Here is a 54,567-nt window from a genome sequence, read left to right on the forward strand (position 1 = left end):
AGACACCGTAATCGGCGTTTACGACTGGGAGAAAACCATTCAGCAGCGTCTGGTTCTGGATTTGGTGCTGCATACCGATGTGCGCGCGGCGGCGGCTAACGATGATATTCGCCTGACGCTGGATTATGCCGTTATTGCCGGCAAAGTTACTGCGCTGATTACGGCGCAGCCGATCGAGCTGATAGAAACCGTGGCTGAGCGGGTGGCTGGCATGCTGCTGACTGAGTTTGCCACCAGTAAGGTTGATGTTACGGTAACTAAACCCGGCGCTGTACCGCAGGCGCAAACGGTGGGCGTGCAAATAGTGCGGAGCCGCAGTTAATGGCGCGTATTTACATCAGTATTGGTAGCAATACCCGTCGTGATTATCATGTGCGCTCGGCGGTAAAGGCCCTGAAGCAGCAGTTTGGCGCCGTGCAGTTATCGTCGGTGTACGAAAGTGAAGCGGTCGGCTTTGTCGGTGAGCCATTTTATAATCTGGTTGCTGCTGCAGACACGCTGTTGTCGGTGGCAGAGTGCGTTGCGCTGTTTAAGCAGATTGAAGATCAGTTTGGTCGCGATCGCAGCGCGGCCAAATTCAGTGGCCGCACGCTGGATCTGGATTTACTGACCTATGATGAGCTGATTTGTCAGCAACCGGTGGAGCTGCCGCGTGCTGAAATTACCGAAAATGCCTTTGTATTGTGGCCACTGGCGGAACTTGCCCCCGATGCGCTACATCCAGGCAGCGGGCAAACCTACGCCAACTTGTGGCAGAACTACAGCAAACAACAAAAATTATGGCCGGTGCCATTTAACTGGAGCGAGTAACCGTGAGTACAATGGAAGTGATTATTCTGGCCATTATTCAGGGCCTGACTGAATTTTTACCTATTTCTTCTTCTGCGCACCTTATTTTGCCGTCAGCCATGTTTGGCTGGCAGGATCAGGGCCTGGTTTTTGATGTAGCGGTGCATGTGGGCACCCTATTGGCGGTGATGCTGTATTTTCGCCGTGATATCGGCCAATTGACGGTGGGGTGGCTGCAATCGCTGGCTGGTAAACACAGTACCGACAGTAAACTGGCCTGGTGGGTGATCCTGGCCACTATTCCGGCCGGGCTGGCTGGCTTATTCGGTGCCGGTTTAATTGAAAACTTTTTACGCTCGCCCTATGTCATTGCCATTACCACTATCGTATTTGGTTTGGCGCTGTGGCTGGCGGATGCTACCGCTAAGCAAGTGCAAAGTATGGCGCAGCTGAGCTGGAAACAGGCGCTGCTGATTGGTATCGCCCAGGCGGTGGCACTTATTCCGGGGACGTCGCGCTCGGGTATTACCATGACGGCTGCGCTGATGCTGGGGCTGGATCGGGTGAGTGCCGCGCGTTTCTCGTTCTTGTTGTCTATCCCTATTATTATCCTTAGCGGTGGTTATCAGGGCGCTAAGCTATTGGCCGAACCCACGCAGTACGATGTCGGTGCTATTTTGCTTGGCACCGGCTTGTCCTTTATCAGTGCTTTTGTCTGTATTCACCTGTTTTTAAAAGTGATAGAGCGGATGGGGATGTTGCCTTTTGTCATTTACCGGCTGATTCTGGGTGTGGTGTTGCTGTTGGTGCTTAACAGCGCAGCCTGATTAGCGCGCAGCCTGATTAGCGCGCAGCTTAAGCAATACATAGCTTAAGCCGCGCTATGCTTAAGCCTTACACAGCCAGCCACTGCTGTTTAGCGGCCTGAATGGCTGCTAAACGGGCGCGCTGTAAGCCCTGTTTTATCGCTTCGCCTTGCAGACCCTGAGCGACCATATCTTTTGCCGAAACCTGCTGCGCCGCGCCGGCCAGCGCCTGCAGGTAGTCTGCCTGCCGGTATTCTGCCTGCTCAAAGCCGGTGCGGCCGCGTAAATCGGCGGTGCAGCACAGCAGGATGGCATCCAGCCGGGCCGGTTTACGCCATAAGTCGATAGCGTCAAACAGTTTTAACACAGTGGCACTTTTCAGCTCAAGGGCGCGGTGCACCAGCTGATGGTACTCACATACTAACAGCGCCAGTTCACGGCAATCATTTGGTACTTTCAGCCGGTCACACAGCTGGTTTATCAGCGGCAGCCCGGTATGTTCATGGCCATGATGCGACGGCCAAAGCTCAGGTTTAGTGACGCCTTTACCCAAATCATGCACCAGCGCAGCAAAGCGGATATCGCTACGCGCTGATAACATGGCGGCCTGTTCCAGTACCAGCAGTGTATGCACGCCGGTATCAATTTCCGGGTGCCACTGGGGTGGTTGCGGCACACCCCATAAGGCGGCCAGCTCAGGCATTAATACCTGCAAGGCGCCGGTATCGTACAGCAATTGAAAGTAAGCTTGTGGTGTGCGCTCGCCAAGCGCTTTGGCGGTTTCCTGCCATACCCGCTCCGGTGTTAACGTCACAAGCTCGTCTGCCAGTGTGCGCATCAGCTGTTGGGTTTCGGTCGCTACGCTAAAGCCCAAATGCGCATAGCGGGCATAAAAGCGGGCTACCCGCAGCACGCGCAGCGGATCTTCGGCAAAGGCATCAGACACATGGCGCAGCACCTTATGCTTCAGATCGGCCACGCCGCCAAAGGGGTCAATCAGCTGGCCGTCGTCAGCTTGCGCGATGGCGTTAATGGTTAAATCACGCCGTTGTAAATCCTGCTCCAGGGTGACATCCGGTGCGGCATACACGCTAAAGCCGGTATAACCGCGGCCGCTTTTACGCTCGGTGCGCGCCAGTGCGTGCTCTTCTTTGGTTTTAGGGTGTAAAAAGACCGGAAAGTCTTTACCGACCTGCTGATAGCCCAAATCCAGCATTTGCTGCGGCGTGGCCCCTACCACCACCCAGTCGCGTTCATGAAACGGATAACCTAAAAGGGTGTCGCGAACGGCACCGCCCACCAGATAACGTTGCACCGGCTTTCCTGTTGCGTGATTTTTTGCCATTATACCCGCCGAGTTGCAAAATGCACGGCTGCACCAGGGTGCAGTACACTTCAATCAGCAGGATGCCGTATGTATACCGGATTTTTTGGCTTAAGCAGTGCGCCATTTTCCATTGCGCCCAACCCGGATTTTATGTACCTGAGCCCACGCCATGCCGAGGCCTTAGCGCATTTACGTTTTGGTTTAGGTGAGGCCGGCGGCTTTGTGCTGCTCACCGGTGAAGTGGGCACCGGTAAAACCACCGTTTCGCGCTGTTTGCTACAGGAGCTGGACGATAAGGCCGAGGTCGCCTTTATTCTAAACCCAACCCTCTCAGAGCTGGAGTTGTTAGCGGCCATTTGTGATGAGCTGAAAATTCGCTATAAGAAAGCCGATGCCAGCCTGAAGCTGCTGGGCGACAAAATTAAAGCGCGCTTGCTGAAAAACCACGAAGCCGGCAAACACACTTTGCTGATCATTGATGAAGCACAGCATTTACAGCCAGCGGTGCTGGAGCAGCTCAGGCTGCTGACGAATCTGGAAACCAATACCCGTAAATTGCTGCAGGTGATTTTAATCGGCCAGCCTGAGCTGCAGCAACTGCTAAAACGTAATGATTTACGCCAGTTAGCCCAGCGCATCACCGCACGCTACCACTTACTGCCGTTAACGCCGGATGAGGTCAGGCACTACCTGAAGTTTCGCTTGCAGGTGGCTGGCTGCAGCCGGCCGGTGTTTAGTGAGGCGGCAATAAAACGCTTGTACCAGTTATCCGGCGGTATACCGCGGCTGCTGAATTTAATGGCCGACAGGGCCTTGCTGGGCGCTTACAGCCAGCAGCAGGCGATGGTGAGCGACAAGCTGGTGCGCCAGGCCGCCGGCGAAATTTTGCCACTGTCACAGCAAAGCAAGGCTGTGGCGCTGCCACGCTGGTTCTGGCCTGTGGTAGGCCTTTGCGCTATAGTGCTGGGCTTCGGCTTAGCCATGTTGGTGCTACCCTGGCTCGCCACCCAGTCATGACAAGGTGTAGAACAGACTAGATGTCAATTTTAATGGATGCGCTAAAACAACAGCAGCAACAAACACTACCGCAGCCCAATGACAGCTCGGCCTTCTGGCGCAAGTTGGCGCTGGCGTTAGCCCTGTTGTTAGCGCTGTGTCTGGGGGCTTTGCTGGCCTATTGGTTTACGCCGGCTGCCACTGTGCCCGGCCAAGCCAGTAACAGCACCGTGCCCGCCGCAGTGGCTGAGCCTGCCAGCAGCGCGCAAATTATTGCGGCATTAACGCTAAACCCTGATACCGCCTCACCGACACAGCTACCACAACAGTTGGAGCAAAGCCTGAACCCGCCGCCGGCGCCGGTACAAGAGCAGTTTGTTACCCCGCCACCGGTGGCGACCATGACTGCCGGTACTGCCGCCGCCGAGCCACAGCCATTGCAGGCCAGCAGTAAAGCCACTGCCGAGCCGATCGCCAGCAGCACTGAAGTGTCGGCCGAGCTCAGAGATAAATTTGCCTCGGCGCTGGAAGCCACTGCGCAGAATGTGCGCCCAAGCGCTGTGCCCAGCCATACTGCGCCAGCGGTTGATATCGCCAGCCTGGAGCGGACATTACAGCTGCAGATCCCGCCGCTTAAATTTGAGGCTCACGTCTATGCCACCAGCACTAATCAGCGCTGGGTCAAGGTGAATGGCAAAACGCTGCAGGAAGGCCAGTGGGTAACGGCCGATATCCGTATCAAAGAAATTACGCCGCAGTTTGTGCTGCTGCAGCTGGGTAATCAGTTATTCAGCATGGCGGCGCTAAGCGAATGGCAGGGCATCTGACTAGCTACGGCTAGATATAGTTACGCACATCCAGACCGTATTTTTTCAGCTCCACACAGCTGTCTATCTGCTCTTCCTGCTGGCGGGCTAGATCCAGTACCTTAGGTGTAACATGGTGCTGGTGCACACTGTGGTAAAACACCTTCACTTTAGGTAATAACGGCTTTTTGGCGTTATTTTCCAATACCAGCGCCAGTTTGCCACTCGTCAGTTTTACCACTGAGCCTGGCGGATAAATACCAATACATTTAATAAACTGCTGCAGCAGTTCGGCATCCAGCTTGTGTGGTGTGCGTTCGAGCAGCAAGCGCGACGCTGCCAGCGGCCCCAGTTTGCTGGTTTGTGGCGAGGTGAGTTTTTCATAGCTGTTGACAATAGCCAGCATGCGGCTGGCTTTTTCGATTTGACCGGCGCTGATCTTCGGTGAGCCGCTGCCATCAAGGTGGGCGCAGTGCTGGCTGATCCACAGCGAGACTTCACCGGACAGATTAGCGGTTTTTTGCAGCGCATTTAAGCTGGCCGGTATCGCTTTGTGATCTTCGGCTTGCAGCAGATCAGGGTTTATCGCTTTGCCAATATCATGCAGCAGTGCCGCGGTAATAAGGGCCTGCACCTTGTGTGGCGGCAAATTCAGGTAACGGCCAAAGGCCGCCATATAAACAGCACAATTAATACTGTGCTGCAGCAGGCTGTCGCTTTGCTCGGCAATGCGGCTTAAGCATAACAGCACATCCTGATTGCGGCTAATCGACTCGGCCAGGCCGGCACTGACTTCGTAAACCAGGGTGAGATCAATTTGCTGCTGCTGGCGCGCCGCGTCCAGTAGCTGGCGCTGGGCTTTTTGCGTATTTAGCAGGGCGCGTTCGGCCTTGGGCCACTCATCACTAAATAAACTGCGTGCTGCGGCCTCATCGCTGCGAGCGGTTGGGGTGGTGCTATCAGTAAGGCCTTCTGCCGGCTCGGGTTTCAGGGCTTTGGCCGGATCGACCAGCACCACCTGCACGCCTTTACGGCGCAGCATATCGACGGCCTGGGCATTACGTACCCAACCGGCATGCTTAACGATCACTTCGCCGCTTTGTTGTAGCACCTGCACCACGTAGCTTCCCGGCTGCAGATCAGCGATGCGGACTTCCTGATACGGCATCTATTACACCTTTGCCAAACGCTTTGTTAGCGGCTCAGTATACCTGAAGCACCTTAACTATAAATTAACAAAAAGATGATTTGTCGTTGCGCTGCGACAATATGAGTTAAAACATAGCATAAAGCCCGTAAAAACGGGCTTTATCATAGGGCTGGCGGCGAAATATTAACCGAGGTTGTCTGCCATCGTCATCAACGACGCATTACCACCAGCAGCGGTGGTGTTGATGGTGATGGTTTTTTCTGTCACCAGACGCTGCAGTAACTGTGGGCCGGCCGGTGCGGTAATGAGCGGCAATATTGCCCCTGGGCGCGCGGCAATCAGCTCGGCGCACAGCGGTTTTACCGCACTGCTCACGTCCACCATGGCACCGGCCAGATCAGCATGCGCCAGTAAGGTAGTCAGGCAGTCCAGCCGCACCACCGCCAGCAAATGCTGTGGCATGCCGGCTTGTTGTAAGGCTTTAATGCAGGCTTCGGCTTCAGCAAAATCCTGCTCTTCTACCGCCGTGATCACCGCATTACCAGCGGCCAGTGCGGTAATAATAGCGACCAGCCAGTAGCTAAAGCTGCTGCTATCGTCACGTACCAGTGCCAGCACGCCGCGTGGGTCCAGCACCAGCATATTGCTTTCACCGGTGGGGCCGGGCAGGCTCACGGGCTGTTGCAGTTCGCGCTCAACCCGCTGCAGTTTTTGCTGCGCCAGGGTCAGTACCTGCTCTAAATCCGGCTCCTGCTTGTTTACTACGCTGTTAGCGGCCAGCGAGGCCAAGAACTGCCGCAGTACCGAGGTGCGCTGGTTAATCGGCAGCATGGCCCAGGCCTGTTGGGCGCTGGCAGCTACCGGCATGGCGTAGGCCACGGCGTTGCTGGTGGTTTCACTTAGCAGGCTATGGCGTTTTTGCTCGCTCAGCTCCGGGCAGCTGACATCCAGATTATCTTTTACCAGCCGGGTTAAATAAAGCGGACCGCCGGCTTTAGGGCCGGTGCCTGACAAACCGCGGCCGCCAAACGGCTGCACGCCGACCACAGCGCCAATCATATTACGGTTAACATAAATATTGCCGGCTTTAATGTCGCGGGCAATACGACGGGTAAACTGCTCAATACGGCTGTGGACGCCCATGGTTAAACCATAACCGGTGGCATTGATCTGGTTGATAATGCTATCAAGCTCATCGGCCTTAAAGCGGATAATGTGCACCACAGGGCCAAATACCTCACGCTCCAGCACGGTTAAATCGCTGATTTCGTACAGGCGCGGGGCAAAGAAGTAGTGTTTACCTTCCTGCGGAATGGCGCACTCATAATGCAAGGTGGCTTTATCGGCCAGATACTGCACATGGGCGCTTAAACGCTCATGGGCTTTGGCGTCGATGACCGGGCCTAAGTCGGTGCTAAGCCATTGCGGGTCGCCGACATGCAGCTGGGCCATAGCGCCTTTTAACATGGTGATAATTTTATCGGCCACGTCTTCTTGTAAAAACAGTACCCGAAGCGCTGAGCAGCGCTGGCCGGCACTTTGGAAACCTGAGGAGATCACATCGTCCACCACCTGCTCCGGCAGGGCGGTAGAGTCGACAATCATACAGTTTTGGCCACCGGTTTCAGCAATCAGCGGCACCGGCTCGCCACCACGCTCGGCCAGCTTACGGGCGATCCAGCAGCCGGTTTCGGTAGAGCCGGTAAACATCACGCCCTGAATGCGGCTGTCCGGTACTATGTGCTCGCCTACCTGACGGCCAGGGGCAATCACCAATTGCACCACATGCTCGGGCATACCGCAGTCGCGCATAATCTCGACGGTGCGAATGGCGATTAAACTGGTTTGCTCGGCCGGTTTGGCGACCACAGTGTTACCGGTAACAATGGCTGCTGCCACCTGGCCCAGGAAAATGGCCAGCGGGAAGTTCCACGGGCTGATACATAAAAACACCCCGCGCGCCTGCTGCGGCTTGGCAAACAGCTCTTCGGCACGGGCGGCATAATAGCGGCAAAAGTCGATGGCTTCGCGCACTTCAGCCACGCTGTCACCCAGGGTTTTGCCGGCTTCTTTTACGCACAGCGCCAACAGCTCATTGCGGTGCACTTCTAATGCATCGCCAATGCGGCGCAGCAGCGCAGAGCGCTCGCTGACGTCGGTCTGAGACCAACTGGCAAAGGCGCTATCAGCATTGGCCAGGATCTGCTGCATTTGGTTTTCGTCGGCATAGTGCAGGTAGCCAATAATCTCGTCCAGATTGGCCGGGTTGGTTACCGGCACCGCATCGTGTTGCACTGGTAGCTGTTTAATGCTGTCAAACCACAGCGACATCACTTTTTTAACCTGCTCTAACTGGTCAATGTCGGTCAGGTCCAGGCCATTGGAATTGAGCCGCTCGCTACCGTATAAATTGGCCGGCAGCGGAATTTGCCGGTTGCGCACACTTTGCCAGCCGCGTACCGTTTCTACCGGATCAGACAGCAGCGATTCAACCGGTATGGTTTCATCAACGATGTTGTTAACAAAGGAGCTGTTGGCGCCGTTTTCCAGCAAGCGGCGCACCAAGTATGCCAGCAGGTCGGAGTGTTCGCCCACCGGCGCATAAATGCGGCAGGGGATCTTGTCTTTAATGACGATTTCATCATACAGCGCATCGCCCATACCGTGCAGGCGCTGAAACTCAAAACCGCTGTAATCGCTGGTCATTTCCATAATGGTAGCGACAGTGTACGCATTATGGGTGGCAAATTGCGGGTAAATGCTGTCGCGGTAGCTGAGCATTTTCTTGGCACAGGCCTGATACGACACATCGGTTGACGGCTTGCGGCTAAATACCGGGAAGTCGCTAAAGCCTTCTAACTGGCTTAGTTTAATTTCGGTATCCCAATAGGCACCTTTTACCAGCCGTACCATCATTTTACGGCCAACTTTCAGTGCTAACTCGCGCAGCCACTCGATCACATGGATGCCACGCTTTTGGTACGCCTGTACCGCTAAACCAAAACCTTCCCAGCCCTCCAGCGCCGGATCGCTAAACACCGCCTCAATAATATCCAGTGACAAGTCCAGCCGGTCGGCTTCTTCAGCGTCAATAGTAAAGCCAATGTCATAGGCTTTCGCAGCCAGTGCCAGCTGTTTTACCCTGGGCACCAGCTCGTTTATTACGCGGTCGCGGTGGCTAAATTCGTAGCGTGGGTGAATGGCCGACAGCTTGACGGAAATGCCCGGGCTGTTAAAGGGGCCACGGCCATTGGCGGCTTTACCTATGGTGTCGATGGCGCGCATATAGCTGTCAAAGTAGCGATCGGCATCGGCCATGGTACGGGCGCCTTCGCCCAGCATGTCGTAGGAATAACGAAAGCCTTTGGCTTCCATCTCGGTCGCGCGCTCAAGCGCCGCATCAATAGTGGTGCCCATCACAAACTGGGCGCCCATAATTTGCATGGCATAACGCACTGCCTGACGGATCACCGGCTCGCCTAAGCGGCCACAGGTGCGTTTTAACAGGCCAAATTGTTGTTTCTTTTGCTCATCTGAATAGTTGACCAGCTTACCGGTTAACAGCAGGCCCCAGGCTGAGGCATTCACAAACAGCGAGCTGCTGTTGCCCAGGTGCGAACTCCAGTCGCCCTGCGACAGCTTGTCGCGGATTAAGCGGTCGGCCGTGGTTTTATCCGGCACCCGCAGCAGGGCTTCGGCCAGACACATCAACACCAGGCCTTCTTCGGTCGACAAGGAGAATTCATTTAATAAGGCATCAACGCCACCTTTGCCCACCTGGGCCTGGCGGATAGTCAGCACTAACTGGCGGGCACGTTCCCAGGCACGGCTGCGGGCATTAACGCCAATATCGGCCAGTGGCAACAGGTAACTTAATACCTTGTCTTCATCAGCGCGGTAGAAATCTCGGATAGTTTGACGCAGCGGTTGGGTGGCAACCAGGGAACCGTGATACAGCATTGCAGTTAGCTTCCTGACAAGAATAAGAATGCGGCATTTTAGTAAAATGTCCGCAGCATAGGGTGGTTATTTTTGCGTTTTAACCCTATATAATTCTGTCTTAATTCAGTAAAACCAGAAAAATTACTGCCATGAATACACCTGCAAAAAGTAAAGGCTTAGACCGGATCGACTTAAGTATTCTCGACACCCTGCAACGCGACGGCCGTATTGCCAATGTTGATCTGGCAAAAAAGGTGAATTTAAGTGCCAGCCCCTGCATTGACCGGGTAAAGCGGCTGGAGAAAGAAGGCTATATCGATGGCTTTGGCGCACGGTTAAATGCCGCTAAGCTGGGTTTTGGCACCGCAGCCTTTATTCAGGTGACGCTGGACAGGACGACCAGTGAGGTATTTGATAAATTCCGCGATGCGGTGGTGCAAATTCCGCAGGTGGCAGAATGCCATATGGTCGCCGGCGGCTTTGACTACTTGCTAAAACTGCGGCTGCCGAATATGGACGCCTACCGCAGTATACTGGCATTAATTGTCGATTTGCCCGGCGTAGCACAAACCCATACTTATGTGGTGATTGAACAGGTGAAAAACGATGCGGGTTTGCCGATTAAGCCGACCGAAAGCCCGCCGGCAGCGGGCTAACGCGGGCAGGTTACATCCAACGCTCGCTGTTGCGGCGCTTAGGGATCAGCAGCGGTAACACTAAACCAAAGATCAGGCCAGCCAGCAAAATTAACGAGCCCAGTACCATGGGTTTTTCCCAAATCGAACTTTGGGTGTTTTCCAACTGCACTTTTAACTGCTCGTAAGCGCGGTTGGCTTGCTGCAGTTGCTCCAAAGCGGTTTCACGCTCAGTTACGGCCTGAGTCAACTGACTATTTAACTCGTCACGTTGTTGCTCTAACGCCAGCACGGTTTCATTATGTTTGGCATACTGCTCTTTTAAATCTGCCAGCTGTGCCACCAGACCGGGCGTAAAGGTGACATATTCTTTTGGCAGCCAGCCGGTTTTATCGGCGTCATATTGAATGTGGGCATAGCCGGTTTCAGCATCTTCGCCTAAATAAGTGACACTTTGGCCGGCATTAACGGTACCGATAATACGGTATTGGTTACTGGGGCCCGAGTGCAGGTAAACAAACAGGGCGTCACTGACAAAGGCGGGTTTGGCTTCAGCTTGCGCATAAACAGCACCGCTGATCATCAGCCAGTAGGCGGAAAATAATACCAGCAGGGTGCTTTTAATTAATCTGAACATAGGTATCCTGAGCTTATTTTTATAAAACAGCTTTGCTGCCAACACCTTGGATGATAGGGAGTTGCGCCGCAATTGACAAGGTTTAAAACGGTATTGGCTGTTATTGCCAGCACCAAGGTGACAGAGTAGCAGATGAGTACTGAACTTGAGCTGAAGTTTGCCTTACCGGCAGCTTATTTACCGCAATTAATTTCGCTGCTGCCGCAACTGGCGCAGGTGCAGCATCAGGCCGAGCAGGCGTTACACAATGCCTATTTTGATACTGCCGATAACTGGTTTCGCCGCCATGATATGGGGCTGCGCAGCCGGCTGAAAAACGGCTGTTATGAGCAAACTATCAAGCTGTCAGGGCAGCAGCATGGCGCCTTGCAAATGCGGCCTGAATATAATGCGCCCTGCGCGACAGTGCTGCCGCTGCTGGCTGACTTTCCAGCACATATCTGGCCGGCCAATACTGATATTAACGTATTACAGCGCGAACTTACCGAGCTGTTTCGCACCGATTTTATCCGCCATAGCTGGCAGCTTAACACCCGCGACGGCAGTGTAGTGGAGCTGGCCTATGATAGCGGCAGCATTAAGGCAGGGGGCAAGCAGCAAGCCATTGCTGAGCTGGAGCTGGAACTGCTAAGTGGCAATGGTACGGCCTTATTTAGTCTGGCACGGCAGCTGCTGGTTCATTTACCGTTGCAGGCCGGCTGGTTAAGTAAAGCGGCGCGCGGCTATTTGCTGCGTGCCGGCCGGTCATTAGCGTTACCTGCAGCGGTAGCCACGGAAGACAGCTTGAATTTACAGCAGCAGCTGACCAGATATCTGAGTGCTTTGCAGCAAGCGGAAGCCTGTTACCCACAGCAGGGCGTACTGGCATTGCAGGTTGCGGCGCAGTCTCTGCAGCAGCTGGCCGACACCCTTGGCCAGGCAGCACTGAGCGCACAGGCGGCACAGGCGCAGCAGTTGGCGCAGCAGTGTGCCGCCGGCGAGCCACCCTTTACCGCTAATGTCTATCAGCTGTGGTTACTCGACTTATCACAATACCTGTACCAGCAAAGTGGTGACGGAGGCCAGCATGACAACGGCTAGCATGATCAAGGACAGCACCCTGGCGCAGGCGGTGGCACAGCAACTGAGCCAGCTTGAGACCGGGCAGTTAACCGAGGCACAGCAGGCGCAGTTATGTCAGTTGCTGGCCGCCAGTAGCTTTATTGGCCGCACGCTGGCGCAACAACCTGCACTGTTAAACCGGTTTAGCGACGCCAGCCAGCTGCTGCGGATGGACGATTACGCCAGCACAGCCTTAGCCGGCTGTGAGCAGTTAGACGAGGCGGCACTGTTTCGCTTGCTGCGACAGGTGCGCAATGCCCGCCTTAGCAGCATCTTAGCCGCCGATGTGCTAAAGCTGCAGAGCATCGAACAAAGCCTGCTGGCGGTATCTACGCTGGCCGATCAGTTGATTAACGCTGCCTATCGCTGGGCCTATCAGCAGTTAACCGCGCAGTGGGGCACACCGCTGGATGAGCGGGGTGAGCCGATGCCATTGCTGATCCTTGGCATGGGCAAGCTGGGTGGCGCTGAGCTGAATTTCTCCTCCGACATTGACCTGATCTTTACCTACCCGGCCAACGGTGAGACCCAGGGCGGGCGGCGCAGCAGCGAGCATCAGCAGTTTTTTACCAAGCTTGGACAAAAGCTGATTGCTGCTTTGCATCAGGTCACCGCCGATGGCTTTGTTTACCGGGTTGATATGCGCCTGCGGCCTTTTGGCGACAGTGGCCCACTGGTGCTCAGCTTTGCTGCAATGGAAGATTATTATCAGGAGCAGGGCCGCGAGTGGGAGCGTTATGCCATGCTAAAAGCCCGGGTGTTAAACCCCGATGGCTACCACAGCCAGGAGCTGCAGCAACTGTTAAAACCGTTTATTTACCGCCGTTATATCGATTTTTCTGCCATTGAATCGCTAAGACGGATGAAGCAGCAAATTGAGCAGGAAAACCGCCGCTTAAACCGGCGTGACAATATTAAGCTGGGTGTGGGTGGCATCCGCGAAGTGGAATTTATTGTCCAGACACTGCAGCTTATTCGCGGCGGGCGCATTCCGGCGCTGCAGCAGCCGTCGTTGTTAAAGGCACTGAAGGTGCTGTGCGCTGAGCAGATTTTAACCACAGAGCAGACCGACGCGCTGGGTGAAGATTACCTGCTGCTGCGCAAGGTCGAGCAGTTTTTACAGGGCATATACGATCAACAAACCCAAACCCTGCCGCAGCAGGCGCTGGCGCGCAGCCAACTGTTGGCTGCACTGGGGCAGACCGACTGGCTGGCGTTGCAACAACAGTTAGATACCGCTATGGCGCGGGTGCACCAGCAGTTTAAACAGGTGATAGACAACGGCGATGAAGCCGAGGCGCAGGACAATAGCGTAGGCCGGCTGATTTGGGACAGCGAGCGAAGCCCGGCTGAACTGGCCAGCCAGCTGGAATGGTTAGCAGAAGAGGAGGCGCAGGCGCTCATCAGTGCACTACAGCAATTCAAACAAGACTGCCAGAGGCGCAGTGTCGGGCCGCGTGGCCGCGATTATCTGGCCAAACTGGTGCCGCAGTTATTGTATTTACTGCAGCAACAACAGGCCGGGCCGGCAGTACTGAACCGTGTACTGGGGGTATTTAGGCAAATAGTGACCCGCACGGCTTATCTGGAGCTGTTATTTGAAAACAACGCCGCCCTGAAACAATTGGTGTTGCTGTGCAGCCAGAGCGGCTGGCTGGCCGAGCAACTGGCGCGCTATCCGATGTTGCTCGATGAGCTGATTGACCCGGCCCAGTTATATCAGGTCGCGACCGTGGCCGATTACCGCGACCGGCTGCGCCAGCATATGCTGCGGGTGCCAGATGATGACTTAGAACTGCTGATGGAAACCCTGCGCCAGTTTAAGCAGGCGCAGCAACTGCGTATTGCCGCCGCCGATATCAGCAGCGTACTGCCGCTAATGAAGGTCAGTGATCATCTGACCTGGCTGGCCGAAGTGATCATGGCGCAGGTGGTAGAGCTGGCCTGGCAGCAAATGGTGCAGCGTTATGGCAAACCGGCCAATGCCAGTGAGCAGGATAAAGGTCTGGCAGTCATTGCTTATGGCAAACTGGGCGGCTGGGAGCTGGGCTACGGCTCAGATCTGGACCTGGTGTTTGTGCACAGTTGCGACAGCCAGGCACCGACTGACGGCGAGCGGCCGATAGACTCCAAGCAGTTTTATTTAAAGCTGGTGCAGCGGGTGCTGCATCTGTGTACTACCCGCACCAACAGCGGCGTGTTGTACGAGGTTGACACCCGGCTTAGGCCGTCAGGCAATTCCGGTTTGTTGGCCGTTAATATCGATACTTACCAGCAGTATTTACAGCAGGAAGCCTGGACCTGGGAACATCAGGCCTTGGTAAGGGCGCGTGCTATTTATGGCTCTGACGCTCTGCAGCACAGGTTTTTACAGATCCGTCAGCAGATCCTGAGCGCGCAGCGCGACTTAGCCAAGCTGGCTGGCGATGTGGTGCAAATGCGGCAGAAACTGCGCCAGCATCATGGTGTGGAAGCTGAAGATCCTAAGCATGCCAGCGGCGGCATTGTTGATCTGGAGTTTATCAGCCAGTATCTGGTGCTGGCCTATGCGCATCAGTTTGCCGGCTTGTATCGCTATAGCGATAATATTCGCATTTTAGATGCCGCTGCCGAGTGTGGATTGCTCAGTGTGCTGCAGGTGCAGCAGTTACAGCAGGCGTATCAGTTACTGCGTGGCTATGGCCACCGCCAGACGCTGGCACCGGCCAGCTTACCTGCCGATGACAGCTTACAGGAAGCAAAAGCGCAGGTAGCGCAGGTGTGGCAGCAGCTGTTTGGCAACGCCACCGGCTAGTCTTTTTGCGGTGGCGTGGCTGCGCTGATGCAGTGCTTCAGCAGATAGTCGTTGTCTTTGTCGGTAATCACCGCTGCCCGCTCCCGCGGGCAAAAGAACGCTTGCACCGGTGAGGAGAAGTCTGGCGCTATAGCGACAGACACTTTATGTATGGTGGCAATTAATGAGTCATCAACCTGAAAATATTGCTTTACCACATAGTCACGCGGCAAGGTCCAAAACAGCTCCAGGCCTTCAGCGCGGGCGAACTCAGTCAGTTCCGTTTTAAGCGTATCACCTTCGCGAAAACGGCGGTCAGTTACCTGGCCGCGCCAGTTAATATCGGCCGGCACGACGATAGCACTGCGCTGCTGCAACTGCGTAGTTAACTGTTCGCTGGTATCAGGCAGCGTAAGCTTAAATTTAGACAGCTCGCGCGCGCCATCGGCCAGTGAGCCACGAATTTTACTGTAAAACTCACTAAAGCCCTCGGCAGCCACATTGGTAGAGTCTTTGCGGATCAGAAAATCCGGCTTGGTCAACAGCAAATAGGCCAGACCACCTAAAATAACCAATAAGCTGATATTACGGATCCAGAACCACATACTTAGTGTCCTTTATAAAGTGATGGCGCCTTGGCATCGGGCCGGGTTTTAAAGCGCCGGTGCAACCACATATATTGCTCCGGATGTTGCAGCACCGCCTGTTCTACCCACTGGTTTACCCGGGTAACGTCGGCTTTGTCATCACCGCTGGGGAACCCCTGCAACGCCGGTAATACCGTGATCTTATAGCCTTGGCTGCCCGCCAGACGGCTGGTGATTACCGGAATAACGACGCAGTTAGCTGCTTTGGCAAATAATAGCGTACCCGTGGTGGTGGCGGCATCTGGTACGGCAAAAAACGGCACAAATTCGGCGCGGTTGCGGCCATAGTCCTGATCCGGTAAGTAAAAACACACTTCCTGCTGGTTTAACGCCTCAATCAGCCCTTTAACGTCGCGTTTGCCAATCATGTATTTATTGGCGCGGTTACGGCCGTGGTATTGCAGGTAATCCATCAACGGGTTGTTATGCGGCCGGTAAAACCCGACGCTGGGGTGAGTAAGGCCAAACACGCGGCAGGCGCCTTCCAGGTGTAAAAAATGCGCCGCTAGTAGCAGTACGCCTTTACCTTCGGCTAAAGCGGTTTCAATGTGTTCATAGCCGCTAAAATGCGCCAGTTTTTTTATCCGCCAGTTTGGCCACCACCAGCCAATAACGGTGTCAAACAAGGCTTTGCCGGTTTCACTGAAGTTGCGCTCGATTAAGGCCTGTTGCTCGGCGGCGGGCATGTCGGGAAAGCACAACTGGATATTGCGCAGGGCCACTTTGCGGCGCGATGTAAGCAGTTTACCTAACAGGCGGCCAAAGCCACTGCCCAGTGCCATTAATACCGGGTAAGGCAACCAACTGATTAACCACAGCAGCGCTGCACCCAACCAAAGTAACCAGTATTGTGGCAAGAAAAAACGCCAGCTAAACTGCGGAGCCTGAACCACGCGATATCCTCAGTGAAAAAATGATGCGCTATTGTAGCGAAAATTGACCGGGGGGATAGTGAAAACTGGTAAGAGGTTCACCGCCGCTGCGGTGAACCTGCAAGGAGAGCTTAGCTGGACAGAGCCTGATTAATTGCCTGTAAATCTTGTTCAGACAAGTTACCTGCTGCCTGTTTCAATGTCAGAATGGCAATAATGTAATTGTAGCGTGCACCCGATAAATTGCGACGGGCTTCAAACAGGTTACGGGTGCTTTGCAGTACGTCAACAATGGTACGGGTGCCCACTTCAAAGCCTGCTTCAGTGGCATTTAACGCACTTTCTGCTGACACCACAGCCTGCTCTAAGGCACGGATGGTGGCGATATTGGCGTTAATGTCATTAAATGAGCTGCGTACCTGGCGAACAGCTGTGCGATAGCTGAGCTCTAAATCCTGGCTGGCAACAACATAGTTAGCCCTTGCTACGCTGGTTTGTGCTGTGGTGGCGCCACCACTGTACAGTGGCACGCGCAGGTTCAAACCGATTTGCTTGCTGTCCAAACGCGGCAGATTGGTTTTTTGTGTCTGACCCGCCAGCGTGTTTTCTGTTGTGTTGTCAGCGGTGCCATAAGAAGCGTCCAGACTAACGGTTGGATAGTGCCCAGCCACCGCTTTATCAATGTCGTTTTGGGCAATTTCCAACGCTAACTTATTGGCTTTAAGGCTTAAGTTCAGCTGCTCGGCCAGTTTTACCCATTCGTCTGCGGTGGCCGGTGACGGCGTCTGGGTGGAAAACTTGTCGGTATTTAAGCTGGCCAGCTCGTCATGGTACTGGCCGGTAATTTCACGCAGGGCTTCGCGGGCCGTTTCCAGGTTGTTCTGTGCAGTGATTTCACGGGCTAAGGCGCTGTCAAACTGAGCCTGGGCCTCATGCACGTCTGTAATAGCCGTTAAGCCAACAGCGAAGCGCTGTTTGGTTTGCTCTAACTGGCGCTCTATGGCGCGCTTTTCTGCTTCGGCAAAGCCTAAATCGTCTACCGCTTTTAGCACGTTAAAGTAGGTTTGTGATACCCGAACGATCAAGCCTTGAGTTGCTGCATCCAGATTGGTTTGGCTTTGCATCGCCCGTTTTTCAGCGGTGTTTAAATTCTCCCAGTTGTTCCAGTCAAACAATGACTGTGACAGATTGACTTGTGCACTCCAACCGGTAGTGTCATTGTCGATGAGGGCCATGCCAGACTCTAACAACTGCGCGCGTTCGGCCATCGATTTACTGTATCCAGCCGTTAAATTTACCTGTGGTAATAAGCTGGCTTTAGACACATCAATGCCTTGTTTGGCGGCATCACGGGTGGCGATGGCTTTGAGTAACTGCGGATCTTTTTTCGTTGCTAACTGATAAATACTTTGCAGGTTGTCAGCGGCCTGAGCGCTGAACATAGCGAAGCTGGTGGCTAACAAGGTGCTCAATAAGGTCTTTTTCATTTTTACCTATCCTGGCCGTCTAAAAAGGAAACTGCACGAATAATACTCTGTTACGGTAAACTAGGTAATCTTTAAACCGTAAAGTTACGCGCTAGAGTGTAACAGAATGTGAGTACAGTAATGTCAGAATTCAAGGCTGAACAGTATCCGTCATTTAGCGCCACGGATGTTGAGATTATCGACAAAAGCACGGTTTTTCGGGGTTTTTTCCGCCTCGACCGCTACACCCTGCGCCATCGTTTATTTAATGGCGGCTGGAGTACGCCAATGCAGCGGGAAATGTTTGAGCGCGGCCATGCGGTGGTAGTGCTGCCTTATAATGCCCAAACCGATGAGCTGGTGCTGATTGAGCAGTTTCGGTTAGGGGCGATGGCGTCAAGCCCAAGCCCCTGGTTGCTGGAGGCCATCGCCGGCATGATTGAACCGGGCGAGAGTGCACAGCAGGTGGCGCAGCGCGAAGCGCAAGAAGAGGCAGGGTTAACAATTACCGAGCTTTGGCCTATGCTTAGCTACTTATCCAGCCCGGGTGGCACTACCGAGCGTATACAGTTGTTTCTGGGCCGCCTAACAGCCCCGGTAAGCGCTGGGGTGTTCGGTTTGGCCGATGAACACGAAGACATTAAAGTGCATGTACTACGCCGAACTGATGCGATGCAGCTATTGGCCGAGCAAAAAATTGACAATGCTGCCAGTGTCATTGCGCTGCAGTGGCTGGCGCTTAATCTGGATAAAGTAAAACAAGCCTGGGGAGACTGACGTGTGGTTTAAACGGCAGAAGTATGTGCCAAAGTTGCCGGATTTTCTGGCGCTGTGTGAGCGTAATTACGCTCAGCTTAACCGTTATCTGACCGCTGAGGTGCGCCAAGGACAGCGCATGGATATTCAGGTGACAGATCAGCACTGCTACCGGTTAACCATCACTGAACTGGCCCGCTTTACCACCACCTTGCAGATTGAATTGCTGCAGCATGGCAGCTTTTTTACTCCGCGTTTTAGCGTACGGCTATACCATGATGCCCAGGTGGCCGAAGTGTTAGCCTGTCAGCACTTAAGCCGCATTGCCGCCCGTTACGATTACCCCAACAGCCAGATGTTGCTGCCGGATGAAAAACGGCAGATTAATTTGCTGCTGCGTGACTGGTTAAAACTGTGCAGCGCCCGCGGCTACCGGCGCGACAGCCTGGTGTTTGCCTGATGCACTACCGCTTTGCCACCAAAGCGCAGTATCGGTTGGCGCAAATTACCGATTGTCATTTACTGGCCAGTAGTGAAGATTTATATAAGGGCGTGCAGCCTGCCCGTTATCTGGCAGCGATTGTGGCGCACTTAGTACAGCAACAGCCAGATGCGGTGCTGTTAACCGGCGACGTCACCCAGGATCATACGCCGGCGTCTTATCAGCTGCTGTGCCATATTATGGCGCCGCTAAGTTGCCCGGTGTTTTGTCTGCCGGGTAATCATGATGATGTAGAGCAATTAGCATGGCTATGTGAGCAAGCGCCGTTTCGCCCTGAGCGCAGCCTTAAATTGGCCGGCTGGCAACTGCTGCTACTTAATACCAAAGGCGATACGCCGGCCGGCGTATTTATGCCGGCCGAGCAGCAATGGCTGCAGCAGCAATGTGAGCAGACAACCGCTGAAGCTATCTGGTTGTTTTGTCATCATCACCCGGCGCCGCTTAACTGTTTTATCGACAAGCACGGTCAGCTGAACCAGGCACAGTTGTGGCAAAGTATTAACGAGCAACCCCGTATTCGTGGCATTGGCCATGGCCATGCACATTATGCCTATCATCGGCGGCAGCAGCAGGTGGATATTGTTGGCTGCCCGGCCAGTTCAGTGCAGTTTTTGCCTACACCTGACTGGCAAACGGTCGATCAGGGGCCACAGTGGTGTGACTGGCATTTTAGTGCCAATGGTGAGGTGCGCTGGCAGTTTCAGCGCCTTAATTTAAGCAAAAGTAGTAATAATGACTAAAAAAGTAGTGTATTTACATGGCTTTGCCAGCTCGTCGCAATCGGAAAAAGCCGTTTTAACCAGTGCGTTTTTTGCCCGTTATTACCCGCATATCGACTATGCGGCTTTGGACTTACCCTACGCGCCGGATGCGGCTTTGGCGCTGATTCGCCAGCATATCGGCCAAACAACAGAGGTGGCGCTCATTGGCAGCTCTTTGGGCGGCTTTCTGGCAACCTGTATCGCCGAGCAGCTGGGCTGCCGCGCCTGTCTGATTAACCCGGCCGTAGCACCCCATAAGGTGTTGCATCAGCATTTGGGACGCTATTATCATCCGGTGCTGCAGCAGCATTATGAGGTGACCGCTGAACATATGTCGGTACTTGAGCAGCTGATGCCAATGACGCTGAAACAGCCACAGAATTACCTGCTGCTGTTGCAAAGCGGTGATGAAGTGTTAGATTACCGTTTGGCGCTTGATTACTATCAGGGCGCAAGCATAAAACTGAGTGAAGGTGGCGATCACAGCTATGTCGGCTTTGCCGCAGAGCTGGAAACTATTGCCAACTTTTGCCAACTCGCGTAAAACGCGCTACATCCAATCAGCCAGTGACCGAAACTATGACTGCACAACAGTACAACGCCGATTCGATTGAAGTGCTGACCGGGCTTGAGCCGGTGCAGCGCCGCCCCGGTATGTATACCGACACCAGCCGGCCAAACCATTTAGGCCAGGAAGTAATAGATAACAGCGTCGATGAAGCCTTAGCCGGCCACGCTGATACGGTGCAGGTGATTTTGCACGATGACCAGTCGCTGGAAGTGATAGACAACGGCCGCGGTATGCCGGTTGATATTCACCCGGAAGAGGGTGTTACTGGCGTGGAGCTGATTTTTTGCCGCCTGCATGCCGGCGGTAAATTTTCTAATAAAAACTATCAGTTCTCCGGTGGTTTGCACGGTGTCGGTATCTCGGTGGTGAATGCCCTGTCCAGCCGGGTTGAGGTGACAGTACGGCGTGACGGTAATGTGTACGAAATGGCGTTTGAACACGGCAATAAAGTCAGTGAGTTAACCATCACCGGCACTGTGGGTAAACGTAACACCGGCACCCGGGTGCGGTTTTGGCCGACGCCGTCTTATTTTGACTCGGCAAAATTCTCAGTCAGCCGCTTACTGCATGTGCTTAAAGCCAAAGCGGTGTTATGCCCTGGCCTGACGGTCAGCTTTGACGATAAGGTAAACCAGCAGCAGTACCAGTGGTGTTATCAAAACGGCATTAAAGATTACCTGGCCGAGTCGGTAAAAGACTATATCTGCCTGCCTGAGCAGCCGTTTACCGGCAGCTTCAGCGCCAGCACCGAAGCGGTCGAGTGGGCACTGCTGTGGCTACCCGAAGGCGGCGAGCTGGTGACCGAAAGCTATGTGAACCTCATTCCTACCGCTCAGGGCGGCACCCATGTGAATGGTTTACGCCAGGGCTTGCTGGAAGCGCTGCGTGAGTTTTGTGAGTTTCGCAACCTGTTGCCGCGCGGTATTAAACTGTCGGCGGAAGATATCTGGGATCGCTGCAGCTATATTTTGTCGCTGAAAATGCAAGATCCGCAATTTGCCGGCCAAACCAAAGAACGCTTATCGTCACGCCAGTCGGCGGCTTTTGTCTCGGGTATTGTCAAAGATGCCTTTAGCTTATGGCTGAATGAGCACACGGACATTGCCGAAAGCCTGGCCGATTTTTGTATTAACAACGCGCAAAAGCGGTTAAAAGCGGCAAAAAAGGTGGTGCGCAAAAAAGTCACCTCAGGCCCGGCTTTACCCGGCAAACTGGCCGATTGCTCAGCGCAGGATTTACAGCAAACCGAGCTGTTTCTGGTAGAGGGTGACTCGGCCGGTGGCAGCGCCAAGCAGGCACGCGACCGCGAGTTTCAGGCGGTAATGCCGCTGCGTGGTAAAATTCTCAATACCTGGGAAGTGGAGTCGGGTCAGATCTTAGCTTCGCAGGAAGTACATGATATTTCGGTGGCGATTGGCATAGATCCGGACAGCAGCGATTTATCCAGCTTACGTTACGGTAAAGTTTGTATTCTCGCCGATGCCGACTCTGACGGCTTACACATTGCCACCTTATTATGCGCGCTGTTTATGCGCCACTTCCGTACCCTGGTAGAAGCCGGCCATGTCTATGTGGCGATGCCGCCGTTGTATCGTATCGATATAGGCAAAGAGGTGTATTACGCCCTGGACGAAGATGAGAAAAATGGCATTCTGGATCGCATAGAGGCAGAGAAAAAACGCGGTAAAGTGAACGTGCAGCGTTTTAAAGGCTTAGGTGAGATGAACCCGCTTCAGTTGCGCGAAACCACCATGGATCCTAACACCCGCCGGCTGGTGCAGCTAACGATAGACGACGTGGCACAAACGCTGGAAGTGATGGATATGCTGCTGGCTAAAAAGCGCGCCACTGACCGGCGTGACTGGCTGGAACAAAAAGGCGATAAAGCCGCTATTGCGGTGTAATAACGGGTAATAAGGCAAACTGACAGTGAAGCAATTTTATCCACTTTTTCTGCTGCTCATGCTGTTTGGCATGTTAAGCCAGCCTTGTGCTGCCGCTACGGAGCCTGACTGGCTAACCGAAGTCGCAGCGAAAAAGCGCCAGCAGCCGGAAGCCATGCTGGCACTATTACAGCAGCACCAAACGGAGCTGGCGGGCTTAAGCCCTGAATTACAGGCCAAGTGGTATTATTTGCAGGCGGCGTTACTGGACGCCCTGGGCCGACACCAACAACAGCAACAGGCGGCCGAACGTGGCCTGGCTGTACTGGGCCAGCGCGACGCTCTGCTAAGAGTTAAACTGTTGTACGAGTTGGGCTTTGCCCGTGAAATGCAAACCGACTATCCGGCGGCCCTGCAGCACTATCTGGCCGGTATGGCGCTGGCTGAACAACTGGAAAATGAGAAGTTCCTGTTGTTGGGCCAGATTAATCATGCCGCCATGTTGTCAGTTCAGAATAACGATCAGCAGGCATTGGCGTTGTTAAAAGATACCTATCAGCGCGCGCAGCAGCTAAACGATCAGGAAGTGCTGGCCGAAGTAACCGCTGAATTGGGCCTACTGTACACCACGTTGGGCTATGACGAAGAGGCCATCAGCCTGCTGCAACAGGCGTTAGCGCAGTATCAGCAGTTGGGCTGGCCGAAAAATCAGATCACGGTGCTGTACAATCTGGCCCGTACCTACAGCTATCTGGACCGCTACGAGCTGGCGCTGCAAACCTACAACCAGATGCTGCACCAAAGCCAGCAGTTACAAGATAATGTTAACTTGTATCATGCTTATTCCGGCCTGGCGATAGCCAGCATGGATGCCGGAAAGCATGATGCGGCGCTGTCGTATATGGACAAGGCTGAGCAGTATCTGCCGCTATTACAATCCAATGCCCATGTTGCCACTCACTACTATGAAAAAGCGCTGATGTACAAGAAACTACAGCAAGTTTCTTTAGCGCAACAGCAGGTGCTGCTGGCGGAGCAAAGCCTGAACAAAGAGGGCCTGCGCGAAGATGTTGCCAGCCGCTTGGCTATCTGGCATTTAAAAGCCCAGTTGTTTGCTGAGCAGGGCGAGTTTGAAAAAGCCTACCACCAGCTGTATGACTTTGTCGCAGAGTATCAGGATATGCGTAACCGCGAAAATGAGCTGGCGTTTGAGCAGATCCGTGCTGGTTTTGAACACGAGCGGCAACAACAGCAAACCCGCCTGCTGCAGCAAGACAATGAAATTAACGCGCTCAAGTTGCAACAGGCCAAGCGCAGCCAGCAGGTGCAATGGCTGTGGCTGGCAATATTAGGCTGCAGTACCTTAGTGCTGCTTATTTTACTGCTGTGGCAACTGACACGGCGTAGTGCTAAACAGCAGGCCACCGGCGCATCCGGTAGTAAACAGACAGGATAAGCGATGACAGAAACGGTAATTTCACAAGATGGCGTCGAGCAGCTGCCGCTGCGCCGTTTTACCGAAGAGGCGTATTTAAACTATTCGATGTACGTCATTATGGACCGGGCGCTGCCACACATTGGTGACGGCCTGAAGCCGGTGCAGCGGCGCATCGTCTATGCCATGTCGGAGCTGGGCTTATCGCACTTAGCCAAGTATAAAAAGTCGGCCCGTACTGTTGGTGACGTGCTGGGTAAGTTTCACCCGCACGGCGACAGCGCCTGTTACGAAGCTATGGTGCTAATGGCGCAGCCGTTTTCTTACCGTTACCCGCTGGTAGACGGCCAGGGTAACTGGGGCGCGCCGGACGATCCGAAATCGTTCGCTGCCATGCGTTATACCGAAGCCAAGTTGTCGCGCTTCTCAGAGGTGCTACTGTCTGAGCTGGGTTCCGGCACCACTGACTGGCTGCCAAACTTTGATGGCACCTTAGAAGAGCCGAAGGTGCTGCCGGCACGGCTGCCACATATTTTACTTAATGGCATTACCGGTATCGCGGTCGGCATGGCCACTGACATACCGCCGCATAATGCGCGTGAAGTGGCCAATGCCTGTGCGGCGCTATTAGATAACCCGCACAGCAGCGTCAGCGACCTGATGCAGTACATTAAAGGACCGGATTACCCGACCGATGCTGAGATTATCAGCCCGGCAGCTGATTTAGCCGCCATTTACGAAACCGGCCGTGGCAGCGTAAAAATGCGTGCGGTGTACAGCCAGGAAGATGGCGACATTATTATTACTGCGCTGCCGCACCAAACCTCGGGCGCTAAGGTGCTGGAGCAGATCGCCGGCCAGATGCAGGCGAAAAAACTACCAATGGTCAGTGACTTACGCGATGAGTCTGACCATGAAAACCCCACCCGTATCGTGATAGTGCCACGCTCTAACCGCATTGACGTTGAGCAGCTGATGCAGCATTTGTTTGCTACTACCGACCTGGAAAAAAGCTACCGGGTGAATATCAATGTGTTGGGGCTGGACCAGCGGCCACGGGTGAAAAACCTGACCGATATTTTAACCGAGTGGCTGGTTTTCCGCCGCGATACGGTGCGCCGCCGTTTGCAGTATCGCTTAGATAAAGTGCTCGACCGCATCCATGTGTTGGAAGGCTTGTTAATCGCCTTTTTAAACATTGACGATGTAATTCGTATTATCCGCACCTTTGATGAACCCAAACCTGAGTTGGTGGCATTTTTTGGCATTACTGAGCGCCAGGCCGAAGCCATTTTAGAGCTGAAGCTGCGCCATTTAGCCAAGCTGGAAGAGATGAAAATTCGCGCCGAGCAGGACGAGCTGGCCAAAGAGCGTGACAAATTACAGGCTATTTTAGGCTCAGAGAAAAAGCTGACTAAACTTATCCGCGATGAGCTGTTAGCCGATGCCGAGAAATACGGTGATGAACGCAGAAGCCCTATTGTGCAGCGCGAAGAAGCTAAAGCCTTAACTGAAAAAGAGCTGCTGCCAAGCGAGCCGGTAACGGTAGTGCTGTCGGAAAAAGGCTGGGTGCGCTGCGCCAAAGGCCACGACATAGATGGCAATGCGCTGAGTTATAAAGCCGGTGATGCCTTTAAAGCGCTGGCCAGTGGGCGCTCGAACCAGCAGGCGGTGTTTATTGACTCCTCCGGCCGCAGCTTTGCTACCGAAGCACACGAGCTACCCTCAGCCCGGGGCCAGGGCGAGCCGTTAAGCGGCCGCTTTGCCGTGGTGGCAGGGGAGAGCTTTGAGCATGTACTGCTGGGTGATGAAAAACAGGCGCTGCTGCTGGCCAGTGATGCCGGTTATGGCTTTGTCGCCGAATACAGTGATTTACTCAGCCGCAACAAGGCCGGTAAAGCGGTGTTAAGCCTGCCGGTGGGCGCCAAAGTGTTGCCGCCAGTGGTCATTAAGCAGCCCGAGAGTGACTTGCTGCTGTGTATTTCTAACGAAGGCCGTATGCTGGTGTTCCCGGTCGCCGAGCTACCCAAACTCAGTAAAGGCAAAGGCAATAAGCTGATGTCGATCCCCTCGGCCCGGGCAGCCAGCCGTGAAGAGTATGTCTGCCAGTTGGCGGTGGTGCCAGAAGGCGGCAGCGTAACGCTGGTGGCGGGCAAGCGTAAGCTTGGGCTTAAAGCCGACGATTTAGCCCATTATCAGGGCGAGCGTGGCCGGCGTGGTAACAAACTGCCACGCGGCCTGCAGCGGATCGATCAGGTGCTGGTCAATCAGACCGCTGAGCCGGACAGTGATCAAACCAGCCTGAGCGAGTAAAGCCGTTATACTGGGCGCCTTTTTTCAGGCGCCTTTTTATTGGCCGGTAGTTACACTATCGGCAACTGGAGACAACAGTGGTAGCGGTGGTTCGTATTGTTTTGTTGGTGTTGTTTTTTCTGCTCAGCACCCTGGCTGGCTTGGTTATTTGTTTATTCAGGCCGTTTCATGCCAACAACGTGTATATATTTTCGCACTGGTACGGCTTTATGAGCCGGGTGTTTGGCATTAAGGTTGAAGTGCGGCATTTTCAGGGCGCGCCTATCGGCAAACCCTGTGTGTTTATTGCAAACCACCAGAATAACCTCGATCTGTTTACCATCAGCAATGCGGTAGAGCCGGGTACCGTGACTATTGGCAAGAAAAGCCTGAAGTTTATTCCGTTTTTTGGCCAGCTGTACTGGCTAAGCGGCAATATCCTGATTGACCGTAACAATAAATCTAAAGCACTGAATACCATGCTGGCCGCTGCCGAGCGCATCCGCGCTAAGCGCTTGTCAGTGTGGATGTTCCCCGAGGGGACCCGCAGTTATGGTCGTGGCCTGCTGCCGTTTAAAACGGGCGCCTTTCATATAGCGCTGGAAGCCGGCGTGCCGGTGGTGCCAGTGTGTATGAGCAGCACCCATGGCCAGTTTAAATTAAACCGCTGGAATAACGGCAAAGTGATCGTGCAGGTGATGGCGCCGGTAGAGTTACCCAAAGAGCAGCTGAATATCCGCGACTTTGCACAAAATATGCACCAGCAGATGCAGGCGCAGATCGCGTTACTTGATAGCGAACTGGGCAACGACTACACTGCCAGCACAAAAGCAGCTAAAGAGTAATTTTATGGAAAACTGGCAGGAATTTACCGAAGACACCATCGCCGCCTTGTTAGAAGATGGCAGCGATCCGGATGCGCTTTACACCATTGAACACCACTTCTACGACCGTGACTTCGCCAAGCTGGAAAAACTGGCAGTAGAGCTGTTTAAACTGGGCTATGAAGTCACCGACGCCGAAGAAGTCGAGTTTGAAGATGGCGGTAATGCCTGGGTGTTCGATGCTATTCGCGAGCAGTCACTGGATGCCGACAGCATCGTTGCCGATGCCATTAAACTGGAAGAGCTGGCGAAAAAGCACAAGGTAGAATACGACGGCTGGGGCACCTATTTTGAAGGTGACGAAGATGTCGATTACGACGACGATGAAGAATAAAACGCGCTGAGCAAGAAAACCGCCGTTTGGCGGTTTTTTCTTTGGGCTCTAAGTGGAGCCAGCGCGCTGTGGCGACTATAGTTAGCGGCGATAGCTGACTTACAGGAGACCTTGTTATGTTTAACCCAAATCCGGTGGGGTGGTTTGAAATCGCCGTAACCGACTTATCCCGTGCCAGGCACTTTTATCATCAGGTGCTGGGGGTGGAGTTTCACCTGATGGAGATGCCCGGCTGCAGTATGGCCTGTTTTCCGTTCGACCACGACAAAGCCGGCAGCAGCGGCGCCCTGGTGCAGGGCGAGGGGTATGAGCCAAGCCAGAGCGGTACACTGATTTATTTTGAGGTAGAGAGTATCGACAGCGCTCTGGAGCGGATTAGCCATGCCGGTGGCAAGGTGTTGCAAAGCAAAATGTCGATAGGCGAGCATGGTTTTATTGCCATATTCACCGACAGCGAGGGCAACAAAGTTGCCCTGCACAGTCGCTAACATCGCCCTTGTCTTATATTGTCGGGTAGTTACGGCCGGTTTGGATTTTAGCTTTCTGTGCGATGTACTTTTGTATTACGTGCTGCCCATTAAAACAACCAGAATGACAATAGTTTCAATCGTAAACGGACAGTCCAACCATAGTCGGCTGTTAGCTGCTCTAACTGGTTAAAACATTGGCGGCCGACACGATGAATTTTATCATCGGTATTATTACTGCGGCAGTTACGCCGTATTTGAGTCAGCCGTTGCAATAGTTGCATCGGAGGCAGTGGCGTTTGCTGCTGTTCATGCAACAGATTAAACAACTGCCAAACTATCTGTTCCGTCTCAGTCAGTTGCTGGCGATTGATAAAGCGAATAGTGCTAATGTCAGTTGGCTGTTGGCAATAACTTGACGCCAGTAGCCACAGTTGCAAATTGTGGAAACAGCCGTCCGGCGTACTGTTAGCACCCTGCTGTAATACTTCTAACGCTTCTGGCCAGCGCCTTAGCTCAATTAACGTAATGGCGTAGTGGTAACTTACGTAACAAGGTCGCTGATCTGCGTCGATACTGGCATATAACCTGACTGCCTGATACAACCTGGTATGATTTCGATACAGATAACCTAGCCGGCCGACCAATTCAACATTAGCTGTGATGCGGTCAGAGTAAGGGTCCAGCAAGTTTGGCTGCGGTAGTTCGTTTTTAGCTTCGCACTGTTCTAAATAGTATTCGTACATACCATCCCATGCCGGACAAGCGACAGTGCTTTGTAGTAACTGCTTTAGCTTTTTCGGCTGACTGGAACCTAACCATTTCGCCAGTGTGTAACCGGCAAGGTTTGCGGCCTGCGCCAGGTTGTTTGTCAGCTCATCCAGCAGTAAGTTGGCATGTTTGTCGGCATACTGCAGCGTATTGTTGTATAACCAGAAACTCTCTTCTTTACTGTTGATAATTTCTTGCCATAGCAGTAAAGCCGGTGCGACACAATCTTGTCGCAGCAGGGCTTTTAGCTGGCGGTTAATGGTCCAGATATCTCTGTTGTGTTGATGGAGCTGTTCAATCAATGCAATACATTGCTGGTACTGACGTTTATGCAGCAAGCGATCAGCTTGCGTCAGGCCGATATATTGGCTGGTAGGGTCAAGTTGTTGTGCCAGCTCGATCGCAGTGTCGGCCTGCTGCTGGTATTTTTTGTGATCAATATCCAATAAATATTCGGCGGCAATGCACTGTGCCATAGCATCGTTTGGCAAGCGTTGCAGTAATTGTTGTGCAGTTTTCGCAGCTGCAGTGTTGTTATTTAACTGTTGTTGCAAGTCGATAAGCTGCTGCCAGTAATGCAGCTGAGGCGTATACACCGCTAATGCTTCGGTTAACAGCTCAATTGCCTGTTCCGGCAGTCCAATGCGTTCCCAAGCACGGGCTGCCAGGGCTGACACTTCAAAGGGCCTGTTAGTGGCATTGAAGTATTGCTCGATATGGGCAAACAGTTCGGCATAGTTACCCCGTTGCAGGTAAAACTCCAGCACATCAACGTGGAGGCGACTGTCGCTTGGGGATAACTGGATGGCTTGCAACCAATAAGCGCATTTTGCTGCCGGCTCGCTGGTGATTTGGGCCAGCGCTTGTAAAGCGCCAACGCTCAGTGGTGCCTGCTGGTGTAAGTTTAATGCCAGCTCAGGAGCCAACTCACTCTGGCCGGAGTGAGTTGCCAGTTCATGTAAACGCGACCAAGCCCATTGATAGCTATGGTCAAAGCGCACTGCCAATTGCAGATGATGAAGTGCTTTATCGGTTTGTTGATCACGATCATAGGCGTCGGCCAGAAAACCATGCAAATAAGCATCATCCGGTTTGTGTTTGAGGGTTTCCGAGATTACTGCTATTTCCGCACTAATATCGCCCGCCTGTTCCAGAAAAAGGGCATATTGCCTGCTGGCATAGCTCCAGGCCGGGTTGAGATTGATGGCGTGTTGGTAGCTGGCTTTCGCTTGCTCTGGTTGCTGCATCTTGCGGTACAGTTCGGCCAATTCTAAATGGAGGCGTGGCAGCAGCGGAAAATCGGTAACGGCCAGTTGCAGCTGCTCTAAAGCGGCGTCATAGCTATGTTGTTGTAGCAATTTAGCCCAGGCTAGGCGCGTAGACCAGACATGGGTATTTTTTTGCAGTACCTGTTGAATAAACTGCTGTGCTTGCTCGGCGGTAAATAGGCGCTCAGCAAAATGCACCACATCAAGCAGGGCGTCACCGTAATGGGTCTGCCGTGGCATCAGCTCAAGTAACCATTGCAGGCTCTGTTGTTTATCTGTTAACGAAGGGCTGAGTTCAAACAATAATTGCACAGCGTCTTCGTGATCTATTTGTTGTTGCAGCACCTGCTTAATCTGGACTCTGGCCGCCTCAGGTTGCTGCTGTGCCTGCAGCACCCGGGCCAATAACATCAGGTTATCAGTTTGCTGTGGTAGCCGGTGCAACAATGCGGTGCAGTGTTGTTGGGCTTGATCCAGCTTTTGCTGCTGCAGCAATTGTTGGATCCAGCGGCGCTGATACCAGACGTTATGCGGAAACAATGTCGCCAGCTGAGCTAAAGCCGCGCTGGCAATTTCAGCCACCGGGTGCCAATCCGCCAGGTATCTGTTTAGCAATGGATGTGCCGGATGTTCATTCTGTAATTGGTCCAACTCTCGCGCAAGTTGTTCATTGTTGTTGCTACGACGCAGAGCACTAAAATAAGGTTCAGCAACCCGGCTCACCCAGGGAGTCAGCTCAAAGCAGTGGCGGTAGCTATTTGCTGCCTGCAATAACTCTCCGTGCCACTCTGCTTGCCGGGCCTGCCAATAATGGAATTGCTGTTCAGACAGCAAGCTGCGTTGCTGCTGCAGCAATTCGACAAAGTCTTTAATCTGGCCATGATGTAACAGCTGATCGAGATAAAAATCCAGCAGTTCAATGTCTGTCGGTCTTTTTTGCCGCGCTAGCTGCAACACTTGCAAGCCCTGTTGTGCTTTACCTTGCCAATCATAAGCCCGGTATAACGAAATAGCCGGGCTGGCCGCACGGGCGCCATACTTTTCGAACCGCTGGTTAAGGCGTTGCATGGCGTTGTCGGTTTGATGTAAAAAGCGTGCGGCTTTAAAGTATGACTCGACATAGTCCTGATGGGTATCATCCAGACAGCAGGCGACAAAGTAGTATTGACAAGACTTGGCATGCTCTTGCTGTTGCCAGTAATAATCTGCCAGCAAGGCATAAACATCTGCCCGGTAGCTGCCGGATATTTCAAGATCACGTAGTAACGTCTGACAATACTGTTGATACGGCTGCAGCCGGTATATTTCGGAAAATAGCCGCACTTTCAGGTCAATATGAGGCTGGCTTGCAACTTGTTGCATCAGGTAGGCGATGGCTTCGTCGCCCTGGCCCAGGTTTTTCAGGGTCTGAAACCGGGATATACGCCAGCCAACGTGCTTAGGAAATTGCTGCAACAGTTGCTCATTGACAGTATTGATCAGCAGTTCGTCATTGTGATCTATCGCTAAGCTGCGCCGGGCAATTAATGTTAAACGATGCTGAGCGTCGTATTGCTGCATACTGGCCAGATGTTGCATTGCTTCGGTCAGCGCATTGGCATTGCGACAGGTTTCAACCTGATCATACAACTGATACAGCACCGTGCTGCTGTTGGCAAAGCGGGCGAGTTTGTCCTGTTGTGCCTGAGGAACAAACACCATTGCTCTGGGGCCAGAGGCTGCCTCGTCGGCTAAGGTTTGAGCTAACAGCATTTCGGTGATGGTGTCATAAGACGGATCCATCAAATAAGCTGTGCCTAATGCTTTGTTGTAACCGACTACGGCCTGAAGGTGTGACGACATGCCGTAAGTCGTTACCAGCGCAAAAGGCAGTTCAGCATCAATTAACTGGTAGCAAAGCTCGGCGCTAAGCTCCAGTTCAATAAATGCATAGCCGTTTTGGCGCAGCCACTGGCGCTCCAACGTGTCGGGGGTGCCATCAAAACAGATCTCGGCAGCAATATCGTGCTGACTAAAATGTTTGCCGAAATAGGCACTTAATGCGGCCAGCGTTGCGGGAGCACAGGTTAAATGGTGTTGGCTTACATGCGGCACCGGTAACAGTTTAAACGGTTGTTCAACTGGCCGATATACCGTCAGATTACTGTGCAGTATCCGGTTATAACTGCAATAACTGTCACGTAACAGCTGTTGTGCCAACTGATAGTCACCCTGTGACAGTGCAATTTTCGCCTGGCACACCGCCAGCAAATCGGCGTCGTTGCGATCCGGTAGTGGTTGTAATTGCTGAAACTGTTTAACGGCAGTAGCACACAGCTGCCAGTCCATGTCTCTGCTACTCAGGCGTATCAACTCAGCCCAGACCCGGCAACTCTGGTAATTTGCCGCATTCTGTTGCAGTAGCAGTCTGGCTTCATCGCCACGCTGCGCCCGTAAGAGCGCGCGGCAGCACGCTAACAGCATGTGATCGGAGGGATACAACGGCAGTAACTGCTGCGCCAATTCGGCTGCATTAGGATATAGCTGTTGGTCCTGGAGTAACATCAATGCAATACGATGAAACCATGGGTAATCGTTGGCTTGTGGCCGGATTTGCTCGAGCAACTCATTGGCTGCGACAAAGTCTTTTTGGTCGGCATAAAAGCAAATCTGTACCAGAGCTAAATCGGTGTCGGCATTGTTAAGTTGCTGCAATAAAGGCAAATGCTGTTGATAAAAGCGTTGAGCCAGAATAGGGCCAAACCGGTTAAGCTGATAGAACACAACTTTAAGGCAGAGATCGGCATCATTTTTGAAGCGACGCCAACCGCGTAAAATTAATGCGTCAGCATCACGGTCCCGTCCGAGATTAGACAGCAAACGAATAGCAACCTTAATTTGGTCCGGTCGCTGCCAGCCGGCCATAGGGCCCCATTTTGCTAAACAGTAAACCTGTGCATCCAGATAAAGACCATTGTCGGCAAGCTTGGCGTAGTGTTCCAAGTCAAATTGAGTAGTGTCCTGCTCAGCAATATCGAACATAGCATCCTTGCAATGATGGTGTATTTAACCGCGCGCCAACATAGCATTTTCATTCTGACATGTCATCTGTGCTAATTATCACCTAGCTTGATGTTTACATGACCGGCTCACACCTTAGCTTTGTGTGACGGCCTGGCCGTCGCGCAGCCGCTCGGCGCCACGGGTCACCACTTTTTCGCCGGCATTTAAGCCTTCATCTACCGTAACCCAGTCGCCGTTACCGTCACTGACTTTTACCGCTTTACGCTGCGCCAGGTTGTTCTCATCCACCGTGACCACATAGGTGCCATCGCTGCGCAGCAGCAGGGCATCGCGTGGCACGGTAACGGCGGCTTTGGCATCGCGGGTGGCCACTTTTACGCTCACCAGTTCGCCGGCCAGCCAGTGTTGCGACGCTGCGCCCAGTTTAAGCCGCAGCTCGGCGCGTTGGCTTTGGCCATCGGCTGCCGGAATAACCGCGCTTACTGCAGCGCTGCCCTGTTGCTGGGCACTGTGAATACTCAGGGTGTCGCCCGGCCGTACAAAGCGCACGTACTGTAGCGGCACATAGGCGCGCACTTCCAGCTGATAAACATCTTGCAGCCGCAGCAGCGGCGTGCTGCGGCTGACGTCGCCCCCGGCTTCACGCAGCCGCGCAGCCACGACACCGGCAAAGGGCGCTGTCACTTCAGTGCGGCTAAGCTGATCGGACAGTTGTGCCATACGGGCACGGATAATGTCGGCATCGGCCTGGGCTAACTGATAATCTGACTGGGCTTTATCCAGCTGTAAGCGGGAAATGCTCTGGCTTTGCTGCAGCTCTTGCAGGCGCTGATGCTCGCGCTGTAAATAGCTGGCCAGTAACTGGGCACGCTGTAATTGGGCGTTAAGCTCTGCCTGTTGTAGCTGCAGCGGCATTGCGTCAAGCCTGGCCACCAGATCGCCGGCGTTAACCCGGCTGCCGGCCTCAGCTACCCAGATTAAACGACCATCGATACCGGCGGTAAGCTCAGTGTTATTCACACTGTACACAGTACCGGCCACCTCAGTGGTGGGCACCTCAAAGGATAAGCGGCTTTCGCCCAGTTGCACCGACGTCGCCGGCACCGTTTGCGCAGTGGCCAGGCCGGCATAGCACAGGGTAAGCAGTAGTAACGTATTACGCATGAGCAGATCCTTCAGCCGCAGTGGCGGCAAGCGGGCTAGTTAACGCGGCCGGACGCTGAAGTTGCAGCACTGCCGGCAGTAAAATTAGGGTAAACAGGGCGCTGACCGTCATGCCACCAACAATCACCGTCGCCAGGCCACGGTATATCTCGGCGCCAACGCCCGGGATCAGCATCAATGGCAGCATACCGAACAGGCTGGTCAGGGTACTCATATACACCGGCCGTGCCCGCAAAATGATGGCCTGGCGCACTGCGTCTGTGCTGCTAAGGCCGGCGCGTTCGCCACTGCGGGTTTGGTCTACCAGCAGAATGGCGTTATTCACCACCAACCCCAGCAGAATAATAAAGCCAATCATGGTGAGTAAATCCAGTGACTGTACGGTAAACAAGTTTACCAGCGCCAATGCCATCACGCCGCCGGCGATGGCCAGTGGCATCACTAATAACACCAGCAGGGCGTCGCGTAACGAGCGGAACAACGCCGTCATTAACAGCAGTAAAATGAGCAGCGCCAGTGCGAAGTTTATCAGCATCTCATCAATGGCTGAGTTCATCTGGCTGGCGTTACCACTGAGCAGCAAGCTGGCGCCCTCAGGCAGTGCCTGTTGCATTGGCGGTAGTACCTCGCGCTGCAGAATTTCCATGCTTTCGTCCAGCGACATGCCCTCGGGTGGGCGCACGATTAAACTTAAGGTGCGCTTGCCACCAATCCGTCTGAGCTGCGAGGGGCCAACGGTTTGTTGCAGTTGGGTCATGGCGGCCAGCGGTTGCACGCCGGCCTGCGGGGTTAACAGCGGCATGGCGGCCAGCTGCTCCGGCGTGTGCCACTGGCCGGCGCGTAGAATGACATTCATCCGGTCGTTGCCATCAAAGTATTCCGACACAAACAGGCCACTGGTAAAGGCGCGCACATAATTAGCCACCTCGGCCCGGTTTAAGCCGGCCTGGCTAATGGCTCTGTCGTCCGGTAACAGTTTTAGCTCTGGCTCGGCCATATCCAGCGCTGGTACCGGCTGGGCACTGCCGCCGGGCAAGTGTTGCTGCACGGCCGCGACACCGGTGCGTGCGGCCTGCATCAGCGCGGCTAAGTCTGGCCCCTGCAGGTTAAGCTCAATGCTGCGGCCATCACCGCCGCCGGATACGTTAATCATCGAGCCGCGGAATAAAAACACCTGGGTGTCGGGAATGCCGGCAAACACCTCGTCGCGCACCAGTGCCATTAATTGTTCAACCTGAGTGGGGTCGGCGGCATAGATAAAACCGCCGCTGGCATTGGGGCCATAGGTGTAAAAGTTATAGCTCTTAATGGATGGCGTTTTTTCGCCGCTGTAATAGGGCTGCAGCCGCGCTACCACCCGGTTGGCCAGCTCCTGCTCAATAAAATCGATATTACCGCCCGGTGGCAGGCTAAAAGAGAAGAAAAAGCCGTCAGTGGGGGCTCTGGGCATAAAGTCGGTGCGCGGCACCAGCAGCAGGCTGATACAAACCGAACACAGCAACAGGCCGCTCACCCAGCTTAGGCGTTTCAGCCGGCTGTTGGTCAGCTGCATAATCAGCTGGCTTAAGCGCTGCCAATACTGGCTGAATGGGTCCCGGCTTGGGGTGTTGCCCAGCCAATAACGACTGGCCAGTGGGATCACCGTTACTGCGGCGACAAAGCTGCTGCATACGGCCACAGACAGGGTTAACGCCAGATCAGAAAATAACTGCCCCTCAATACCGGCCATAAACAAAATAGGCAGAAAAATGGCCACTGTGGTGGCGGTGGAGGCCAGCAGGGCGCCACTGACCTGAGCCGCGCCGCGCAGCGCGGCTTTTTTATCATCCAGCCCCTCGCTTTTCAGCCGCAGGATATTCTCCTGCACAATAATAGCGGCATCCAGCACCAGGCCCACGGCAAACGCCAGGCCAGCCAGCGAGATCACGTTTAAACTGCGCCCCATCAGCTGCAGTGTAATAAGCGCTATTGCCAGTGACAGCGGAATGCTAAGCGCAATAATGGCGGTGGCACGCCAGCCGCGCATAAACAGCCACAGCAAGCCCAGTGCCAGTAACACACCCAGCCCCAGATTGCTTTTTACCAACGCCAGCGCATTACGGATATGCACCGAGGCATCAAAACTCAGCTCCATCATCAGGCCGGCATCATGCAGTGCGCCCTGATTCAGCTCGGTTATCGCCAGGTTAATTTCATCCAGTAAAGCCACGGTGTTGGCATCGTTGTTACGCGCTATGGTGATGTAATAGGCCTGAGCACCGTTACGCAGGGTAAAGCCGGTGCGATCGCTAAAGCCCAGCTCGGTGCTGGCGATATCGCTTAAGTAAATTGGCCGTTCGCCACTGTAGCCGATGATCATCTGCAGCAGGCTTTCGGGGCTGAACTGGCCGGCAAAGCGCACCGTGTATTGGCGCCGGCCAACATCGGCAAAGCCGCCGGAGGCATCGGTAGCGGCGCGCACCTGGCTGGCAATCTGGTTAATACTGAGCCCCAGTGCCGCAGCACGCTGCGGATCAAAGCTGATTTTCAGCTCCCGCGGCCGCTGGCTGTTTAAATTCACCTGGCCAACACCCTGAATACGGCTTAAACGCGGGTACACTACATCTTCAATCAGCTGCTGGTACTTTATAACGTCCTGTGTTGTGTTACCCGGTAAGGTGCGGATCAGCAGCGACGCGGCGTTAGGGGTGTTCTGCCCGCCACCGGCAACTACCGTGGGCTCTATCGCGTCCAGTGGCAAAGGCGGTGCCTGGTTCAGGTTGTTGATCACATCCAGCGTGGCTTGTTGCATGTCGGCGCCAACATCAAAGGTTAGGGTAATAGCGCCAAAACCGCGCTGGATATTGGTTTCCACTTTTACCACGCCACGAGTGTTTTTAATGGCGTTTTCAATCGGCTCAATAATGACCGATTCCACTTCCTGCGGCGCGGCCGAGCGCCAGCCGGTGAATACCGAAATTTGCGGCTGTTCAATATCCGGTGTAATTTGGATCGGCAGCTTAAATAAGCTGATAAGGCCAAACAGCAACAGCAGGATGGCGATAACGATGACGCTGGCGGGGTTAGTAAGCGCACTGCGGGTCAGGTTCATGGCAGAGTCTCAGACACTGAAGTAGGCTGAAATCTATCGGCTGGCAGAAAAAAAGCGATGTTGATGGGGCAGGTGGAGGAAATTTTGCGTCAGACGGGGCGCCATTCATAAAGCCTTACAGGCTGTAACAGCTGGTTACAGCCTGTAAGGTGTTGGTTAGTTGCCGCCGCCCAGTTTATTCAGCAGCTTGTCTTTGAGTTTGTCTTTGGCCTGATCTTTCGCATCAGCCAGTTTGGCGTTGAGCATATTCTCGATGCTGGCGCTGATGTCGGCCACTTCACCATCCTGCTGGGTTAACATGGCTGCCCAGTCATCCTGCCCGCCCAGGCCAGTTTGCAGCTGGCTGTTGAGTTTGGCGGCTAGCTCGCTTTGATAGGCAGCGACTTTTTGCTTCGCTTCACCTAATAAGGCATCGCCTAACAGCTTATCCAGCGATGAGCGCACACTGACCTCAGGTGCGCTAATTAAACCGCTGGCGCTGATGTTCAGCGGAATTTGCGTTTGTTGGTTAAGCAGGCTGGCCAGTTGCTGCAGGTACTTATTGCCGCTGCTGTTAAAATTCGCCGCCTTTAATACCAGGCTGGCCTGCTGCGACAACTGGTTATCGGTCAGGTTTAATTTGCCGCTGGAGCTTAATAAGCCGGCGGCTAAGTCCAGTGCGGTATCGCCTTTACCCAACGACAGTGGCTTAAGGTTTAAGCCTTCCAATTGCCAGCTCAGGTTAGTGACCATTTGCTCTAATACGGCAAAGTCACCACTGAGGTTAAACGCCGCCAACTGCGGTAACTGCTTAACGTCGAGTGAAAACGTAGTCGCCGAGTTGATCAGTGCATGCTGGGCGGTAATGTCATTCAGCGTAAGGGTGCCCTCACCGCCGCCAAGTAGCCAGTTAACCCGGGCGGTTTTTACCCAAAAGTCCGGGTAGGGTTGGCTGGGCAGTGGCAGAATACGGTTGGGTAATACCACCTTAGGCGCGCTGGTTGCGCTGCCCGCTGAGTCTTGTGGTAATTGCTCGGGTAAATAGGGTTTAACCAGCAGATACAGGCTTTGTAACTGGCTGATGCGCTGCCCCCAAACATCGCCGAGCAATATCTGGCTAATACCGGCCAGGCCGCCGTCACTCAGGTTAGCCAGTTGCTGCACCTTGGCATAGTCGGCTTTGCTGGCGGCGTTAAGCTCTGCTACTGCTTGTTGCAGCGCGGTTTTACTTTGCAGCAGCTGCTGCTTTACCTGCTCCACTTTGGCTTTTTCTTCACCCAGTGCCTGTTTCAGCTGCTGTAACTGCTCAGCTTTGGCGGCCAGATCCGTTGCATTCTCTATTTTGCTGTCAGTCAGTGCTTTCACCTGCTGCTGATATTGCGCCAGGCTGTCTTTGCTCGGTAGCTGCTGTTTCAGTGTCGTTAGCTGCTGCTGTTCGGCCTGGGCCAGCTGTTTTAGCGCCTCAGCTTTAGCCGGTGTTTGCAGTTGGGCACGGGCAATCAGCTCGTCGGCATCGGGTAAGTCCACCTGTAGCAGCTGCGCCAGGTCGATGCTGTCGCCGGGCGTGCCGGGCTGGCGGTACACGGCGCCTTCTTGGGCACGCTGTGCGCCGTATTGCAGGCCATCAATACTCAGCTCCTCCACCACATAGTAGCCCAGCAGCGCCGGCCACAGCTCAATAGCGGCGCTGGCCTGGCTAAAACTTAAACTGTTGTGGCTGGGTTTGGCGGCGTCGGTAATTTGTAAGTCATGAATGCGCAGTGCCAGCGGTGCTAATTGCAGCGACACCTTATCGATATTAACCTCGCTACCGACAGATTTTTCCAGGCTATATACCATGCCAACGCGAATGGCCGGGCCGGCCAGCAAATACACCAGGGCTAATAACGCTGCGAAAAAAATGATAAAAACTAACCAGCCTGAGGGGCGTAAACCAATAGCATTTTTCATCGCTGGCTCCTTATTGCAGCTTTTCGTATAGCGTAAACAGCTTGCTGGCTTTGAGCATCTGCATCAGTTTCCACTTTTGCACACTGTTCATTACCCGCTCACGGTACTGTGTAACCAATAGCTGACTCAGCCAGGCAATGGGCAGCAACAATATCAGGCCCAGTAAAAACGCGCCCAGGGTCAGGGTATGGTGTAAATGCAGCAACTGCAGGGGTTCGTTGTTGGCAAGCAGCGCCAGTAACTGTTCGTTTTGCGCATAGTGCCAGGTGAGGCGCTCCAGTGGGTCGGCCAGCAGTAGCATCAGCCCTTCAGTTAAACCCCACACCAGGATAAAGGTCGACAGGTTAATGGTAAGCAGGCACACCAGTAACACAATCAGCAGGCTTAGCAGGCCGAAGGGTAAAATGCCGGCAAACAGGCCCAGCGCAACCGCCCAACCCAATTGCCAGGGCGAAGCCTGAGAATTAAGTACTTTTAAAATCCGTGCCAGTAACGTCAGCATAATACCTCCGGTAAACACGCTGTAATAGATTGTTATATAAGGTAACAGTGTAGCGCTAATTTGTCAGGGATAAAAAAGTGACAAAGAGTTAAACCGGACTGAGAAATAAAGCAAAGGCGCCATTAACAGCGCCTTTGCTGGTTGCTGGTTAGGCTGGCTTATGCCAAGGCCAAAAAGCCAAAGAAAGCTAATACCGCTGCCATAAAGGCATATGGAAATTGTGTTAGCGCATGGCTCATCAGGTTACAGCCTGAGCCTTGTGCGGCCAATACCGTGGAGTCACTGTAAAAACAGGCCTGGCTACCGAACGAGCTGGCCGATAACAGTGCACCAATCACCAGTGGAATATTGGCTTCTACCGCAAACGCCAGGGGCATTACGATAGGGATAGACACCGCGAAAATCCCCCAGGAAGAACCAGTAGCGAACGCCAGTATTGCCATAGAGAAAAACACCAGTGCCGGCAGTAACTGCGCACTCATATAAGGGGCGAGGTTATCAATAATGTACTGAGGTAAGCCGAGTTGGTCGCAGACATCTTTAAATACAAAGGCAGCAATAACAGTACAAATCGCCGGTAACATCGTTTTAAAGCCATGGATCATCTGGTCCATCATTTCAGTGATCGTCATCAGGCGCTGCACTAAGTAAAGTGGCAACGTGATCAGGAAGGTCATCAATAACCCTTTCCATACGTCAATTTCAAACCAGATAGTGAAACCGACCAACATGATCATTGGCAGCAGGAAATTATGCAGTCTGCCGCTGTTTTTATTGGCTTGTTCAAACTCTTCTTCAAAAGCCTGCACGGCAAAATCATCGGCGGAATGGGTATCCTGCGCTGTGGTAGCAGAATTAGGGGCGTCAATTGCAGCAACAGTCGCTTGTTGTGCTGCCAGTTCGGCTTTTTTCATTGGTCCAATTAAAGGCACCACGCCTAAAATCACCAGTATTACCATGATCATCGCCAACCAGGCATAAAGCATATAGGGGATGGCCGAAATGTAGGTGGTAATACCACTGGCATCACCCGCTGGGGCAACATCGTTGGCTACCAACAAACCGCCAAAGAATACCGCCCAGGTGGAAATAGGAATAAGCACGCAAATGGGGGCGGCAGTAGAGTCGACCACGTAGGCCAGCATTTCGCGTGACACTTTGTATTTGTCGGTAATGCGTTTCATGGTTTCACCCACGGTAAGCGCATTTAAGTAGTCATCGACAAAAATGACTATGCCCAAAAAGCAGGTCATCAGCAGCGATGATTTGCGGCCTTTCGCTACATTTTGCGCTGCACGACCAAAGGCAAAGGCACCGCCGGTATGCACCAACAATGCGATTAACGAACCAAAACCGCCACAGACCAGAATTAACCAACCAATAGTTTCGTCTTGCATCACGCGCAATGAGGTTTCGGCCATATTGCTTAATGCGCCTGCAGGAGACAGTAGCAGTAAGCCGGCTATCGCACCCATTACTAACGCTAAAATGGGCCTTTTCAGCCAAATTGCGATAGCCAGTACCACTACAGGTGGAATTAAACTGATGGCTGATGGGGTAATAGCGGCCGCTTCGGCCGCCGTGGCAACAGGTTCGGCGAGACTCTCGACCAGGGTATCTGCTGACATCATTTATTTTTCTCTGTAAAAAAATCCGGCAGGCCGGATAAAAATTAAGTGAACCGTTGCAGCAGATAACCCAACTCAACGGAGCGGTTCCTTGCTTTATCAGCCGTGCTGCGCAAAATAAGGGTGCGCTAAACACCAGACTTTACTGCATAAATAGGCAGTGCAAGCGTATAGTCAGCCAGTTGCCGAAATACCGCGCAATCATAGCAAAAATTTCGCGTTCTACAACTGCGATCTTTATGCTGCTGCGGGGCAAAACGGCGCGGATAGCAGGAATCGTGGTGATAAAAAAACCGGGTTGTAACGCCCGGTTTTTCGTAGCCGTTTAACTAAGCTTACAGTGCGGCGATTTCAGCTTGCTGTGCCTGCAGTTTTGCTACTGCCTGCTCCAGTTCGGCCTGTTTGGCGCGCTCTTTTTCCAGCACCGCTTCCGGCGCTTTGGCGACAAAGCCTTCGTTGGCCAGTTTGCCGGCAACCCGTGATAGCTCTTGCTGGGTTTTCTCCAGCTGCTTGGCGATACGGCTAAGCTCGGCGTCTTTGTCAATTAAGCCGGCCATTGGGATCAATAAATCCATGCTGCCGATAAGCTGAGCCGCGCTGGCCGGGGCTTGCTCGCCTGCCGCCAGTACTTTAATACTGTCCAGCTTAGCCAGGTTCATCAGGAAGCTTTCGTTTTCAGTTAAACGGCGCTGCTCGTCGCTGCCCAGGTTGCGCAGCAGTATGCTAAGCGGCTTGCTGGGCGCGATATTCATTTCACCGCGTACGTTACGTATCGCGGTAATGACCGCCTTTAACCATTCCAGATCGGCAGTGGCAGTCTCATCGATAAGACCGGTGTCCACTTGCGGGTATGGCTGCAGCATAATGCTATCAGCAGCGCTGTTATTAACCACAGGGCCCGCCAGTGGTTTAACCGATTGCCAGATGGTTTCGGTAATAAACGGCATTATCGGGTGCATAAGGCGCAGTAAGCTTTCCAGCACTGTCACCAGCGTATGGCGGGTGGCGCGCTGCTGCGCATCGTTGCCTTTAAACAGCACCGGCTTGGTCAGCTCTAAATACCAGTCACAGAATTGGTTCCAGGTAAATTCGTACAGCGTATTGGCCGCCATATCAAAACGGTAGCTGTCGATATACTGCCGCACCTGTTTTACCGTGTGCTGGTACTGCGCCAGTATCCATTTATCGGCCAGTGATAACTGCATGTCGCCACCATTAAAGCCGCAATCCTGACCTTCAGTGTTCATCAGCACATAACGGCTGGCGTTCCACAGTTTATTGCAGAAGTTACGGTAACCCTCTAAGCGTTTCATATCCCAGTTAATATCACGGCCGGTTGAGGCCAGTGCCGCCAGGGTAAAACGCAGGGCGTCGGTGCCGCTGGCGGTAATACCGTCCGGGAATTGTTTTTCGGTGGCCTTGGCGATTTTTTCCGCCAGCTGTGGCTGCATCAGGTTACTGGTACGTTTGGCCAGCAAATCGGCCAGGCTGATGCCGTCTATCATATCCAGCGGATCGATTACATTGCCCTTGGACTTACTCATCTTATCGCCGTTTTCATCGCGGATAAGGCCGGTAACATACACCGTTTTAAACGGTACCTGCGGCTTGCCGTCTTTATCTTTAATAAAGTGCATCGTCATCATGATCATCCGGGCTACCCAGAAGAAAATAATATCAAAACCGGTTACCAGCACATCGGTCGGGTGGAAGGTGCGCAGGGCGTCGGTATCTTCCGGCCAGCCCAGTGTAGAGAAGGTCCACAGCGCCGAGCTGAACCAGGTGTCCAGCACATCGTTATCTTGTTTTAGCTCGATGTGGTCGGCTAACTGATGCTTCGCCCGTACTTCCGCTTCCGAGCGGCCAACATAGACGTTGCCGTTATTGTCGTACCAGGCTGGAATACGGTGGCCCCACCACAGCTGACGTGAAATACACCAGTCCTGAATGTCGCGCATCCAGCTGTAGTACATGTTCTCGTACTGTTTGGGCACAAATTCGATCTGGCCGCTTTCTACCGCTTCGGTGGCGGTTTTCGCCAGCGGTGCTACACGCACATACCACTGGTCTGTTAGCAATGGCTCTATTACCACGCCACTTCTGTCGCCATAAGGCAGGGTGTTGTTGTGATCTTCTACCTTATCCAGCAGGCCGGCGGCATCAAAAGCGGCGACAATGGCTTTACGGGCGGCGTAGCGGTCCAGGCCGGCAAATTCAGCCGGTATGGCGGCGCTCTGGTTCGGGTTAACTGCACCGTTGGTAAAGAAGCACTCACCTTCGCTACGAATAGTGGCATCCGGTGTCAGCACGTTGATCATCGGCAGCTGATGGCGCTTGCCCACTTCGTAGTCGTTAAAATCATGTGCCGGGGTAATTTTGACGCAGCCGGTGCCTTTTTCCATGTCGGCATGCTCATCGCCAACAATGGGAATACGCCGGTTTACCAGTGGTAGCATGATCTCTTTGCCAATCAGTGCTTTATAGCGATCATCTTCCGGGTTAACGGCTACGCCGGTATCGCCCAGCATGGTTTCCGGCCGCGTGGTGGCGACCACTAAATAGCTTTTGCCATCAGCTGTGGTCGCACCATCGGCCAATGGGTAGCGCAGGTGCCACATCTGGCCTTTCTGCTCTTTGTTTTCTACTTCTAAATCCGAAATGGCGGTGTGCAGTTTCGGATCCCAGTTTACCAGGCGCTTGCCACGGTAAATTAAGTCGTCCTCGTACAGCCTTACAAATACTTCCTGCACCGCATTGGACAAGCCGTCGTCCATGGTAAAGCGCTCGCGCTCCCAGTCTACCGAGTTACCTAAACGGCGCATTTGCGAGGTGATGGTGCCGCCCGATTCAGCCTTCCACTGCCAGACTTTTTCAATAAAGGCATCACGGCCCAACTGATGGCGGCCGGGCTGGCCCTCAGCGGCTAGTTTGCGCTCTACCACCATCTGGGTAGCAATGCCGGCGTGGTCAGTACCAACCTGCCACAGGGTGTTTTTGCCTTGCATGCGCTGATAGCGGGTAAGCGCGTCCATAATGGTTTGCTGAAAAGCGTGGCCCATGTGCAGGCTGCCGGTAACATTTGGCGGTGGGATCATAATGCAGTAGCTACCCAGGCGCTCATCGCCACTGGGTTTAAAGTAGCCTTTGGCTTCCCAGGCGTTATACATTGCCTGCTCAATTTCACTGGGGTTAAACGTCTTTTCCATGATATTACCTGTTACTCAGCCAGCTTTAATGGTGTCGGGGTTTAGGCCCAGCTGGCGATACTGTTTAAAACGTGCCCGTGCCAGCGCCTTGTCGTGCTCGGCAACGGGTACAAATTCAATAATTTGGCTAAAGCGGTTGGCAAAGGCCGGTACGGTGTCGGTCAGGTTAATTAATACCTGCCGGTTTTGCCGTGGCGGCTGCCAGCTTATTTCTACCGGTGCACCGTATTTGGGCCCTTCACCGGCCAGGTTGTGCGGTACAAAACGCTCGGCATCAAATTGCCATAGCAGCTCGTCAAACGCCTCGGCCTGCTGTTGGCTGGCAGTATAAACGAAAACCCGTTGCCTGGCGCGGTACAAGTCGGCACACAGCTGGCAGGCTAAAGCAAAATGAGCTGGCGTGGTGCTCAGCTCATTTTGGGGCGCCGCTACGTCTGCTTGCGGGGGGCTTAGCAGATAAAAGCTAACTTGCATTAATGATCCTGCTGCTGACCAACCCGGTTAATTAAAAACTGGGTCAGTAGCGGTACCGGCCGGCCGGTAGCACCTTTGTCTTTGCCGCCACTGCGCCAGGCCGTACCGGCAATATCCAGATGCGCCCAGTTATATTTACGGGTAAAGCGCGACAGGAAACAGGCGGCGGTAATGGTGCCGGCAGCGCGGCCGCCCAGGTTGCTAAAGTCGGCAAAGGGGCTTTCCAGCTGCTCCTGATAATCATCCCACAGCGGCAGGCGCCAGGCGCGGTCGCCACTTTGCTCGGAGGCATTTAAAATCTCGTGCGCCAGCGGGTTGTGGTTGCTCATTAAGCCGGTAGCATGCTTACCCAGTGCAATCACACAGGCACCGGTTAAGGTGGCAACGTCTATAACTAATTCCGGGTCAAACCGCTCAACATAGGTTAAGGCATCGCACAGTACCAGCCGGCCTTCAGCGTCGGTGTTCAGCACTTCTACCGTCTGGCCTGACATGGTGGTTAAAATATCGCCCGGCCGGTAGGCGTTAGCATCGGGCATATTCTCCGCCGCGGCTAACACCGCCACCAGGTTTACCGGCAGGTTTAGGTTCACCACCGCATGCATAGTACCCAGCACCGAGGCGGCACCACACATGTCGTATTTCATCTCGTCCATACCTTCGCCCGGCTTTAAGCTGATGCCGCCAGAGTCGAAGGTTAAGCCTTTACCCACTAACACTACGGGTGCGCTGTCATTGCCGGCACCTTTGTAGTGGATAACCGCCATCCTGGGGCCGTTTACCGAGCCACGGCCCACTGCCAGGTAAGAATGCATACCCAGTTTGTGCATCTCGTCCGGGCCCAGTACCTCAACAGAGACTTTGTCGCTGTGCTGCGTTAACAACTGCGCCTGTTCGGCCAGATACTGTGGCGTACAGATATTCGGCGGCATATTGCCAACGTCTTTACACTGCTTAATACCGGCGGCAATAGCCAGGCCATGCTCAACCGCTTTTTCGCCAATGGTCAGGTCACGGCGGGTCGGCACATTAAACACGATTTTGCGCAGTGGCCGGCGGGTTTCATCTTTTTTACTTTTTAGCCGGTCAAATACGTACAGACAGTCTTGGGTCGTTTCTACTGCATGGCGTACCTTCCAGTAGGTGTCGCGGCCTTTCACGTGCAGCTCGGATAAAAAGCACACCGCTTCCATTGAGCCGGTTTCGTTTAAGGTGCTGATGGTTTTTGCGATGATCTGGCGGTACTGGCGCTCGTCTAATTCGCGCTCTTTACCACAGCCAACTAATAATACGCGCTCGCTCAGTACGTTAGGCACATGGTGCAACAGCAACATCTGGCCTGGCTTACCTTCTAAATCACCCCGGCGCAGCAGGTTGCTGATATAACCTTCACTGATTTTATCCAGTTGTTCTGCCACGGCGGAAAGGCGGCGTGGTTCGTACACCCCGACAACAATGCATGCACTGCGTTGTTTTTCCGGACTTCCGCTTTTTACGCTGAACTCCATACTAACTCCTGATTCTAAGAGACTGTGCTAGGATAACGGGCACATTATTGGCTAAATTCTACCGTGAATTTATAAAAAAGCTCGGTTTTCTGCGCCGTTTGGTCGATAATAATTGCTATAAATATCAAGTTTACTGAAAAATCGCCAGGGTTCCAGCAAAAAGGCAGGTTTTTAGGGGGCGTTTTGATTATTTTTCGTTACCTGTTAGCTGAGGTGTTTAAATCGCAGCTGGCGGTATTTCTCATTCTGATGACCATTATTGTCAGCCAGCGCTTTGTGAAAATTCTGGCCGATGCCTCTGAAGGCGAACTGCCTGGTCAGTTGGTTATGAGTATTGTCGCGTTAAAGTTACCGCAGCTGGCGGTGATTATTTTGCCATTAAGTGCCTTTATCGGCATTTTGGTGGCTTATGGCCGTATTTACGCTGACAGCGAAATGACAGTGCTGCACGCCACTGGTGTCAGCGAATGGTATGTCACCCGTATTACCCTGGTATTGTCGTTGCTGATGGCGATTCTCGCTGGCAGTGTTACCCTGTATTTAAGCCCCTGGGCGACCGAGCAGGAATACCGCCTGCTGGAAAAGGCCGATGCTAATGCCGGCTTATTGTCGATGGTGCCGGGGCGTTTTCAGCATACGTCGAATGAAAAAGCAGTGATTTTTGTCCATGAAGTGGGCCGCGGCGACAACAGTGGCCGCTTGGAGCGGGTGTTTGTGGCGCAAAGTGGCGCCAGTGACGAACCTGCTGGCCATGCCATAGTATATGCGCAAAGCGGCAGTGTCAGTGAAGATGCCAGTGGCGCGCAAATTCTGCAATTAGAGCAAGGCCGGCGCTATACCGGCAGTGTCAGTTCGCCAGCGTTTGAAGTGACTGAATTTGAGCGCTACCAGATGCAGATCCGCGAGCAGGAAGTAGAGCAGCGCCGGCGCAAGTTAGGCAGTGTAGCTACCACTGAACTGCTGCAAAACCCGACCAGTGAGGCTATTGCCGAATGGCACTGGCGTATTGCTATTCCGCTGTCTATTCCACTGCTTACCTTGATTGCTGTGCCACTTAGCCGGGTGAACCCGCGCCAGGGCAAGTTTGGCCGCCTGCTGCCGGCACTGCTGTTATATCTGGGGTATTACTCGCTGCTGATTATCGCCCGCTCGGCACTGGAAGATGGCAAAATTCCGCCTGCGCTGGGTATGTGGTGGCTACATGGCTGCGCCTTATTGCTGGGTACCGTGTTGATTTTACGTAGCCGCAGTGGCGCGCAGCGGTTCCAGGCCTGGCTGGCAGGTAGAAGTTAACATGCTGAAAATTCTTGATATCTATATAGGCCGCACCATTTTAAGCACCACCTTGCTCACGCTCAGTGTGCTGCTGGCTATCTCGGCCATGTTTAAATTTATCGATCAGATGCGCTCTATCGGCCGCGGTTATTACGATATGGTGCACGCGGCGCTGTTTACCTTGTACAGCGTGCCGGGTGACTTAGTCACCTTTTTCCCGATGGCGGCGCTGATAGGCGGCTTAATCGGCTTGGGGATGCTGGCCAGCAGCAGTGAGCTGGTAGTGATGCAAGCGGCGGGGATGTCGCGGGGGAATATTATTAACTCGGTGATGAAAACGGCGGTGCTGCTGATGCTGCTGGTGATGGCGATTGCCGAATGGGGTGCGCCGGTCAGTGACAGAGCCGCGCGCGAGCTGCGTACCAAGGCGATTTCAGATGGCAGCCTGTTTGCCGCCCAGCAGGGCGTGTGGGCCAAAGATGGCGATCAGTTCGTTAATATCCGTAAAGTAGATGATTTTGGTAACCTGCAGGATGTGGTGATTTATCAGTTTGATGATCAGCTGCAATTGGTGTCGCTGCTCAGTGCCGCAACGGCAGTTTATCAGCAGGACGCCTGGCAGCTGCAGCAGGTTACGCGTTTGGCCTTTACGCCAGAGCGGATTGAAAAACAACAATGGCCAAGCCAAAGCTGGCGCTCGTCATTAACGCCAGACAAACTGGGCGTGGTGACGATAAAGCCTGAAATGCTGTCATTACAGGGGCTTACCGATTATATGGATTATCTGGCGCAAAACTCGCAGGACGCCAGCCGCTACGAGCTGGCGTTCTGGCGTAAAGCCTTGCAGCCGCTCACCATTATTGCCATGTTATTAATGGCGCTGTCGTTTATTTTCGGCCCGCTGCGCAGTGTTACCATGGCGGCCAGAGTGTTAATGGGCATACTGACCGGCTTTGCCTTTTATATGAGTAACGAGGTGTTTGGCCCGGTAGCCCTGGTGTATCAGCTACCACCACTGGCTGGCGCTTTGCTGCCCAGCCTGCTGTTTATCGGTTTGTCGCTATACTTTATGCGAAAAAAGGTCTAGCCGTTGTCAGTATGGCGATTCCGCCCGTATTAACGGGCGGCTCTGTGCAGGTTTAATTGCTTGCTTTGCTCTTTAGTCAGCACCACGACCTGGGTACCACTTAACTGATCTTGCAGTGCCAGCCCTTTACCCCAACGCAACCACAGCCACAGGTTACCCAGCCCAAGCAGCGCAGTAACGGCGCGCAAGGCAGCCTGCTTAAGGCTTATTGCGCTGCCGTCTTGCTGCACCAGCAACATGCGCCAGGCGCGCATGCCCAGCGTTTGGCCGCCTTTATACCAAAAGTACAAATAAAACCAAAAAAAGCAGCCTACCGAATACAGCTGAAACCAGATTTTATGCTGGGTAGTAAAGTCGGCGTAGTCGGTGTAACCCGCCAACGAAATCAGCCCTAGTTGGTTTAGCAGCGCCACTGCCGCCATGGCAATGCCCATCGCCAGCATCCACAGCGCAGCTAAAATCAGCCAGTCATACAACAACGCCGCTAAACGGCGCACTAACCCGGCACGGGGTGCATCAGCAAACATAGTGTTATCCGAAGTAAAAAAACGGCGCAAGTGTAGCACGCAGCAAGGCTTTTTCGAAGCTGTTGATATTTTGCGCAACTAACGGCGAATGGCAGAAATTCGCTTGCGCAACGCTAATCGCATCGTATAATGCAGGCGTTTACCTCAAAATATCCCTCAGTGCCTGGGTGGCGAAATCGGTAGACGCAGCGGATTCAAAATGCAACGCGTCTTCGCAAAAGGTAGACTTAACTCTTTGAATAGTTTAGAGTTAAAGAAATAAGAGCTCGTAAAAAAGCTTGTAAAGTTTTGTAAAGGTCTGTAGCTACACTAGATACAGATAAAAAAGTCCTCTCAATGCCTGGGTGGCGAAATTGGTAGACGCAGTGGATTCAAAATCCACCGTTGGCGACAACGTGCCGGTTCGAGTCCGGCCCTAGGCACCAAATACTGCATATAATTATAAAAAAATGAATTGATTTGTTCATTTCTGTTCCTTTTTTAATTGATAAATGATTTACTGGTTAATATCGTTAAGTATCAATTAAGAAGATGATTCCAAAGCTTTTACCACTTCCTGGCGTTCCATGGTGTGTATTACCTCCTGGAATACATTTTTCCTCGATGAATGAGGTAAAAACTGTATTTGCTCATAATCCTCATCGGCGAAGGCTTTTCGATGGTTTTTATGCCGCTGCAAATGCATTGGCCAAAGCAGGGTGCAAAACCATCTATCTAGATGGCAGTTTTGTTACAGAGAAAGATTTACCTTCGGATTATGATGGATGCTGGGATACCGCAGGTGTAGACTTAAAACTGTTAGATCCTGTGCTTATTACCTTTGATAATTCAAGAGAAGCTCAGAAAGCAAAATATTATGGTGAAATTTTTCCGGCGCACCTAAATGCTGGATTAGGTTTATCTTTTATTAATTTTTTTCAGGTAGAAAAAATATCTGGGTCTCGCAAAGGTATAATCGCAATCGATTTGACTAAGGAACCTTTTCTAGACGACTCAGGGGGAAGCTTATGATCTATAACGACCAGCAGCTTCGGGTTACTAGTGGTCAACTCGTCGAGTTAAAAAAAAGCCTAGAATCCATTGAGGCGTCTAGCTCTGCGGATGTTTTTACTCAAATTCAACTCTCTGCGATAAGTAGTCAAATCTATGATTTGCAAAAGCAAATTGATGATTATAATTCTCTTCTAACTTCTGGTCCGCTTAAAGTGAATTGTTCCGATTTGAGCGAGCTACCTTTTGTTTTGGTAAAATGTAGAATCGCGAACTTTATCTCACAAAAGGAATTGGCTGAACGAGTTGGTCTGTCCGAGTTAGATATTATCCGATTTGAAAACTCTAAATATTCTGGCGTAGATCAGAATACTCTCATGGATATTTCAAAAATCGTCGGCGTTACAATCAGCGACCAGGTATTGACATCAGCTTCTCAAAAAGGAATTAGCTTCAACAAAAAACCATTTGACTGGTCTCTATTTCCGATTAAAGAAATGGCAAAGCGCGGATGGATTTCGTTAAAAGGTAACGTATCCCCAGAAAAACAGCTTCAAGAGTTTTTCTTTAGTTGCGGGGGAAGCAATTTTTTAGCTGCCTTACATAAGAAACAAATCCATGGTGGTAATAATCCAAATAGGTATGCGTTAATCGCTTGGCAGGCTAGGGTTCTTCAAAAAGCGAAGTTGAAGGTTGATAGCTATGAAATCGGCAAGTTTTCACTTGATGATTCGTGGATAAATGAGCTTATAAAATTATCTGTTAAGGATGATGCTCCACTTCTTGTTCAACAGCTTTTAGCTAAACATGGGATTATTCTTGTAGTGGAACCCCATTTACAAGGTACTTACTTAGATGGTGCGGCTATGTTGTTTCAAGACAAGCATCCTGTAATCGCGCTTACTCTCAGGCATGACCGACTAGATAATTTTTGGTTTGCTTTAATGCATGAACTTGGTCACGTTTTTCTGCATCTCTACACTTCAATGTTTACAGAATTTTTTGATGAGGAAGATCAGGAAGTTGGCGATAGATTTGAAATTGAGGCAAATGATTATGCGTTGGAAAACACTATTTCAAAAGAAAAATGGGACTCCTGTTTATCTAGATTTTATATAAACGAGGAAACAGTGCTCGCAGATGCTACAAATCTTGGCATTCATCCAAGCATAGTTGCTGGAAGAATTAGAAAAGAACTAACTAATTATTCCATTTTGAGTAGTTTAGTTGGACAAGGAAAGGTTAGGTTATATTTTGGAATTTAAGGATCTCTTTTGAAGAGTTATACCCCAATACTTAAATGGCGGCAGGGTGAATATCAGGCTTTGTTTAAGCTTGATGATTCTATCAAAAACAAAATTAAGCCTATCTTCGTGATACCTCCAATCGAATACGATTTTGAAGAGCAACGGCCAAAAAAGACAATACAAGAGCATATACAAACTGTTCCAAAGCGCTATATTGCTAAGTGGCGAAACCGAACGTCTTTTATTGAGTTACATGAAAGCCTGATTGATCAACACATGAATGATGGCAGGTCTGTAATTAATTTTATTATTTCCGAATTAAACAAAGACGGAATATTTGCTACGCCTGTAGTAAAAATTCAACATCCTAAGTTTTATCTAGATGAAATAGCCGGCTTAATCATGGGAAATGATGCTGGTCTGGCAATACGAGTATATTTTAATGAGCTTATGAATGCATCGGTAAACCTTAGCCTGAAAAGTATTATGAATGCATTCGGTAAGGGATGTGAAAAGGTTGATCTTATAATTGATCTAGGCTCCCCAGAAAATTTTGAACCATATAATATTTTTGCTAAAGCCATTTCAACCGCAGTTAAGAAAATTAGTGATATTCCATACTTCAAATCTTTCACTATAGTAAGTCACTCGCTGAACCTGAGTACTGTAAAGCCTCCTGGAGGCTCATTGATCCGTCATGAATGGGAATTGTATAAGTGTCTTACTCATGAATTAAAAAATATAAGAGTACCGAATTACAGTGATTTTACAATTGAAACCCCAGATTTTATAAGCCAAGACATGCGTCTTCTGAAACCAGCTGGGAAAGTTGTTTATACAACAGACCGTACTTGGGAGGTTGTTAAAGGGAAGCAATTCCGAGGTAATGAAGTTCAAATGATTTCTCATTGTAAATCAATAGCCAACGCTAATTATTATTATGGAAAACTTTACTCAGTCGGAGACAAAAAAATATACGATACTGCTTTCAACGGAAGTTCAACTGGCACTTTAGGAACATGGAAAGATGTTGGTATAAATCATCATATTACAGTGGTTGTGAATCAACTCGCCAAGACTCTCTTTGGGAAAATTTGATCTTTACAGTTTCAACTAATTGTTTAATTGGGATTAATTTTACTATTTCGCCATAAAGAGTTTTTTTATTTTTTTTCAGGTGGTTATCATTTAATCCCCTTTCTATTAGGATTTCGATAGCTTCCTTCTTCCACAATAAGTGAGCGATAGACATCGTTTCAACATTGGGGTTTATAGTAGGTTTGCGGATTACTCTAAAATTAATTGCCCCACGGCTACCTCTTGAAGCTTCAATTATTCCGCACCAGGCTGGAGCAATCTCCTCTACTCCTGGCAGATGATTACTTGCTGTTACAATGGTTAGTTTTTGAAGGCTTCTTTCATACTCGTTTAGCTGGGTTGGTAATCTTGCCAGAGTGTCTTTAGAACTCTTTATTTCAAAACCATGCAAACAACCGTTAAGTACTGCTATGTCTATTCGATTTTTACCATGTGAAAGGCCCAGCTCATCAATGACTAAAGTTGATGAACTCTTGTGGTACTTTCTTAGTACTTTTCTGTGTAACGCTTGACGAATCTCAACGTCAGATGTTGGCAATTCCAAGGTAACCTCGTGGCATTTTGGGTTATTCTATCAAAACCGGCTTATGGAGTTAATATCAATTATTCGTTCTTCCTTTGTACACCCCACGACCTTTTCTCCAACTCAGCTAGGTTTATCAGAGAATTTTCAAGCTGAGTTCTGAAGGTCGAATTGATCAGAAATTCGATGTATCTAAAGTATGCTACAGATTCTGTGCTGTCGGACAGGAGTTTTACTGACGAGCATTAGTTGGAGAAGAGTGTTATGAGTTAATTCTGAAAGTTTAGTACTCCGATTATGCTTGCTTGGTAATCAAGCAAGCACTTTGCTGATTAAACAATTAAATTACAGTTTGTGTATTTGATTTATCGATGAGCGATAATCAATACCTAGCCACTGACAGAGCTCCAAAAACTCCAGTATATCCAGCCCACGCATACCCTGCTCAATCTTGCCAAAGTAACTATGCGGCTTGCCGCTGATCGCTGCCAAGTCGCGCATTGTAAGTCCCTTAGCCTTTCGCTGCTCCCGTAACCAATTACCGATAGCAAGGCGTTTTGGGCTGGATTTTAGATGGGCTTCACCCCGTTTAGGTTTGTATGCTTCCATTAGCTTACCTCCACCTCAAAAACCCCCATATCCAGCCAGTAAGATAAAAAATTATCTTCCCACATCGGGTAAATTTCTCTGGCGGTTTCGATAGGGTAGTAGCCGGTCATATCCTGAAAGGTGCCAGCGATAAACTCAAAGTCCAAAGACTTCACCAGCTCTGCGCAATCGCCTATACCGGCATAACAGAAGTCGGTGATGTAACAGATGTCATAACGACCACTGGTGCCGGTAAGTAGTATTTCAACCGGGTGGTAGCCGCCTGCTTCTGCACTGTATTTCGGGTCCCGAAAGTTCACGCAGACAAATTCTGCTAATGGCTCTCTGTGTGGCTCGATGGCTTTAATCAGTGCATCGATAAATCGCTTTGTAACAGGCAAAGCTAAGCCCTCGTACTGAATACGCATAATGTTTACTCCTGAATAGATAGGGTGTTTACTTAAAAATATGCTCGTGGGTTTGTCGCATGCTGGTGTGTTGGTTAAGGCCAATAATCACATGGTCCAGCACGGTGATATTTAAGATGTTGCCAATCTCGATGACCCGCTCGGTAAAGCGCACATCGGCCTGGCTCGGTTCACTTAACCCCGATGGATGGTTGTGAATAAGAATGACTGCCTTTAGGTTTAAAATGACTGCCGTGCGCAGTAGCTCAACTGGCCTTGTGCTGATTGCATCGGCGGTGCCTTTTGCCACCACTTCAAAGCAGTTCACTTCGTGCTGCGCGGTGAGGTTCACCACGATAAACACTTCTTTGGTTTCATGCTTTAGGTAGTCAAAAAGCTTGCCGATGACTTCGGGGCTGTTGGCTGTTTTACCGGTAATGTCACAGTCC

44 protein-coding genes and 1 tRNA gene (1 of these 45 cut by a window edge) are annotated in these 54,567 nt (G+C 52.2%); 24 read left to right on the forward strand and 21 right to left on the reverse strand.

Translation table 11 applies throughout. The features are described 5' to 3' along the window. The 3 genes in view from folB to RNAN_RS09460 are tightly spaced (at most 2 nt apart) and all read left to right on the forward strand, a layout consistent with a single transcriptional unit that may run on beyond the window. A protein-coding gene (folB, locus tag RNAN_RS09450; protein WP_008221169.1) for a dihydroneopterin aldolase crosses the window boundary here: on the forward strand, window positions 1-322 show its 3' portion. It extends 32 nt beyond the left edge of the window; the window shows 322 of its 354 coding nt (coding positions 33-354); the start codon falls outside the window, past its left edge; the stop codon is at window positions 320-322. After that, window positions 322-810, forward strand: coding sequence for a 2-amino-4-hydroxy-6-hydroxymethyldihydropteridine diphosphokinase (gene folK, locus RNAN_RS09455; protein WP_008221170.1), 489 nt, complete (start codon window positions 322-324; stop codon window positions 808-810). The genes folB and folK overlap by 1 nt, the downstream gene beginning before the upstream one ends. Window positions 811-812: 2 nt before the next feature. Further along, window positions 813-1,616 carry an undecaprenyl-diphosphate phosphatase gene (locus RNAN_RS09460; RefSeq protein WP_008221171.1) on the forward strand — a complete coding sequence of 268 codons (804 nt, stop codon included), beginning with the start codon at window positions 813-815 and terminating at the stop codon, window positions 1,614-1,616. A gap of 67 nt (window positions 1,617-1,683) precedes the next feature. Here the strand turns inward: RNAN_RS09460 and RNAN_RS09465 are convergent, their stop codons facing one another. Continuing rightward, window positions 1,684-2,910: a multifunctional CCA addition/repair protein gene (locus RNAN_RS09465; RefSeq protein WP_008221174.1), complete on the reverse strand. Its 1,227-nt coding sequence runs from the start codon at window positions 2,908-2,910 to the stop codon at window positions 1,684-1,686. Window positions 2,911-3,009: 99 nt separating this feature from the next. Here RNAN_RS09465 and RNAN_RS09470 point away from each other — a divergent pair, with 99 nt between their 5' ends. Both RNAN_RS09470 and RNAN_RS09475 read left to right on the forward strand, forming a co-directional pair. Continuing rightward, on the forward strand, window positions 3,010-3,939 hold the full coding sequence (locus RNAN_RS09470; protein WP_008221176.1) for an ExeA family protein: 930 nt from the start codon (window positions 3,010-3,012) through the stop codon (window positions 3,937-3,939). A gap of 20 nt (window positions 3,940-3,959) precedes the next feature. Next, on the forward strand, window positions 3,960-4,745 hold the full coding sequence (locus tag RNAN_RS09475) for a general secretion pathway protein GspB (RefSeq protein ID WP_008221177.1): 786 nt from the start codon (window positions 3,960-3,962) through the stop codon (window positions 4,743-4,745). A 10-nt stretch (window positions 4,746-4,755) separates the two neighbouring features. On the opposite strand, the gene RNAN_RS09480 is transcribed toward RNAN_RS09475, so the two are convergent. Both RNAN_RS09480 and putA read right to left on the reverse strand, forming a co-directional pair. Further along, window positions 4,756-5,892 (reverse strand): cyclic di-GMP phosphodiesterase, encoded by a 1,137-nt coding sequence (locus tag RNAN_RS09480; RefSeq protein ID WP_008221179.1) that lies wholly within the window; start codon window positions 5,890-5,892, stop codon window positions 4,756-4,758. A gap of 165 nt (window positions 5,893-6,057) precedes the next feature. After that, on the reverse strand, window positions 6,058-9,834 hold the full coding sequence (gene putA, locus RNAN_RS09485; protein WP_008221180.1) for a bifunctional proline dehydrogenase/L-glutamate gamma-semialdehyde dehydrogenase PutA: 3,777 nt from the start codon (window positions 9,832-9,834) through the stop codon (window positions 6,058-6,060). A gap of 131 nt (window positions 9,835-9,965) precedes the next feature. On the opposite strand from putA, the gene RNAN_RS09490 reads away from it, so the two are divergent. Continuing rightward, window positions 9,966-10,472 carry an Lrp/AsnC ligand binding domain-containing protein gene (locus tag RNAN_RS09490; protein WP_008221182.1) on the forward strand — a complete coding sequence of 169 codons (507 nt, stop codon included), beginning with the start codon at window positions 9,966-9,968 and terminating at the stop codon, window positions 10,470-10,472. 10 nt (window positions 10,473-10,482) lie between these two features. On the opposite strand, the gene RNAN_RS09495 is transcribed toward RNAN_RS09490, so the two are convergent. Further along, window positions 10,483-11,088 carry a TIGR04211 family SH3 domain-containing protein gene (locus RNAN_RS09495; protein WP_008221184.1) on the reverse strand — a complete coding sequence of 202 codons (606 nt, stop codon included), beginning with the start codon at window positions 11,086-11,088 and terminating at the stop codon, window positions 10,483-10,485. 132 nt (window positions 11,089-11,220) lie between these two features. Between RNAN_RS09495 and RNAN_RS09500 the strand changes: the two genes are divergently transcribed. Continuing rightward, entirely contained in the window at window positions 11,221-12,168 is a 948-nt protein-coding gene (locus RNAN_RS09500; protein WP_008221186.1) for a CYTH domain-containing protein, read from the forward strand. Continuing rightward, window positions 12,155-14,983 (forward strand): bifunctional [glutamate--ammonia ligase]-adenylyl-L-tyrosine phosphorylase/[glutamate--ammonia-ligase] adenylyltransferase, encoded by a 2,829-nt coding sequence (gene glnE, locus RNAN_RS09505; protein ID WP_237739905.1) that lies wholly within the window; start codon window positions 12,155-12,157, stop codon window positions 14,981-14,983. The genes RNAN_RS09500 and glnE overlap by 14 nt, the downstream gene beginning before the upstream one ends. Here the strand turns inward: glnE and RNAN_RS09510 are convergent. The 3 genes from RNAN_RS09510 to tolC all read right to left on the reverse strand — a co-directional run bounded on the left by RNAN_RS09510 (window position 14,980) and on the right by tolC (window position 17,968). After that, on the reverse strand, window positions 14,980-15,567 hold the full coding sequence (locus tag RNAN_RS09510; protein WP_008221190.1) for a TcpQ domain-containing protein: 588 nt from the start codon (window positions 15,565-15,567) through the stop codon (window positions 14,980-14,982). The genes glnE and RNAN_RS09510 overlap by 4 nt on opposite strands. Before the next feature lie 2 nt (window positions 15,568-15,569). Continuing rightward, window positions 15,570-16,502: an LpxL/LpxP family Kdo(2)-lipid IV(A) lauroyl/palmitoleoyl acyltransferase gene (gene lpxL / locus RNAN_RS09515; RefSeq protein ID WP_008221192.1), complete on the reverse strand. Its 933-nt coding sequence runs from the start codon at window positions 16,500-16,502 to the stop codon at window positions 15,570-15,572. A gap of 110 nt (window positions 16,503-16,612) precedes the next feature. Then, a complete protein-coding gene (gene tolC, locus RNAN_RS09520; RefSeq protein ID WP_008221194.1) occupies window positions 16,613-17,968 on the reverse strand; it encodes an outer membrane channel protein TolC in 1,356 nt (451 codons plus the stop codon). 120 nt (window positions 17,969-18,088) lie between these two features. Here tolC and nudF point away from each other — a divergent pair, with 120 nt between their 5' ends. The 10 genes from nudF (at window position 18,089) to RNAN_RS09570 (ending at window position 27,853) form a co-directional block, all read left to right on the forward strand. Then, window positions 18,089-18,724: an ADP-ribose diphosphatase gene (nudF, locus tag RNAN_RS09525; protein WP_008221195.1), complete on the forward strand. Its 636-nt coding sequence runs from the start codon at window positions 18,089-18,091 to the stop codon at window positions 18,722-18,724. 1 nt (window position 18,725) lies between these two features. Continuing rightward, window positions 18,726-19,163 carry a DUF1249 domain-containing protein gene (locus RNAN_RS09530; RefSeq protein WP_008221197.1) on the forward strand — a complete coding sequence of 146 codons (438 nt, stop codon included), beginning with the start codon at window positions 18,726-18,728 and terminating at the stop codon, window positions 19,161-19,163. Next, complete coding sequence (locus RNAN_RS09535) at window positions 19,163-19,945, forward strand: metallophosphoesterase (RefSeq protein WP_008221199.1); 783 nt, start codon at window positions 19,163-19,165, stop codon at window positions 19,943-19,945. The genes RNAN_RS09530 and RNAN_RS09535 overlap by 1 nt, the downstream gene beginning before the upstream one ends. Continuing rightward, window positions 19,938-20,510: a YqiA/YcfP family alpha/beta fold hydrolase gene (locus RNAN_RS09540; protein WP_008221201.1), complete on the forward strand. Its 573-nt coding sequence runs from the start codon at window positions 19,938-19,940 to the stop codon at window positions 20,508-20,510. The genes RNAN_RS09535 and RNAN_RS09540 overlap by 8 nt, the downstream gene beginning before the upstream one ends. 35 nt (window positions 20,511-20,545) lie before the next feature. Beyond that, window positions 20,546-22,441 (forward strand): DNA topoisomerase IV subunit B, encoded by a 1,896-nt coding sequence (parE, locus tag RNAN_RS09545; protein ID WP_008221203.1) that lies wholly within the window; start codon window positions 20,546-20,548, stop codon window positions 22,439-22,441. 25 nt (window positions 22,442-22,466) lie between these two features. Continuing rightward, window positions 22,467-23,876: a tetratricopeptide repeat protein gene (locus RNAN_RS09550; protein WP_008221205.1), complete on the forward strand. Its 1,410-nt coding sequence runs from the start codon at window positions 22,467-22,469 to the stop codon at window positions 23,874-23,876. A gap of 3 nt (window positions 23,877-23,879) precedes the next feature. Further along, the gene (gene parC, locus RNAN_RS09555; RefSeq protein ID WP_008221207.1) at window positions 23,880-26,168 is read left to right on the forward strand and encodes a DNA topoisomerase IV subunit A; all 2,289 of its coding nucleotides are present in this window, start codon (window positions 23,880-23,882) and stop codon (window positions 26,166-26,168) included. Window positions 26,169-26,245: 77 nt separating this feature from the next. Beyond that, window positions 26,246-26,992, forward strand: a complete 747-nt coding sequence (locus RNAN_RS09560; protein WP_008221209.1) for a 1-acylglycerol-3-phosphate O-acyltransferase — start codon at window positions 26,246-26,248, stop codon at window positions 26,990-26,992. Between the two features lie 4 nt (window positions 26,993-26,996). Further along, window positions 26,997-27,365: a ribonuclease E inhibitor RraB gene (gene rraB / locus RNAN_RS09565; protein WP_008221211.1), complete on the forward strand. Its 369-nt coding sequence runs from the start codon at window positions 26,997-26,999 to the stop codon at window positions 27,363-27,365. Window positions 27,366-27,481: 116 nt separating this feature from the next. Next, the gene (locus RNAN_RS09570) at window positions 27,482-27,853 is read left to right on the forward strand and encodes a VOC family protein (RefSeq protein ID WP_008221213.1); all 372 of its coding nucleotides are present in this window, start codon (window positions 27,482-27,484) and stop codon (window positions 27,851-27,853) included. Window positions 27,854-27,942: 89 nt separating this feature from the next. Here RNAN_RS09570 and RNAN_RS09575 read toward each other — a convergent pair whose 3' ends face one another. The 9 genes from RNAN_RS09575 to pepA form a co-directional block, all read right to left on the reverse strand. Further along, a complete protein-coding gene (locus RNAN_RS09575) occupies window positions 27,943-32,892 on the reverse strand; it encodes a C39 family peptidase (RefSeq protein WP_008221215.1) in 4,950 nt (1,649 codons plus the stop codon). Window positions 32,893-33,006: 114 nt separating this feature from the next. Next, window positions 33,007-34,038, reverse strand: coding sequence for an efflux RND transporter periplasmic adaptor subunit (locus RNAN_RS09580; RefSeq protein WP_008221217.1), 1,032 nt, complete (start codon window positions 34,036-34,038; stop codon window positions 33,007-33,009). Further along, window positions 34,031-37,129: an efflux RND transporter permease subunit gene (locus RNAN_RS09585; RefSeq protein WP_008221219.1), complete on the reverse strand. Its 3,099-nt coding sequence runs from the start codon at window positions 37,127-37,129 to the stop codon at window positions 34,031-34,033. Before RNAN_RS09585 ends, RNAN_RS09580 begins: the two co-directional genes overlap by 8 nt. A gap of 156 nt (window positions 37,130-37,285) precedes the next feature. Then, complete coding sequence (locus tag RNAN_RS09590) at window positions 37,286-39,058, reverse strand: TIGR03545 family protein (RefSeq protein WP_008221221.1); 1,773 nt, start codon at window positions 39,056-39,058, stop codon at window positions 37,286-37,288. A gap of 10 nt (window positions 39,059-39,068) precedes the next feature. Next, entirely contained in the window at window positions 39,069-39,560 is a 492-nt protein-coding gene (locus RNAN_RS09595; RefSeq protein WP_008221223.1) for a TIGR03546 family protein, read from the reverse strand. 158 nt (window positions 39,561-39,718) lie between these two features. Further along, a complete protein-coding gene (locus tag RNAN_RS09600) occupies window positions 39,719-41,191 on the reverse strand; it encodes a Na+/H+ antiporter NhaC family protein (RefSeq protein WP_008221226.1) in 1,473 nt (490 codons plus the stop codon). Between the two features lie 332 nt (window positions 41,192-41,523). After that, window positions 41,524-44,394: a valine--tRNA ligase gene (locus RNAN_RS09605; protein WP_008221228.1), complete on the reverse strand. Its 2,871-nt coding sequence runs from the start codon at window positions 44,392-44,394 to the stop codon at window positions 41,524-41,526. A gap of 15 nt (window positions 44,395-44,409) precedes the next feature. Then, the gene (locus tag RNAN_RS09610) at window positions 44,410-44,868 is read right to left on the reverse strand and encodes a DNA polymerase III subunit chi (protein ID WP_008221229.1); all 459 of its coding nucleotides are present in this window, start codon (window positions 44,866-44,868) and stop codon (window positions 44,410-44,412) included. Next, the gene (pepA, locus tag RNAN_RS09615) at window positions 44,868-46,376 is read right to left on the reverse strand and encodes a leucyl aminopeptidase (protein ID WP_008221231.1); all 1,509 of its coding nucleotides are present in this window, start codon (window positions 46,374-46,376) and stop codon (window positions 44,868-44,870) included. Before pepA ends, RNAN_RS09610 begins: the two co-directional genes overlap by 1 nt. 183 nt (window positions 46,377-46,559) lie before the next feature. Between pepA and lptF the strand changes: the two genes are divergently transcribed. Together lptF and lptG are read left to right on the forward strand one after the other, a co-directional pair. Then, window positions 46,560-47,669, forward strand: coding sequence for an LPS export ABC transporter permease LptF (gene lptF / locus RNAN_RS09620; RefSeq protein ID WP_008221233.1), 1,110 nt, complete (start codon window positions 46,560-46,562; stop codon window positions 47,667-47,669). A 1-nt stretch (window position 47,670) separates the two neighbouring features. Beyond that, window positions 47,671-48,738: an LPS export ABC transporter permease LptG gene (gene lptG / locus RNAN_RS09625; RefSeq protein ID WP_008221235.1), complete on the forward strand. Its 1,068-nt coding sequence runs from the start codon at window positions 47,671-47,673 to the stop codon at window positions 48,736-48,738. Window positions 48,739-48,767: 29 nt separating this feature from the next. On the opposite strand, the gene RNAN_RS09630 is transcribed toward lptG, so the two are convergent. After that, a complete protein-coding gene (locus tag RNAN_RS09630; RefSeq protein ID WP_008221237.1) occupies window positions 48,768-49,265 on the reverse strand; it encodes an RDD family protein in 498 nt (165 codons plus the stop codon). Window positions 49,266-49,603: 338 nt separating this feature from the next. On the opposite strand from RNAN_RS09630, the gene RNAN_RS09635 reads away from it, so the two are divergent. From RNAN_RS09635 to RNAN_RS09650, 4 genes are all read left to right on the forward strand, one after another. Further along, a tRNA-Leu gene (locus RNAN_RS09635) sits at window positions 49,604-49,690 on the forward strand. 106 nt (window positions 49,691-49,796) lie between these two features. Continuing rightward, complete coding sequence (locus RNAN_RS09640) at window positions 49,797-50,276, forward strand: DUF6932 family protein (RefSeq protein WP_040551950.1); 480 nt, start codon at window positions 49,797-49,799, stop codon at window positions 50,274-50,276. After that, on the forward strand, window positions 50,273-51,520 hold the full coding sequence (locus RNAN_RS09645; RefSeq protein ID WP_008221239.1) for an XRE family transcriptional regulator: 1,248 nt from the start codon (window positions 50,273-50,275) through the stop codon (window positions 51,518-51,520). The genes RNAN_RS09640 and RNAN_RS09645 overlap by 4 nt, the downstream gene beginning before the upstream one ends. Window positions 51,521-51,529: 9 nt before the next feature. Continuing rightward, on the forward strand, window positions 51,530-52,600 hold the full coding sequence (locus tag RNAN_RS09650; protein WP_008221241.1) for a beta family protein: 1,071 nt from the start codon (window positions 51,530-51,532) through the stop codon (window positions 52,598-52,600). Here the strand turns inward: RNAN_RS09650 and RNAN_RS18930 are convergent. From RNAN_RS18930 to RNAN_RS09665, 4 genes are all read right to left on the reverse strand, one after another. After that, window positions 52,551-53,144 carry a sce7726 family protein gene (locus tag RNAN_RS18930; protein WP_081502284.1) on the reverse strand — a complete coding sequence of 198 codons (594 nt, stop codon included), beginning with the start codon at window positions 53,142-53,144 and terminating at the stop codon, window positions 52,551-52,553. The two genes, RNAN_RS09650 and RNAN_RS18930, sit on opposite strands and share 50 nt — an antisense overlap. Before the next feature lie 324 nt (window positions 53,145-53,468). After that, window positions 53,469-53,732, reverse strand: a complete 264-nt coding sequence (locus RNAN_RS09655) for a helix-turn-helix domain-containing protein (protein WP_052027278.1) — start codon at window positions 53,730-53,732, stop codon at window positions 53,469-53,471. Then, window positions 53,732-54,139, reverse strand: a complete 408-nt coding sequence (locus tag RNAN_RS09660; RefSeq protein ID WP_008221244.1) for a DUF2787 family protein — start codon at window positions 54,137-54,139, stop codon at window positions 53,732-53,734. The genes RNAN_RS09655 and RNAN_RS09660 overlap by 1 nt, the downstream gene beginning before the upstream one ends. 28 nt (window positions 54,140-54,167) lie before the next feature. After that, window positions 54,168-54,567: JAB domain-containing protein (locus RNAN_RS09665; RefSeq protein WP_040551951.1), on the reverse strand; the 400-nt coding region annotated here is incomplete at its 5' end.

This window comes from Rheinheimera nanhaiensis E407-8 (genome assembly GCF_000296695.1).
GTDB classification, from domain to species: Bacteria; Pseudomonadota; Gammaproteobacteria; order Enterobacterales; family Alteromonadaceae; genus Alishewanella; species Alishewanella nanhaiensis.

Excerpts from the sequence above, each read along its gene's own strand:
- folK (WP_008221170.1), top strand. The coding sequence starts at position 322 with ATGGCGCGTATTTACATCAGTATTGGTAGCAATACCCGTCGTGATTAT.
- RNAN_RS09470 (WP_008221176.1), top strand. The coding sequence starts at position 3,010 with ATGTATACCGGATTTTTTGGCTTAAGCAGTGCGCCATTTTCCATTGCG.
- RNAN_RS09475 (WP_008221177.1), top strand. The coding sequence starts at position 3,960 with ATGTCAATTTTAATGGATGCGCTAAAACAACAGCAGCAACAAACACTA.
- RNAN_RS09480 (WP_008221179.1), bottom strand. The coding sequence starts at position 5,892 with ATGCCGTATCAGGAAGTCCGCATCGCTGATCTGCAGCCGGGAAGCTAC.
- putA (WP_008221180.1), bottom strand. The coding sequence starts at position 9,834 with ATGCTGTATCACGGTTCCCTGGTTGCCACCCAACCGCTGCGTCAAACT.
- RNAN_RS09490 (WP_008221182.1), top strand. The coding sequence starts at position 9,966 with ATGAATACACCTGCAAAAAGTAAAGGCTTAGACCGGATCGACTTAAGT.
- RNAN_RS09495 (WP_008221184.1), bottom strand. The coding sequence starts at position 11,088 with ATGTTCAGATTAATTAAAAGCACCCTGCTGGTATTATTTTCCGCCTAC.
- RNAN_RS09500 (WP_008221186.1), top strand. The coding sequence starts at position 11,221 with ATGAGTACTGAACTTGAGCTGAAGTTTGCCTTACCGGCAGCTTATTTA.
- glnE (WP_237739905.1), top strand. The coding sequence starts at position 12,155 with ATGACAACGGCTAGCATGATCAAGGACAGCACCCTGGCGCAGGCGGTG.
- RNAN_RS09510 (WP_008221190.1), bottom strand. The coding sequence starts at position 15,567 with ATGTGGTTCTGGATCCGTAATATCAGCTTATTGGTTATTTTAGGTGGT.
- tolC (WP_008221194.1), bottom strand. The coding sequence starts at position 17,968 with ATGAAAAAGACCTTATTGAGCACCTTGTTAGCCACCAGCTTCGCTATG.
- nudF (WP_008221195.1), top strand. The coding sequence starts at position 18,089 with ATGTCAGAATTCAAGGCTGAACAGTATCCGTCATTTAGCGCCACGGAT.
- RNAN_RS09535 (WP_008221199.1), top strand. The coding sequence starts at position 19,163 with ATGCACTACCGCTTTGCCACCAAAGCGCAGTATCGGTTGGCGCAAATT.
- RNAN_RS09540 (WP_008221201.1), top strand. The coding sequence starts at position 19,938 with ATGACTAAAAAAGTAGTGTATTTACATGGCTTTGCCAGCTCGTCGCAA.
- parE (WP_008221203.1), top strand. The coding sequence starts at position 20,546 with ATGACTGCACAACAGTACAACGCCGATTCGATTGAAGTGCTGACCGGG.
- parC (WP_008221207.1), top strand. The coding sequence starts at position 23,880 with ATGACAGAAACGGTAATTTCACAAGATGGCGTCGAGCAGCTGCCGCTG.
- rraB (WP_008221211.1), top strand. The coding sequence starts at position 26,997 with ATGGAAAACTGGCAGGAATTTACCGAAGACACCATCGCCGCCTTGTTA.
- RNAN_RS09570 (WP_008221213.1), top strand. The coding sequence starts at position 27,482 with ATGTTTAACCCAAATCCGGTGGGGTGGTTTGAAATCGCCGTAACCGAC.
- RNAN_RS09575 (WP_008221215.1), bottom strand. The coding sequence starts at position 32,892 with ATGTTCGATATTGCTGAGCAGGACACTACTCAATTTGACTTGGAACAC.
- RNAN_RS09580 (WP_008221217.1), bottom strand. The coding sequence starts at position 34,038 with ATGCGTAATACGTTACTACTGCTTACCCTGTGCTATGCCGGCCTGGCC.
- RNAN_RS09585 (WP_008221219.1), bottom strand. The coding sequence starts at position 37,129 with ATGAACCTGACCCGCAGTGCGCTTACTAACCCCGCCAGCGTCATCGTT.
- RNAN_RS09590 (WP_008221221.1), bottom strand. The coding sequence starts at position 39,058 with ATGAAAAATGCTATTGGTTTACGCCCCTCAGGCTGGTTAGTTTTTATC.
- RNAN_RS09595 (WP_008221223.1), bottom strand. The coding sequence starts at position 39,560 with ATGCTGACGTTACTGGCACGGATTTTAAAAGTACTTAATTCTCAGGCT.
- RNAN_RS09600 (WP_008221226.1), bottom strand. The coding sequence starts at position 41,191 with ATGATGTCAGCAGATACCCTGGTCGAGAGTCTCGCCGAACCTGTTGCC.
- RNAN_RS09605 (WP_008221228.1), bottom strand. The coding sequence starts at position 44,394 with ATGGAAAAGACGTTTAACCCCAGTGAAATTGAGCAGGCAATGTATAAC.
- RNAN_RS09610 (WP_008221229.1), bottom strand. The coding sequence starts at position 44,868 with ATGCAAGTTAGCTTTTATCTGCTAAGCCCCCCGCAAGCAGACGTAGCG.
- pepA (WP_008221231.1), bottom strand. The coding sequence starts at position 46,376 with ATGGAGTTCAGCGTAAAAAGCGGAAGTCCGGAAAAACAACGCAGTGCA.
- lptG (WP_008221235.1), top strand. The coding sequence starts at position 47,671 with ATGCTGAAAATTCTTGATATCTATATAGGCCGCACCATTTTAAGCACC.
- RNAN_RS09630 (WP_008221237.1), bottom strand. The coding sequence starts at position 49,265 with ATGTTTGCTGATGCACCCCGTGCCGGGTTAGTGCGCCGTTTAGCGGCG.
- RNAN_RS09640 (WP_040551950.1), top strand. The coding sequence starts at position 49,797 with ATGATTCCAAAGCTTTTACCACTTCCTGGCGTTCCATGGTGTGTATTA.
- RNAN_RS09645 (WP_008221239.1), top strand. The coding sequence starts at position 50,273 with ATGATCTATAACGACCAGCAGCTTCGGGTTACTAGTGGTCAACTCGTC.
- RNAN_RS09655 (WP_052027278.1), bottom strand. The coding sequence starts at position 53,732 with ATGGAAGCATACAAACCTAAACGGGGTGAAGCCCATCTAAAATCCAGC.
- RNAN_RS09660 (WP_008221244.1), bottom strand. The coding sequence starts at position 54,139 with ATGCGTATTCAGTACGAGGGCTTAGCTTTGCCTGTTACAAAGCGATTT.